This window comes from Streptomyces sp. NPDC003697 (assembly GCF_053587115.1).
Genome location: NZ_JBSFNN010000008.1, coordinates 1 through 53,622 on the forward strand (window position 1 = coordinate 1; position 53,622 = coordinate 53,622).

Annotated in this window: 57 protein-coding genes, 1 tRNA gene and 1 pseudogene; 36 read left to right on the forward strand and 23 right to left on the reverse strand. The window is 72.0% G+C overall.

What is annotated here, in order from left to right:
* Both ACWDNY_RS05030 and ACWDNY_RS05035 read left to right on the forward strand, forming a co-directional pair.
* The coding region (locus tag ACWDNY_RS05030; RefSeq protein ID WP_451644314.1) for an RDD family protein at positions 1-1,154 on the forward strand (1,154 nt) is incomplete at its 5' end.
* Between the two features lie 309 nt (positions 1,155-1,463).
* Positions 1,464-2,360 (forward strand): RDD family protein, encoded by an 897-nt coding sequence (locus ACWDNY_RS05035; protein WP_451644315.1) that lies wholly within the window; start codon positions 1,464-1,466, stop codon positions 2,358-2,360.
* Positions 2,361-2,389: 29 nt separating this feature from the next.
* Here the strand turns inward: ACWDNY_RS05035 and ACWDNY_RS05040 are convergent, their stop codons facing one another.
* Entirely contained in the window at positions 2,390-2,671 is a 282-nt protein-coding gene (locus ACWDNY_RS05040) for a hypothetical protein (protein ID WP_451644316.1), read from the reverse strand.
* 434 nt (positions 2,672-3,105) lie between these two features.
* Here ACWDNY_RS05040 and ACWDNY_RS05045 point away from each other — a divergent pair, with 434 nt between their 5' ends.
* Both ACWDNY_RS05045 and ACWDNY_RS05050 read left to right on the forward strand, forming a co-directional pair.
* On the forward strand, positions 3,106-5,445 hold the full coding sequence (locus ACWDNY_RS05045; protein ID WP_451644317.1) for an immune inhibitor A domain-containing protein: 2,340 nt from the start codon (positions 3,106-3,108) through the stop codon (positions 5,443-5,445).
* Between the two features lie 121 nt (positions 5,446-5,566).
* Complete coding sequence (locus tag ACWDNY_RS05050; protein ID WP_451644318.1) at positions 5,567-5,959, forward strand: hypothetical protein; 393 nt, start codon at positions 5,567-5,569, stop codon at positions 5,957-5,959.
* A gap of 104 nt (positions 5,960-6,063) precedes the next feature.
* On the opposite strand, the gene ACWDNY_RS05055 is transcribed toward ACWDNY_RS05050, so the two are convergent.
* Both ACWDNY_RS05055 and ACWDNY_RS05060 read right to left on the reverse strand, forming a co-directional pair.
* On the reverse strand, positions 6,064-6,651 hold the full coding sequence (locus ACWDNY_RS05055) for a nicotinamidase (RefSeq protein ID WP_451644319.1): 588 nt from the start codon (positions 6,649-6,651) through the stop codon (positions 6,064-6,066).
* 109 nt (positions 6,652-6,760) lie between these two features.
* A complete protein-coding gene (locus tag ACWDNY_RS05060) occupies positions 6,761-8,107 on the reverse strand; it encodes a nicotinate phosphoribosyltransferase (RefSeq protein ID WP_451644320.1) in 1,347 nt (448 codons plus the stop codon).
* A gap of 154 nt (positions 8,108-8,261) precedes the next feature.
* Here ACWDNY_RS05060 and clpS point away from each other — a divergent pair, with 154 nt between their 5' ends.
* The 8 genes from clpS to ACWDNY_RS05100 all read left to right on the forward strand — a co-directional run bounded on the left by clpS (position 8,262) and on the right by ACWDNY_RS05100 (position 13,859).
* Positions 8,262-8,570 (forward strand): ATP-dependent Clp protease adapter ClpS, encoded by a 309-nt coding sequence (clpS, locus tag ACWDNY_RS05065; protein ID WP_361498818.1) that lies wholly within the window; start codon positions 8,262-8,264, stop codon positions 8,568-8,570.
* A gap of 32 nt (positions 8,571-8,602) precedes the next feature.
* The gene (locus ACWDNY_RS05070) at positions 8,603-9,214 is read left to right on the forward strand and encodes a DUF2017 domain-containing protein (RefSeq protein WP_451644321.1); all 612 of its coding nucleotides are present in this window, start codon (positions 8,603-8,605) and stop codon (positions 9,212-9,214) included.
* Between the two features lie 349 nt (positions 9,215-9,563).
* On the forward strand, positions 9,564-11,024 hold the full coding sequence (locus ACWDNY_RS05075; RefSeq protein ID WP_451644322.1) for an amino acid permease: 1,461 nt from the start codon (positions 9,564-9,566) through the stop codon (positions 11,022-11,024).
* A 134-nt stretch (positions 11,025-11,158) separates the two neighbouring features.
* A complete protein-coding gene (locus ACWDNY_RS05080) occupies positions 11,159-11,581 on the forward strand; it encodes a Mov34/MPN/PAD-1 family protein (protein ID WP_451644323.1) in 423 nt (140 codons plus the stop codon).
* A gap of 79 nt (positions 11,582-11,660) precedes the next feature.
* Entirely contained in the window at positions 11,661-11,756 is a 96-nt protein-coding gene (locus tag ACWDNY_RS05085; RefSeq protein ID WP_361498810.1) for a putative leader peptide, read from the forward strand.
* Between the two features lie 116 nt (positions 11,757-11,872).
* The gene (locus ACWDNY_RS05090) at positions 11,873-12,151 is read left to right on the forward strand and encodes a MoaD/ThiS family protein (protein ID WP_451644324.1); all 279 of its coding nucleotides are present in this window, start codon (positions 11,873-11,875) and stop codon (positions 12,149-12,151) included.
* Positions 12,152-12,156: 5 nt separating this feature from the next.
* On the forward strand, positions 12,157-13,107 hold the full coding sequence (locus ACWDNY_RS05095) for a PLP-dependent cysteine synthase family protein (RefSeq protein WP_451644325.1): 951 nt from the start codon (positions 12,157-12,159) through the stop codon (positions 13,105-13,107).
* 188 nt (positions 13,108-13,295) lie between these two features.
* Positions 13,296-13,859: a hypothetical protein gene (locus tag ACWDNY_RS05100; protein WP_451644326.1), complete on the forward strand. Its 564-nt coding sequence runs from the start codon at positions 13,296-13,298 to the stop codon at positions 13,857-13,859.
* A 104-nt stretch (positions 13,860-13,963) separates the two neighbouring features.
* Here the strand turns inward: ACWDNY_RS05100 and ACWDNY_RS05105 are convergent, their stop codons facing one another.
* A complete protein-coding gene (locus ACWDNY_RS05105) occupies positions 13,964-14,434 on the reverse strand; it encodes a type II toxin-antitoxin system PemK/MazF family toxin (protein ID WP_451644327.1) in 471 nt (156 codons plus the stop codon).
* Positions 14,435-14,661: 227 nt separating this feature from the next.
* Between ACWDNY_RS05105 and ACWDNY_RS05110 the strand changes: the two genes are divergently transcribed.
* A complete protein-coding gene (locus ACWDNY_RS05110; protein ID WP_451644328.1) occupies positions 14,662-15,414 on the forward strand; it encodes an MBL fold metallo-hydrolase in 753 nt (250 codons plus the stop codon).
* Positions 15,415-15,584: 170 nt separating this feature from the next.
* Here the strand turns inward: ACWDNY_RS05110 and ACWDNY_RS05115 are convergent, their stop codons facing one another.
* Positions 15,585-16,850, reverse strand: coding sequence for a PTS transporter subunit EIIC (locus ACWDNY_RS05115; RefSeq protein ID WP_451644329.1), 1,266 nt, complete (start codon positions 16,848-16,850; stop codon positions 15,585-15,587).
* A 649-nt stretch (positions 16,851-17,499) separates the two neighbouring features.
* Here ACWDNY_RS05115 and ACWDNY_RS05120 point away from each other — a divergent pair.
* The 4 genes from ACWDNY_RS05120 to rdgB all read left to right on the forward strand — a co-directional run bounded on the left by ACWDNY_RS05120 (position 17,500) and on the right by rdgB (position 19,940).
* Complete coding sequence (locus ACWDNY_RS05120) at positions 17,500-17,733, forward strand: glucose PTS transporter subunit EIIB (RefSeq protein WP_086572736.1); 234 nt, start codon at positions 17,500-17,502, stop codon at positions 17,731-17,733.
* Positions 17,734-17,903: 170 nt separating this feature from the next.
* Positions 17,904-18,641 (forward strand): ribonuclease PH, encoded by a 738-nt coding sequence (gene rph / locus ACWDNY_RS05125; protein ID WP_451644330.1) that lies wholly within the window; start codon positions 17,904-17,906, stop codon positions 18,639-18,641.
* Between the two features lie 149 nt (positions 18,642-18,790).
* Entirely contained in the window at positions 18,791-19,195 is a 405-nt protein-coding gene (locus ACWDNY_RS05130) for a hypothetical protein (protein WP_451644331.1), read from the forward strand.
* A gap of 142 nt (positions 19,196-19,337) precedes the next feature.
* Positions 19,338-19,940, forward strand: coding sequence for an RdgB/HAM1 family non-canonical purine NTP pyrophosphatase (gene rdgB / locus ACWDNY_RS05135; RefSeq protein WP_451644332.1), 603 nt, complete (start codon positions 19,338-19,340; stop codon positions 19,938-19,940).
* 48 nt (positions 19,941-19,988) lie between these two features.
* Here the strand turns inward: rdgB and ACWDNY_RS05140 are convergent.
* From ACWDNY_RS05140 to bcp, 4 genes are all read right to left on the reverse strand, one after another.
* Positions 19,989-20,072 (reverse strand) — tRNA-Leu (locus ACWDNY_RS05140).
* A complete protein-coding gene (locus tag ACWDNY_RS05145) occupies positions 20,072-20,746 on the reverse strand; it encodes an HNH endonuclease signature motif containing protein (protein ID WP_451644333.1) in 675 nt (224 codons plus the stop codon). Before ACWDNY_RS05145 ends, ACWDNY_RS05140 begins: the two co-directional genes overlap by 1 nt.
* Positions 20,743-21,402: an HNH endonuclease signature motif containing protein gene (locus ACWDNY_RS05150; RefSeq protein WP_451644417.1), complete on the reverse strand. Its 660-nt coding sequence runs from the start codon at positions 21,400-21,402 to the stop codon at positions 20,743-20,745. Before ACWDNY_RS05150 ends, ACWDNY_RS05145 begins: the two co-directional genes overlap by 4 nt.
* Before the next feature lie 157 nt (positions 21,403-21,559).
* Positions 21,560-22,027: a thioredoxin-dependent thiol peroxidase gene (gene bcp / locus ACWDNY_RS05155; protein WP_451644334.1), complete on the reverse strand. Its 468-nt coding sequence runs from the start codon at positions 22,025-22,027 to the stop codon at positions 21,560-21,562.
* 132 nt (positions 22,028-22,159) lie between these two features.
* Between bcp and ACWDNY_RS05160 the strand changes: the two genes are divergently transcribed.
* Both ACWDNY_RS05160 and ACWDNY_RS05165 read left to right on the forward strand, forming a co-directional pair.
* Positions 22,160-22,489 (forward strand): DUF3618 domain-containing protein, encoded by a 330-nt coding sequence (locus ACWDNY_RS05160; RefSeq protein WP_451644335.1) that lies wholly within the window; start codon positions 22,160-22,162, stop codon positions 22,487-22,489.
* A 76-nt stretch (positions 22,490-22,565) separates the two neighbouring features.
* Entirely contained in the window at positions 22,566-22,922 is a 357-nt protein-coding gene (locus tag ACWDNY_RS05165; protein ID WP_451644336.1) for a GroES family chaperonin, read from the forward strand.
* A gap of 131 nt (positions 22,923-23,053) precedes the next feature.
* Here ACWDNY_RS05165 and ACWDNY_RS05170 read toward each other — a convergent pair whose 3' ends face one another.
* Positions 23,054-25,456 carry a transglycosylase domain-containing protein gene (locus ACWDNY_RS05170; RefSeq protein WP_451644337.1) on the reverse strand — a complete coding sequence of 801 codons (2,403 nt, stop codon included), beginning with the start codon at positions 25,454-25,456 and terminating at the stop codon, positions 23,054-23,056.
* A gap of 212 nt (positions 25,457-25,668) precedes the next feature.
* Between ACWDNY_RS05170 and ACWDNY_RS05175 the strand changes: the two genes are divergently transcribed.
* The 4 genes from ACWDNY_RS05175 (at position 25,669) to ACWDNY_RS05190 (ending at position 29,560) form a co-directional block, all read left to right on the forward strand.
* Entirely contained in the window at positions 25,669-26,469 is an 801-nt protein-coding gene (locus ACWDNY_RS05175) for an ABC transporter permease (RefSeq protein ID WP_451644338.1), read from the forward strand.
* A gap of 133 nt (positions 26,470-26,602) precedes the next feature.
* Complete coding sequence (locus tag ACWDNY_RS05180) at positions 26,603-27,394, forward strand: ABC transporter permease (protein WP_451644418.1); 792 nt, start codon at positions 26,603-26,605, stop codon at positions 27,392-27,394.
* A gap of 62 nt (positions 27,395-27,456) precedes the next feature.
* A complete protein-coding gene (locus tag ACWDNY_RS05185; protein WP_451644339.1) occupies positions 27,457-28,563 on the forward strand; it encodes an ABC transporter ATP-binding protein in 1,107 nt (368 codons plus the stop codon).
* 223 nt (positions 28,564-28,786) lie between these two features.
* A complete protein-coding gene (locus ACWDNY_RS05190) occupies positions 28,787-29,560 on the forward strand; it encodes a DUF1707 SHOCT-like domain-containing protein (RefSeq protein ID WP_451644340.1) in 774 nt (257 codons plus the stop codon).
* Positions 29,561-29,732: 172 nt separating this feature from the next.
* On the opposite strand, the gene bla is transcribed toward ACWDNY_RS05190, so the two are convergent.
* Both bla and ACWDNY_RS05200 read right to left on the reverse strand, forming a co-directional pair.
* Positions 29,733-30,722: a class A beta-lactamase gene (gene bla / locus ACWDNY_RS05195; protein WP_451644341.1), complete on the reverse strand. Its 990-nt coding sequence runs from the start codon at positions 30,720-30,722 to the stop codon at positions 29,733-29,735.
* 102 nt (positions 30,723-30,824) lie between these two features.
* Entirely contained in the window at positions 30,825-32,156 is a 1,332-nt protein-coding gene (locus ACWDNY_RS05200) for an SGNH/GDSL hydrolase family protein (protein WP_451644342.1), read from the reverse strand.
* 187 nt (positions 32,157-32,343) lie between these two features.
* Here ACWDNY_RS05200 and ACWDNY_RS05205 point away from each other — a divergent pair, with 187 nt between their 5' ends.
* Both ACWDNY_RS05205 and ACWDNY_RS05210 read left to right on the forward strand, forming a co-directional pair.
* The gene (locus ACWDNY_RS05205; RefSeq protein ID WP_451644419.1) at positions 32,344-33,996 is read left to right on the forward strand and encodes a DUF445 family protein; all 1,653 of its coding nucleotides are present in this window, start codon (positions 32,344-32,346) and stop codon (positions 33,994-33,996) included.
* Between the two features lie 123 nt (positions 33,997-34,119).
* Positions 34,120-35,616: an MFS transporter gene (locus tag ACWDNY_RS05210; RefSeq protein ID WP_451644343.1), complete on the forward strand. Its 1,497-nt coding sequence runs from the start codon at positions 34,120-34,122 to the stop codon at positions 35,614-35,616.
* Positions 35,617-36,014: 398 nt separating this feature from the next.
* Here the strand turns inward: ACWDNY_RS05210 and ACWDNY_RS05215 are convergent, their stop codons facing one another.
* Complete coding sequence (locus ACWDNY_RS05215; protein WP_451644344.1) at positions 36,015-36,317, reverse strand: hypothetical protein; 303 nt, start codon at positions 36,315-36,317, stop codon at positions 36,015-36,017.
* A gap of 240 nt (positions 36,318-36,557) precedes the next feature.
* On the opposite strand from ACWDNY_RS05215, the gene ACWDNY_RS05220 reads away from it, so the two are divergent.
* The 3 genes from ACWDNY_RS05220 (at position 36,558) to ACWDNY_RS05230 (ending at position 38,609) form a co-directional block, all read left to right on the forward strand.
* Positions 36,558-37,031: a carboxymuconolactone decarboxylase family protein gene (locus ACWDNY_RS05220; protein ID WP_451644345.1), complete on the forward strand. Its 474-nt coding sequence runs from the start codon at positions 36,558-36,560 to the stop codon at positions 37,029-37,031.
* 237 nt (positions 37,032-37,268) lie between these two features.
* Positions 37,269-37,688 carry an Hsp20/alpha crystallin family protein gene (locus ACWDNY_RS05225; protein ID WP_451644346.1) on the forward strand — a complete coding sequence of 140 codons (420 nt, stop codon included), beginning with the start codon at positions 37,269-37,271 and terminating at the stop codon, positions 37,686-37,688.
* A gap of 480 nt (positions 37,689-38,168) precedes the next feature.
* Positions 38,169-38,609 carry a DUF2267 domain-containing protein gene (locus tag ACWDNY_RS05230; RefSeq protein WP_451644420.1) on the forward strand — a complete coding sequence of 147 codons (441 nt, stop codon included), beginning with the start codon at positions 38,169-38,171 and terminating at the stop codon, positions 38,607-38,609.
* Positions 38,610-38,820: 211 nt separating this feature from the next.
* On the opposite strand, the pseudogene ACWDNY_RS05235 reads toward ACWDNY_RS05230, so the two are convergent.
* Together ACWDNY_RS05235 and ACWDNY_RS05240 are read right to left on the reverse strand one after the other, a co-directional pair.
* A pseudogene (locus ACWDNY_RS05235) lies at positions 38,821-38,994 on the reverse strand (IS5/IS1182 family transposase); the annotation flags it as partial.
* Between the two features lie 29 nt (positions 38,995-39,023).
* Entirely contained in the window at positions 39,024-39,512 is a 489-nt protein-coding gene (locus tag ACWDNY_RS05240; RefSeq protein ID WP_451644347.1) for a hypothetical protein, read from the reverse strand.
* Between the two features lie 233 nt (positions 39,513-39,745).
* Between ACWDNY_RS05240 and ACWDNY_RS05245 the strand changes: the two genes are divergently transcribed.
* Complete coding sequence (locus tag ACWDNY_RS05245; protein ID WP_451644348.1) at positions 39,746-40,552, forward strand: DUF6551 family protein; 807 nt, start codon at positions 39,746-39,748, stop codon at positions 40,550-40,552.
* Positions 40,553-40,640: 88 nt separating this feature from the next.
* Here the strand turns inward: ACWDNY_RS05245 and ACWDNY_RS05250 are convergent, their stop codons facing one another.
* Positions 40,641-40,838, reverse strand: a complete 198-nt coding sequence (locus ACWDNY_RS05250; RefSeq protein WP_451644349.1) for a DUF397 domain-containing protein — start codon at positions 40,836-40,838, stop codon at positions 40,641-40,643.
* Positions 40,838-41,683 carry a helix-turn-helix domain-containing protein gene (locus tag ACWDNY_RS05255; RefSeq protein WP_451644350.1) on the reverse strand — a complete coding sequence of 282 codons (846 nt, stop codon included), beginning with the start codon at positions 41,681-41,683 and terminating at the stop codon, positions 40,838-40,840. Before ACWDNY_RS05255 ends, ACWDNY_RS05250 begins: the two co-directional genes overlap by 1 nt.
* Before the next feature lie 248 nt (positions 41,684-41,931).
* Here ACWDNY_RS05255 and ACWDNY_RS05260 point away from each other — a divergent pair, with 248 nt between their 5' ends.
* Positions 41,932-42,549: an ATP-binding protein gene (locus ACWDNY_RS05260; RefSeq protein ID WP_451644351.1), complete on the forward strand. Its 618-nt coding sequence runs from the start codon at positions 41,932-41,934 to the stop codon at positions 42,547-42,549.
* A 103-nt stretch (positions 42,550-42,652) separates the two neighbouring features.
* On the opposite strand, the gene ACWDNY_RS05265 is transcribed toward ACWDNY_RS05260, so the two are convergent.
* Entirely contained in the window at positions 42,653-42,892 is a 240-nt protein-coding gene (locus ACWDNY_RS05265) for a hypothetical protein (protein WP_451644352.1), read from the reverse strand.
* 214 nt (positions 42,893-43,106) lie between these two features.
* Positions 43,107-44,120 carry an SEC-C metal-binding domain-containing protein gene (locus ACWDNY_RS05270; RefSeq protein WP_451644353.1) on the reverse strand — a complete coding sequence of 338 codons (1,014 nt, stop codon included), beginning with the start codon at positions 44,118-44,120 and terminating at the stop codon, positions 43,107-43,109.
* 219 nt (positions 44,121-44,339) lie between these two features.
* Here ACWDNY_RS05270 and ACWDNY_RS05275 point away from each other — a divergent pair, with 219 nt between their 5' ends.
* From ACWDNY_RS05275 to ACWDNY_RS05285, 3 genes are all read left to right on the forward strand, one after another.
* Positions 44,340-44,651, forward strand: a complete 312-nt coding sequence (locus ACWDNY_RS05275; protein ID WP_451644354.1) for a DUF6412 domain-containing protein — start codon at positions 44,340-44,342, stop codon at positions 44,649-44,651.
* Positions 44,652-44,753: 102 nt separating this feature from the next.
* Entirely contained in the window at positions 44,754-45,467 is a 714-nt protein-coding gene (locus tag ACWDNY_RS05280; protein ID WP_451644355.1) for a YidC/Oxa1 family membrane protein insertase, read from the forward strand.
* Positions 45,468-45,615: 148 nt separating this feature from the next.
* On the forward strand, positions 45,616-46,473 hold the full coding sequence (locus ACWDNY_RS05285) for a fumarylacetoacetate hydrolase family protein (protein WP_451644356.1): 858 nt from the start codon (positions 45,616-45,618) through the stop codon (positions 46,471-46,473).
* A gap of 95 nt (positions 46,474-46,568) precedes the next feature.
* On the opposite strand, the gene ACWDNY_RS05290 is transcribed toward ACWDNY_RS05285, so the two are convergent.
* The 4 genes from ACWDNY_RS05290 to ACWDNY_RS05305 all read right to left on the reverse strand — a co-directional run bounded on the left by ACWDNY_RS05290 (position 46,569) and on the right by ACWDNY_RS05305 (position 49,822).
* Entirely contained in the window at positions 46,569-46,874 is a 306-nt protein-coding gene (locus ACWDNY_RS05290; protein WP_451644357.1) for a putative quinol monooxygenase, read from the reverse strand.
* A 362-nt stretch (positions 46,875-47,236) separates the two neighbouring features.
* Positions 47,237-48,124: an LLM class F420-dependent oxidoreductase gene (locus ACWDNY_RS05295; RefSeq protein WP_451644358.1), complete on the reverse strand. Its 888-nt coding sequence runs from the start codon at positions 48,122-48,124 to the stop codon at positions 47,237-47,239.
* Positions 48,125-48,260: 136 nt separating this feature from the next.
* The gene (locus tag ACWDNY_RS05300) at positions 48,261-48,752 is read right to left on the reverse strand and encodes a heme-degrading domain-containing protein (RefSeq protein WP_451644359.1); all 492 of its coding nucleotides are present in this window, start codon (positions 48,750-48,752) and stop codon (positions 48,261-48,263) included.
* Positions 48,749-49,822 carry a Gfo/Idh/MocA family protein gene (locus ACWDNY_RS05305; RefSeq protein ID WP_451644360.1) on the reverse strand — a complete coding sequence of 358 codons (1,074 nt, stop codon included), beginning with the start codon at positions 49,820-49,822 and terminating at the stop codon, positions 48,749-48,751. Before ACWDNY_RS05305 ends, ACWDNY_RS05300 begins: the two co-directional genes overlap by 4 nt.
* A 155-nt stretch (positions 49,823-49,977) precedes the next feature.
* Between ACWDNY_RS05305 and ACWDNY_RS05310 the strand changes: the two genes are divergently transcribed.
* The 3 genes from ACWDNY_RS05310 to ACWDNY_RS05320 all read left to right on the forward strand — a co-directional run bounded on the left by ACWDNY_RS05310 (position 49,978) and on the right by ACWDNY_RS05320 (position 53,560).
* Positions 49,978-51,363 carry an ROK family transcriptional regulator gene (locus ACWDNY_RS05310; protein WP_451644421.1) on the forward strand — a complete coding sequence of 462 codons (1,386 nt, stop codon included), beginning with the start codon at positions 49,978-49,980 and terminating at the stop codon, positions 51,361-51,363.
* Positions 51,364-51,494: 131 nt separating this feature from the next.
* The gene (locus tag ACWDNY_RS05315; RefSeq protein ID WP_451644361.1) at positions 51,495-52,616 is read left to right on the forward strand and encodes a hypothetical protein; all 1,122 of its coding nucleotides are present in this window, start codon (positions 51,495-51,497) and stop codon (positions 52,614-52,616) included.
* Positions 52,617-52,780: 164 nt separating this feature from the next.
* Complete coding sequence (locus ACWDNY_RS05320) at positions 52,781-53,560, forward strand: HAD-IIA family hydrolase (protein WP_451644362.1); 780 nt, start codon at positions 52,781-52,783, stop codon at positions 53,558-53,560.
* The last annotated feature ends 62 nt before the right edge of the window (positions 53,561-53,622 follow it).

Here is a 53,622-nt window from a genome sequence, read left to right on the forward strand (position 1 = left end):
CTCAGCGGCCAGGACAGCCCAGCCACGCTGGTCCTCGACGAGTTCGACCTCGTGACCACCCCGGAGATCGCCGAACAGCTGGAGTTCGGCCCGGCCCGGCGGCGGCATTCGGTGCGGCCGGTGCGGCGGGGGCCGGTGGGGCGGGGGCCGGTGCGGGCCGGCAGGGCGGCGGTCACGGGCTCCGGCCCCGAGCCGACGCCGCGGCCCAGGGCCCCGGGCCGGTCGGGCCCCCTCCGGCGGCCGGGTTCGGCGGGCCGGGCAGCGGGACGCCTTTCGCGGCGCCGGGGCAGGGCGGGCAGGCCGCCGCCGGCGGCCCCGGTCCCGCCGCACCGGCCGCGTCCGCCGGTGCGGGCGGCCCCGGCTTCGCCGCCGGGAAGGCGGCCGCCGCGCGGGCGGCGGCGCAGGCGCAGGCCCGGACAGGCGCCGCCGCCTCACCCTCCGTGCCGTCGGAGCCCGCCCCGTCCTCGGTGCCGCACCAGGCCGCCGCGGCGCCGGTCACCTCCGGCGCTTCCGCCGTCGCGCCGACGCCCATGACCGCCGGCCCCGGTGGGGGACAGTCGTCGTGGGCCCAGCAGGTGCACCGGCTCGCGGGATCGGCCGACGACCAGCCCGTGGTGCCGTGGAAGCCGCCCGTCGAGGACTTCTTCCAGGCGGCGGCGCGCCGTCAGGCCGAGGCCCGGCCCGCCGGTCTCGGCAGGCGGCTGGCGGCCCGGCTGGTGGACACCGTCGTCCTCGCGGCCGTCACCGCCGTGGCCGGCGTACCCCTGGGCGCGAAGGCGGTCGACCACGTCGAGGAGAAGATCGACGCGGCCAGGCTCTCCGGCCGTACGGTCACGGTCTGGCTGCTGGACGGCACGACGGCGACGTACCTCGGCATCGTCCTCGCCGTGCTGCTGCTGTTCGGTGTCGTCTACGAGGTGCTGCCCACCGCCCGGTGGGGCCGCACCCTGGGCAAGAAGCTGTGCGGTCTCCAGGTACGGGACATCGAGGCCAACGAGCCCCCGTCGTTCGGCACGGCCCTGCGCCGCTGGCTCGTCTACAGCGTGCCCGCACTGCTGGGCATCGGCGCCGTGGGCGTGGTGTGGTGCCTGTTCGACCGGCCGTGGCACCAGTGCTGGCACGACAAGGCGGCCCACACCTTCGTGGCCGGCTGACGCCCCGTCCGGCCGCGCCGCACGGGCCCCGCACGGCGTCTCGGGCCTTTCCGCGGGCGTCTGGCGCGGCGCCCGTCCCGGCGTTCCCGCGACGCCGCCCGGGACGTCGTGCGACGACCGCACCAGCGGGGCCGGTGCGGTCCGCGGCGTGCTGCGGCCACGGCGGCCCCTCCTCCCTCCGGCACGGGGACCCGCGCGCTGCGCCCGTACGGCCGCGCTGCCCCCTTACGGCGTAGACAGGCCTCGCCCGCTACTCCCTACGGCCGTGCGCCGGATGCGAAGGCGCGGGGTTCGCGGTCGACTCGGGCCATGAGCACCGAACCGCCCCCCGGCTCCGGACAGCAGCCACCGCCCCCCGGCGAGAACCCCCGGGGCGGCGGCCCGTACGGCGACGGGCCTCGCGGCGGCGGCTCCCGGGGCGGGGACCGGCGGAACGGCAGTCCGTACGGCGACGGCCCTCACGGCGGCTTTTGGGGCGGGGATCAGCGAAACGGGAGTCCGTACGGCGACCGGCCCCCGGCCGGTACCCCGTACGGCGACCGGCCTCCCGGCGAAGAGCCCCGGGGCGGCAGCCCGTACGGCGACCGGCCTCCCGGTGAGAACCCCCAGGGCGGCAGCCCGTACGGCGACCGGCCTCCCGGCGGCGGCAGCCCCTACGGCGGTGCCCCGCAAGGCGGCGAGGGCCCCCACAGCCCCTACGGCGGCGGCCCGCAGGGCCCGTACGGCGGCGGCGAGTACCCGTCCGACCCGCTCGCCGGCATGCCCCCGCTCGCCGATCCCGGCCGGCGCACGCTCGCCCGGATCATCGACCTGATCCTCGTCGGCGTCGTCGTCTGGCTGATCACCTGGGGCCTGCGGGTGAACGAGTACATGGTGAACACCGAGCGCATCGAGATCGGCAGGTCGTTCACCCAGTCAGTGATCGCCGCCGTGCTCTACGTCGCCTACGACACCTACCTGACCTCCCGATCGGGGCAGACGCTCGGCAAGAGGTGGCTGGGCATGCGGGTGGCCAACCTCGACAACGGCGCCACCCCGTCCGTGCAGACCTCGCTGGTGCGCGCGCTGGTGCTCTGGCTGCCCTTCTGGTTCTGCTGCGCCTGCGTCTGGCTGGCGGTCTCGGGGGGCTGGAGCTACTTCGACCGCCCCTACCGGCAGGGCCTGCACGACAAGGCGGCCAAGACGGTGGTCGTGAGCGTCCGCTGACGGGGCGTCGCACCGGCGGCGGACGAACGTCAGGAGGCCGTCGTCCCCCGTGCCGCCTCGGCGCCGGCGGAGACGCGCTCGCGCCGCTCGGGTACCCGCTGCCGCGGCGCGAAGGCCGCCTCGGGCGCCGAGGGGCGTGTCCCGGGCACCGCCACCGTCAGGGCGACGAGCAGTCCCAGAGCGAGCGCCGCGACGGCGATGACGGCGATCCACAGGCCCGAACTCGTCTGTGACAGCAGCAGCATGGCGAGCGTGGAGAAGAGCACGGTGCAGCAACCGTAGGCGAGCTGTGCGGCAGTCGGACGAGGCATGGCAATCGTGTCCTCGGCAGGATCGGGGGTGAGACGGGGTGCCGGCCTGGCTTTCCGCCGACTTCCTGACGTTCCGCCATTCGACTCTAACCGCCTCCATGCCCGAGGGGAGCGGCCGGTAAGCGTGACCTAACCCACGGTACCGATGCATGGGGGGCGCACGGAGTCATATCGTCCACGAAGTGGACGCGCTCGCGCGCCGTCGGCCGCTGTCCCGGCCGTCCGCAAAGCGGACGCCGCCTCCGCATAGTGCACTTGACCTGTCCAAGTCAAGGTCTGTCTTTTCTCTTGAACCTGCAGTCAAATGTGGTCACTTGACTACACGCGTTGATTGCGCGCGGACTTCCGCATGCCCGCATGCCCCTATCCCGCATGCCCGTATGCCCAGAGACCCCCTTCCGCGCGCCCTGGGACGCGTCAGGGGAGGACAGCACGTGACCAGCAAACCCTGGACGTTCAGAACGGCGGCGATCGGTGTCGCGCTCGCGGCGGCCACCGCCTCGTTCTCGACGTTCGCCGTGGCGGAGGCCGCGACGACGGACACCTCCGCCTCCGTCGACCGGCACGACCCGCAGCCGGTGAAGATGGCGGAGCACGACCTCGACGGCCCGCTGAGCAAGACTCAGGAAGCCCAGCGCCAGGAGGCGCTGAACCAGGTCATCGCCGGCAAGGCGCAGGTGAAGGACCGCAACGGTTCGAAGGTCGTCCAGCTGACGGGCGACGACAAGTACGTCGAGCTGGGCCGGCAGAAGACCGACAAGATCTTCACCATCCTGGTCGAGTTCGGCGACCAGGTCGACCCCAAGTACGGCGGCACCGCCGGCCCGCTGCACAACCAGATAGCCGCGCCCGACCGCACGTCGGACAACAGCACGGCGTGGCAGCAGGACTACGACCGGAAGCACTTCGAGAACATGTACTTCGGCACCGGCGACGGTGTCGAGTCCATGAAGAAGTACTACGAGAAGCAGTCCTCGGGCCGCTACTCGGTCGACGGCGAGGTCTCCGACTGGGTCAAGGTGCCCTACAACGAGGCCCGTTACGGCTCGAACTACTGCGGTGACACCACCTGCTCCAGCGTGTGGAACGTCGTCAGCGACGGCGTCACCGCCTGGGTGGCCCAGCAGGAGGCGGCCGGCAAGTCCGACGCCGACATCAAGGCGGACCTGGCCAACTACGACCAGTGGGACCGCTACGACTACGACGGCGACGGCAACTTCAACGAGCCCGACGGCTACATCGACCACTTCCAGATCGTGCACGCCGGTGAGGACGAGTCCGCCGGCGGCGGCGTCCAGGGCGAGGACGCGATCTGGGCGCACCGCTGGTACGCCTTCGGCACCGACGCCGGCGCCACCGGCCCCGAGAACAACAAGCTCGGCGGCACGCAGATCGGCAAGACCGGCATCTGGGTCGGCGACTACACCATCCAGCCGGAGAACGGCGGACTCGGCGTCTTCGCCCACGAGTACGGCCACGACCTCGGCCTGCCCGACGAGTACGACACCGCCGGCGGCGAGAACTCCACCGGCTTCTGGACGCTCATGTCCTCCGGTTCCTGGCTCGGCCGCGGCGAGGACGCCATCGGCGACCTGCCGGGCGACATGAACTCCTGGGACAAGCTCCAGCTCGGCTGGCTGAACTACGACACCGCCAAGGCCGGTGTGAAGTCGTGGCACAAGCTGGGCGTCGCCGAGTACAACACCCAGCACCGCCAGGCGCTGATCGTCTCCCTGCCGGACAAGGCGGTCACCACCGAGGTGGTCACCCCGGCCGAGGGCTCGACCCAGTGGTGGAGCGGCAGCGGTGACGACCTCAAGAACACCCTGACCCGTTCCGTCGACCTCACCGGCAAGTCGTCGGCCGCCCTCACCCTGGACGGCTGGTACGACATCGAGGCCAACTACGACTACCTCTACACCGAGGTGTCGACCGACGGCGGCGCCAACTGGACCGCCCTGGACGGCACGGTGGACGGCCAGGCCATCCCGCGCGACGGCAGCGACAAGCCGGCCCTGACCGGCACGGTCGACGGCTACACGAAGCTGTCGTACCCGCTCGACGCCTACGCGGGCAAGAAGATCCAGCTCCGCTTCCGCTACCAGACCGACGGCGGCGTGGCGCAGAAGGGCTTCGCGGCCGACGAGATCAAGGTGACCGCCGACGGCGCCCCCCTGTTCTCCGACAACGCCGAGACCGCGGACGCGGCCTGGACGGCGAACGGCTTCTCCCGCATCGGCGCGTCCTTCACCAAGGACTACAAGCAGTACTACCTCGCCGAGAACCGCCAGTACGTCTCGTACGACACGACCCTGAAGACGGGCCCGTACAACTTCGGCTTCGCCAGCCGTCCGGACTGGGTGGAGCACTACCCGTACCAGAACGGCCTGCTGATCTGGAAGTGGGACACCTCCCAGCTGGACAACAACACCAGCGCCCACCCGGGCACCGGTCTGATCCTGCCGGTCGACTCGCACCCGGTGGCGTTGCGGTGGACCGACGGCACCCTGATGCGCAACCGCGTCCAGGCGTACGACTCGCCCTTCAGCCTGTACGGCACGGACGGCATCACGCTGCACAGGGCGGACGTCGCCAAGGAGATCAAGGCGTCGAGGGGTGTGTCCGTCTTCAACGACCGGACCCACACCTACTACGACCCGTCGAACCCGGCCGGTGGTGTCGAGGTCACTGACACCAACACCAAGATTTCGATCACCAAGGAGGCCAGGGACGGCTCCACGATCGAGCTCGTGGTGGACCGCGCGGCTAAGTAGTCGGTAAAAGCGCAGGTAGAACACGTTTCGGCGGCGACCCCTTGGCGGGTTGCCGCCGATCGTGTTTAGGTGCGTCCTATGGCTCGCTTATTGACACCGACCGGAACGGGGATGTGACTGCATGACCGCAGGAGGTTTCTGCAAGCTGCCGAACGGCACCGTGGTGGTGGCGCTGAACCTGCCCAGCCCCGCCGCCGGCGGCCCGCCCGGCAGCGACCCCGCCGGGGGAGTCCGCGTACTGGTCCACGCCCGCAACCGCGCCCGTGCGCTGACGCGCCTGCGCAACCTGGGTCTGCGGGCCGTCTACCTGCGCGGCAACGCGGCCCCGCCGACGCCGGACGAGGTCACCGCGGTCCTGCACCACCCGGACGGCCTGATATGGCGCACGGCCCCCGGCGGCGCTGTCGGGCAGGCCGCCGGCCGGACGGAGCTGTGGCGTTCCGTCCGGTCCCTGCCGGGGCGCCCCACGGCCCCCGCTCAGCCCCGGCGCCCACCGGTCGCCGACCGGGGCTGACGGCCCGCCCCCGGCGCGGAGAGGGGGGACCCACCCTCGCCGCCCGGCGCAGAGGGCAGGGGACGTACGGCCCGCGCCCGGCGCGGGGGCCCAGGGCGGCAGTCCTAGGCGACGACCGGCTTGCCCGTGAGTTCGACGCCCGCCCGGCGCATCTCCTCCAGGGCCCGGTCCGTGGTCTCCTCGGCCACCCCGGCGGTCAGGTCCAGCAGGACCCTGGTGCGGAAGCCCTCGTTCACGGCGTCCAGGGCCGTGGCCCGCACGCAGTGGTCCGTGGCGATGCCCACCACGTCGACCTCGTCGATCTCCCGGGCCCTGAGCCAGTCGGCCAGCGACAGCCCGTTCTCGTCGGCGCCCTCGAAGCCGCTGTAGGCCGCCGCGTAGGCGCCCTTGTCGAAGACGGCGTCGATCGCGCCCGAGGCGACGGTGGGGGCGAAGTTCGGGTGGAAGCCCACGCCCTCCGTGCCGGCGACGCAGTGCGCGGGCCAGGAGCGGACGTAGTCGGGGTTGTCGGCGAAGTGACCGCCGGGCGCTATGTGGTGGTCGCGGGTCGCCACCACGTGGCGGTACCCGGCCGGTGCCTGGCCGATCAGCTCGGTGATGGCGGCGGCGACGTCGGCACCCCCGGCCACCGCGAGGCTGCCTCCCTCGCAGAAGTCGTTCTGCACGTCTACGACGATCAGGGCGCGGCGCATGGTCGGTGTCCTTCGACGGTCGGGTCGGTGGGAGGAGGGGTGCGGGGCCCGGCGGCACCGGGGCCCGCACGCAAGGGGTCGGGGACTGCTGCGGGAGTGCGCACCCGCTTTAGCTACCCGAGCCCGTCTGCACGTACTCCGTCGGAATGACGGGCTCCCCTCGCGAGAGCTGCGTCGCCGACAGCGGCAGCCCGGCGCGGGCGGCCGCGTGCCGGTCGCGGGCGACGTCCAGGGGCTCACGGCCCACGACCTCGCCGCCCTCGACCAGCTGGACCAGTAGCTGCCGGTCGGCGAGGTCGGCGGGCACCGGGCCGGTGCCGACGACCTCGGCCTCGGCGATTCCGTGCCCGTCCAGCCGCCGTGCGGCCCACTTGCGCCCGCCGACGGACGTCTTGCCGCCGGTGGACTTCTTCGCCACCGGCACCAGCGGAGCCGCCGGGTCGGCGCTCTCGGCGCGGGCGACCAGCTTGTAGACCATGGACGCCGTGGGGTGGCCGGAGCCGGTGACCAGCTGCGTGCCGACGCCGTAGGCGTCCACGGGCGCCGCCGCCAGGGAGGCGATGGCGTACTCGTCGAGGTCCGAGGTGACGACGATCTTGGTGTCGTGGGCGCCCAGCTCGTCCAGCTGCTGCCGGACGCGGTGGGCGACCAGCAGCAGGTCGCCGGAGTCGATACGCACGGCGCCCAGCTCCGGCCCGGCGACCTCGACGGCGGTCCGGACGGCCTCGGCGACGTCGTAGGTGTCCACCAGCAGGGTGGTGTCCCGGCCGAGGGAGTCCACCTGGGCCCGGAAGGCGTCCCGCTCGCTGTCGTGCAGCAGGGTGAAGGCGTGGGCGGAGGTGCCGACGGTGGGGATGTTGTAGCGGAAGCCGGCCGCCAGGTCCGAGGTGGTCGCGAACCCGCCGACGTAGGCGGCCCGGGCGGCGGCGACGGCGGCCAGCTCGTGGGTGCGCCGGGCACCCATCTCGATCAGCGGCCGGTCACCGGCGGCGGACGCCATGCGGGAGGCGGCGGCCGCGATCGCCGAGTCGTGGTTCAGGATCGACAGGATCACCGTCTCCAGCAGCACGGACTCGCCGAAGGTGCCCTCCACCCGCATGATCGGTGAGCCGGGGAAGTACACCTCGCCCTCCGGGTAGCCCCAGATGTCGCCGCTGAACCGGTAGCCGGCGAGCCACTCCAGGGTCGCCTCGTCGACGACGGCGCGCTCGCGCAGGAAGGACAGGACGCCCGCGTCGAAGCGGAAGTTCTCCACCGCGTCCAGGACGCGGCCGGTGCCCGCCACGACGCCGTAGCGCCGCCCGTCGGGCAGGCGTCGGGTGAAGACCTCGAAGACGCTCCGCCGCCCGGCGGTGCCGGCCTTCAGGGCGGCCTGCAGCATCGTCAGCTCGTACTGGTCCGTGAAGAGCGCCGTCGAGGGGACGTCCACCGGCAGCCCAAGGTCCGCTGTGTTCATGGTGGGGGATCGTACTCCGATTTCGTCAGACTGACGATTTCCGGGGTCCATTATGGGGATCACCTCCGCAGCCGCCCGGCCGGGCGGGCACGAACGGCGGATCGCCGCGGGGCCCGTTTGTGCTCCTACCCCCCGGCGGTGGCAGCATGGGCGTGTGACCTCACCCGCTCCCGCAGAGATCGAACGCCCCGAGTCGGCGGAGGAAACGTTCGCCGTCCCCGAGCCCGACGTCCCCTGGGTCACGATCGTCCACAACGACCCGGTCAACCTCATGAGCTACGTGACGTACGTCTTCCAGACGTACTTCGGCTACTCCAAGGACAAGGCCACCAAGCTCATGCTCGACGTCCACCACAAGGGCCGGGCGGTCGTCTCCAGCGGCAGCCGCGAGGAGATGGAGCGCGACGTGCAGGCCATGCACGGCTACGGTCTGTGGGCCACCCTCCAGCAGGACCGGAAATAGCCGCCAGGACCGGAAGCAGCGAACCGACCCCCATGCCAGGACACTTCGAACCGCTCCCCGGCGGCGGCGCGGCCGTCGCGCTCGACGACGTCGAGATCTCCATCATCAGGTCGCTGGCCGTGCAGCTCCTGGAGCTGATCGGCCCCGGCCCCGCCGACGACGCGTCCGCCGACCCGCTCGCCGGACTGTTCGCCGACGGCCCGAGCGAGCCGCCCTCCGACCCCGTGCTCAGGCGGCTGTTCCCGGACGCCTACGGCGACCCGGAGGAAGCCCCCACCTCCCCGGGGGAGGCCGAGGAGCAGCGCGCGCACTCCGCCGAGTTCCGCCGCTACACCGAGAACGACCTGCGTGCCGGCAAGCGCGACAACGCCCTCGCGGTGATCCGCTCGCTGGACGAGCTGGCCTCCGGCTCCGCCGGCGAGGGCGGGGCGGTGCTGCGCCTGTCGGCGCAGGAGTCCAGGCGGTGGCTCGGCGCCCTGAACGACCTGCGCCTGGCCATCGGCTCCCGCCTGGAGATCTCCGACGAGGACGACACCGACGACCTCTTCCGCCTCCCGGACGAGGACCCGCGCAAGCCGATGGTGATGGCCTACCTGTGGCTCGGCGGCCTCCAGGAAACCCTCGTCACCACCCTTATGCCCTGATCCGCCCGGGCTTGACCGGTGCGGTGTTCGCTCAACGGACGCTCAAATCCGGATAACGATCCCGTCACCGCCCCCGCCCGATATCGCCGACCGGTGTGCGCTTTGTCTGCTTCTCCTTGTGCGATGCGCCACAGCGCGCTCCGGTGATCAGTCCCGGGGGCGTGGTACATCTTCACGACCGCCCGGCGGACACCACCCATGTCCCGCCGGGTGCGCCACCGAGCCGGTAACCGCCGGCCAGGCACGAGCGGCCCCGGTAAGCCGCTCAGCTCCAGGTATCCGGGGGGATCGCAACCCGATCCGCGGCCGACCAGCGGCCCGGGTCGGCATGGAGAAAGGCGCACCACACATGACCTCATCGCAGGTCGGGAAGAGCTACGACGAGCACGACCGCAATGACGTCGTGAGCGGCGACGCTCCCGAAGAGGGTTACGAGCGAGGACTCGGCAGCCGCCAGGTCCAGATGATCGCCATCGGCGGCGCCATCGGCGTCGGCCTCTTCCTGGGCGCCGGGGCGAACATCGCCAAGGCCGGCCCCAGTCTCATCCTCATGTACGCCCTCGCCGGCGTCATCATCTTCTTCATCATGCGGGCGCTCGGCGAGCTCCTGCTCTACCGCCCGGTCTCGGGCTCCTTCGCCGAGTACTCCCGCGAGTTCCTCGGCCCGTTCTTCGGCTACTTCACCGGCTGGACGTACTGGCTGATGTGGGTGGTGACCGGCATGGCCGAACTGACGGCCGCCGCCATCTACGTCCACTACTGGTTCCCGTCCATCCCGCAGTGGGTGACGGCGCTGGTCTTCCTCGTCGTGCTGTTCGTGGCCAACCTGATCTCGGTGAAGCTCTTCGGCGAGATCGAGTTCTGGTTCTCCATGGTCAAGGTCACCGCGCTCATCGGCATGATCGTCATCGGCCTGGGCGTGCTCACCTTCGGTTTCAGCGCCGCCGGCGACACCGCGGCCGTCTCCAACCTGTGGGCCTTCGACGGCTTCTTCCCCAAGGGCATCGGCTCGTCCCTGATGACCCTGCAGGGCGTCATGTTCGCCTACCTCGCCGTCGAGCTGGTCGGCGTCACCGCCGGCGAGTCCGAGAACCCGGAGAAGACCCTCCCCAAGGCGATCAACACCCTGCCCTGGCGCATCGCCCTGTTCTACGTCGGTGCCCTCACCGTCATCCTGTGCGTGGTCAAGTGGACCGAGTTCGCGGAGGGCGTCAGCCCCTTCGTGAAGGCGTTCGCGGTCATCGGCATCCCGGCCGGCGCCGGCATCGTCAACTTCGTCGTGCTCACCGCCGCCCTGTCGTCGTGCAACTCCGGCATGTACTCCACCGGCCGCATGCTGCGCACCCTCGCCGACAACGGCGAGGCCCCGCGGGTCTTCAGCAAGCTGTCCGCCTCCAAGACCCCGGCGCTCGGCATCACCGTCTCCGTCGCCTTCATGTGCATCGGCGTGGTCCTGAACTACGTCGTCCCCGAGAAGGCCTTCGGCTACGTCACCTCCGTCGCCACCGCCGCCGGCATCTGGACCTGGCTGATGATCCTGGTCAGCCACGTCCTCTACCGCCGCGCCGTCGACGCGGGCCGGCTGCGCGCCTCCTCCTTCCCCGCGCCGGGCGGCGCGGTGTGCAGCTGGATCGCCATCGTCTTCCTGCTCTTCGTCACCGGCCTGATCGCCTACGACGCCGACTCCCGGGTGTGCCTGTACGTGATGGCCGTGTGGGCGATCGCCCTGGCCATCGGCTGGTGGGTCCTCAAGGCCCGCAACCCGCAGGTCACCTCCCGCCGCGAGCCGGAGCTGGAGAACGTGGGCTGACCCGCTCCGCCCGGACGTCCGGCCCCCGGGACCGCTCGCGGGAACCCCGCGGCCGCCGCTCAGGACGTCCGCCATGCGGGCCGCTCCGTACCACCCTTCGGTACGGGGCGGCCCGCCTGCTTATCCTGAGCCTCATGCTGACCATCACCCAGGCCCTGCACGACCAGATCGTCGCCCACGCCCGCCAGGACCACCCCGACGAGGCCTGCGGCGTCGTCGCCGGACCGGCGGGCTCCGGCCGGCCCGAGCGGTTCATCCCCATGCTGAACGCCGCCCGGTCGCCCACCTTCTACGAGTTCGACTCCCAGGACCTGCTCAAGCTGTACCGCGAGATGGACGACCGCGACGAGGAACCCGTCGTGATCTACCACTCCCACACCGCGACCGAGGCCTACCCCTCCCGCACCGACGTCTCCTACGCCAACGAGCCCGGCGCGCACTACGTCCTGGTCTCCACCGCCGACACCGACGGCGCCGGCGACTTCCAGTTCCGCTCCTTCCGGATCGTCGAGGGCGAGATCACCGAGGAGGACGTCAAGGTCGTCGACACCTACTGATCCCACCCCTCGGTCGGCGAACGTCCGCACTGTGGTACCGCACTCCGGACGGGGCGCCGGGAATCGATACGATGAGCCCATGGTTATGGACGACGTGAGCGAGAAGACGCCGGGCGCCCTGCTCGTGGCGCGGCTGCACGTCGACCTGTGCCGGCTCGACAGCGCCATCTGTTGACGCAGCACACCGCCGCCGTACGGCCGTGAGCCCACGGCCCCCGCCCCGCGTGACCGAACGCTCCGTGCCGCCGCGCGCCCACCGAACCGACCTCCATTCGACAGGAGTCCGAAGCCATGGCCATCGAGGTCCGCATCCCGACCATCCTCCGCCAGTACACCGACGGGCAGAAGGCCGTGGAGGGCAACGGAGACACCCTCGCCGACCTCTTCGCCGACCTCGAGACCCGGCACACGGGCATCCAGGCCCGCATCGTCGACGGCGGCCAGCTGCGCCGCTTCGTCAACGTCTACCTCAACGACGAGGACGTCCGCTTCCTCGACGGCATCAGCACCAAGCTCGCCGACGGCGACAACGTGACGATCCTGCCGGCCGTGGCCGGCGGTATGGCCTGATCCGCATGCGTTACGACTCCCCGCTCGCCGCGGTCGGCAACACCCCGCTGGTGCGCCTGCCGCGGCTGTCGCCGTCCGAGGACGTCCGCATCTGGGCCAAGCTGGAGGACCGCAACCCGACCGGATCCGTCAAGGACCGCCCCGCACTGCACATGGTCGAGCAGGCGGAGAAGGACGGCCGCCTCACCCCGGGCTGCACCATCCTCGAGCCGACCTCCGGCAACACCGGCATCTCCCTGGCCATGGCGGCCAGGCTCAAGGGCTACCGCATGGTCTGCGTGATGCCCGAGAACACCTCCCAGGAACGCCGGGACCTGCTGCGCATGTGGGGCGCCGAGATCATCTCCTCGCCCGCGGCCGGCGGCTCCAACACCGCCGTGCGCGTCGCCAAGGAGAAGGCCGCCGAGCACCCCGACTGGGTGATGCTGTACCAGTACGGCAACCCCGACAACGCCGGAGCCCACTACGCCACCACCGGCCCGGAGATCCTCGCAGACCTCCCGTCGGTCACCCACTTCGTCGCCGGCCTCGGCACCACCGGCACCCTCATGGGCGTCGGCCGCTACCTGCGCGAGCACAAGCCGGACGTGAAGATCGTCGCCGCCGAGCCGCGCTACGACGACCTCGTCTACGGCCTGCGCAACCTCGACGAGGGCTTCGTCCCCGAGCTGTACGACGCCTCCGTGCTCACCACCCGCTTCTCCGTCGGCTCGGCCGACGCGGTCACCCGCACCCGCGAGCTGCTGCAGCAGGAGGGCATCTTCGCGGGCGTGTCCACCGGCGCGGCCCTGCACGCCGCGATCGGTGTCGGCCGGAAGGCCCTGAAGGCGGGCGAGAGCGCCGACATCGTGTTCGTCGTCGCCGACGGCGGCTGGAAGTACCTCTCCACCGGCGTCTACACCGCGGCCACCACCGAGGAGGCCATCGAGACGCTGCACGGCCAGCTCTGGGCGTAGGCCCCAGCGTCTCGGGCCGACACACCGATCGCCCCGCACGGGCGGCACGAGCCCGGCCGGCTCCGCGAAGGACCCGGCCGGGCTCCGCCGTTCGCGCGTCCGGCGAGCCCGGTGGACCGGAAGACGTCACATAGGGCACCGGGGAAACGGGCACCCGCAACCGCACAGGCAGAAAGGCGGCCGCCCCCATGCGCCGGACGACGACCTTCCACCGGACCACCGCCACCGCGGCGGCGGTGGCCGCGCTGCTGCTCACGGCCTGCGGCACCGAGGGCGGCGGCCCCGCCGACGGCACGTCGTCCCCCACGGCGGCACACCCGGCCTCCGGCCCGTCCTCCCGGCCCGCCCCGCCGTCCACCTCCACGTCCGCGACCGGCACGGGCCGGCCCTCCGCCTCCCCGTCCGCCGGCACACCGTCCTCCCCGGCAGCCTGCGCGGAGCGCGTCGAACTCACCGCCGCCGACTCCGGCCGCACCCTCTGCCTGACCCCCGGCGGACAGCTCCGCCTCACCCTCGACGGCACCAGGGACCGCCCGTGGACCCCGGTCAGGGCCACCGGCGACGACGTCCTCAGAGCCGCCAACGCCGGCATCGTCGTCCTGCCCGGCGACGCCGTCGCCGCCTTCGACGCCGTCACGCCCGGAACCGCCCGGCTCGCCTCCTCCCGGCCCCCGTGCGGCACCGCGGCGGACGGGACCGCCTGCGAGGGCCCACGGCAGTGGACCGTCACGGTGGAGGTGAGAAGTCCGTGAAGGCCCGCCGTCACCCGGCGCCACCGACGGCGGCCCGGCCCGGGCGTACGGTCGTGGCGTCCCGGCGGGGGCCGGCGGCGGCCGGCGGCCCTACGGCGGTCGCCTCACCCGGCCAGGTAGCGCACCTGGTCCCACAGCACGGGGTCCACCACCCCCACCCGGTGCCGGAAGTCCCACACCGGCACCTCCCGCACCTGGTCGGTCTCCAGGAAACTGGTGCGGCCCTGCGCGTCCCCCACCGATCCCGGCGGCAGCGGAATCACACCCGCACGCTCGCCGCGGTCCCTGCTGGTGATCCGGGCCACCCGCGCCCGCTTGCCGTGCACGGACAGCACCAGGCAGGGCCGGTCCTTCGCCACCGCACTGGTGCCCTCGCGCCCCTCGGCGTTCGGCACGTGCGCCCACCAGATCTCCGCGGGCCGCGGCCGCGCGGCACCGCCCCGGCCCGCCGTCCGCCCCGGCGCGCGGGACCGGCGCCGGCCGGACCGCTGCCCCCGTCCCCACCCGTCGACGAGCGTCGCGACGAGCGCGAGCAGCACCACCGCCGCGAGCGCCAGCCACCAGGACGTGTCCATACGGACGACGTTACCGGCGCGCGATCCGCGCCGCGCGCCCTCTGGAAAACCCCACGCGCCCCAGAGTCAGCCGATCCGGTGACACCACAGGTGAGTTCGCCCACAACAGCCCCTGGTGGAGGACCGACCCGTCCTTTTGCGCCTTACGCTCGACGGACCGCACGACCCCTGTCACCCCTTACTGATGTCCTCACCGATGTCTTCCCGCCAGCGGAGGTTTCTGCTTCATGAAGCTCACCGTCGTCGGCTGCTCGGGGTCGTTCCCGTCCACGGAATCGGCCTGTTCGAGCTACCTCGTCGAGGCCGACGGCTTCCGGCTGCTTCTCGACATGGGCAACGGCGCCCTGGGCGAGCTGCAGCGCCACTGCGGTCTCTACGACCTCGACGCGATCTTCCTCAGCCACCTGCACGTCGACCACTGCATCGACATGTGCTCCTACTTCGTCGCGCGCTACTACCGCTACGACGGCGGCCGCTGCGGCCCCCTGCCCGTCCACGCCCCCGAGGGCGCCGAGCACCGGCTCACCACCGCCTACGCCGACACCCCCACCGCCTCGTCCATGAGCGAGGTTTTCGACTTCCACACGGTCAAGCCGGGCACCTTCGACATCGGCCCCTTCACCGTGCACACCGAGCGGGTGGCCCACCCCGTCGAGGCGTACGGCATCCGCCTCGAACACGGCGGGAGGACGCTGACGTACTCCGGCGACACGGGCGTCAGCCAGGCGCTGGAGGAACTCGCCCGCGACGCCGACCTGTTCCTGTGCGAGGCTGCCTTCACGTACGGCAAGGAGTCCATCCCGGACCTGCACCTCAACGGCCGCGAGGCCGGCGAGACGGCCGCCCGGGCCCACGTCCGCCGCCTGGTCCTCACCCACATCCCCCCGTGGACGGACCCGCAGATCAACCTGGCTGACGCCCGCGCGGTCTACGACGGGCCGGTCGAGCTGGCGGTGGCGGGGGTGTCGTACGACGTCTGAGCCCGTGCCGAGCGCCTGCGGTCCCCGCGGCTCGTCGACGTGCCGGGGCGGAGCCGGCCCCGGCGGCCTCGGCGGAAGGCGCGCTCGCCCGGAGACCTGAAAAGGCGCGCTCCCCGGTCCGCTTCGGGCCGGGGAGCGCGCCTTTCGCCGCAGGTGCCCGGGGGGACGTCCTACTTGGCCTCGGCCTTCTGTATCTCCGCGAGTTCCTCGTCGGACTCACGACCCGGAGTGGGCAGGTTGAACCTGACGATGGCGAAGCGGAACACCGCGTAGTAGAGCGCCGCGAAGCACAGGCCCACCAGCACCAGCCCCCACGGGTTGCTCGCGATGCCCAGGTTCAGCGCGAAGTCGATCGCGCCCGCCGAGAAGCCGAAACCGTCCTTCATGCCCAGCGCCCAGGTCAGCGCCATCGAGACGCCGGTGAGCACGGCGTGGATGGCGTAGAGGATCGGCGCGATGAACATGAACGTGAACTCGATCGGCTCGGTCACGCCGGTCACGAACGACGTCAGCGCCAGCGAGAACATCATGCCGCCGACGACCTTGCGGCGCTCGGGGCGCGCACAGTGCACGATCGCCAGGCAGGCGGCCGGCAGCGCGAACATCATGATCGGGAAGAAGCCCGTCATGAACTGGCCCGCCGTCGGGTCGCCGGCCAGGAAGCGCTGGATGTCGCCGCTCTTGCCGTGGTAGTCGCCGGCCTGGAACCAGGGGAAGGAGTTCAGCAGGTGGTGCATGCCGATCGGGATCAGCGCGCGGTTGGCGACACCGAAGACGCCGGCGCCGACGGCCCCGGAACCCACCAGCCACTCACCGAAGTTGTGCAGACCCGTGCCCAGCACCGGCCAGATGTAGCCGAAGACGATGCCGATGACCAGGCCCGCGAAGGCCGACAGGATCGGGACCAGCCGGCGGCCGCCGAAGAAGCCCGCCCAGTCCGGCAGTTTGGTGCGGTGGAAGCGCTGGTAGAGCAGGGCCACCACAAGGCCCATCACCACGCCGCCGAGGACCTTCGCGTCCACCGGGGCGTTCGCCATGACGATCTTGCCGTCGACGACGTGCGCCTCCTTCGGCAGGTTCTTGTCGGTGAACGTCGCCAGCACGTTCTTGAAGACGAGGTAGCCCACGACGGCCGCGAGCGCCGTGGAGCCGTCGGACTTCTTGGCGAAGCCGATCGCGATGCCCACGGCGAACAGCAGCGCCATGTTGTCGAGGATCGCGTTGCCGCCGGCCGACATGAAGCCCGCGATTTTCGTCAGGAACGTAGGGAAGGAGGGCCGTCCCAGCATGTCTTCGTGGCCGAGACGCACCAGAAGGGCGGCGGCGGGCAGGACCGCCACCGGCAGCATGAGGCTGCGGCCGATGCGCTGCAGCACAGCCATCGGGCCGGCGCCCTTCTTCTTCTCGGCCGCGGGAGCGGCGCTGGCCGTGGTCACAACTTCCTCCAGTGGGCAGGGCGCCGCCCGGTACAGGGGGAGGGACGGCGGCGTCTCTGGTCTACACCACCCAGTGGTGTAGACCTGTTGTAGCACGATGGAGGCGGCCCGAGGAACCCACGATTCCTGCTACCCGAGGACTACGCGGCGTGCCCGCCGAGCCTCCGACGGGAGCGCCTCCCGGCCCGGTCCGTCCGCCGCGCGGAAGTCCGCCCGGCCCCTGCCCGCCACCCTCGCGGGAGTCCGCCGGGCCCCGCACCGCGCGCACCCGAGGAGCCGCCGCGTACCCGGCCCGCGCGCACCCGAGGAGCCGCCGCGTACCCGGCCCGCGCGCACCAGCGGAGCCGCCGCGGAACAAGCCTGCCCGCCGGCCGCCTCCCCACGGTACGTCGCACCTTCCTCCTTCCGGCTCGCCTGACCCGCCCGGCCGCCCGGCCGCCCGGCCGCCCGGCTCCCCTGGCGGCCTGCCCGGCCCGCACCACCGGCCCTTGACCGCGTGTGTCCCCCGTCCGCAAGCTGGTGTAGACCAGTCGGCGGACGGTTCCGCTGCCGTGACCGCCGCCCACCGGTACCCACGGCACAACCGCTCGCGAAGATCGGCCAATTGTGGGTTACTGCGACAAAGCGGTTCGGATCAGGGAGAAGGAACATGGCCAGCAAGGCTGAGAAGATCGTTGCCGGGCTCGGCGGCATCGACAACATCGACGAGATCGAAGGCTGCATCACCCGCCTGCGCACCGAGGTCAACGACCCCTCGCTGGTCGACGAAGCCGCCCTCAAGGCCGCCGGCGCCCACGGCGTCGTCACCATGGGCACCGCCATCCAGGTCGTCATCGGCACCGACGCCGACCCCATCGCGGCCGAGATCGAGGACATGATGTGACACCGGCCCGCCCGGCCCCCCCGGGGCCCCTCCCACCACGCGCCACGGGAGGGGCCCCGCCCCATGACCTCCCCCCTCCGTCCCCCGCCGCCCCGGCCCCCGCCCCGGCGCAGCCCGCGGCACCGCCGCCCGGGACTTCGACCCCATCACGGGGCACTAGGCTCGACGCCATGTCTCGAATCGACGGCCGCACCCCCGAACAACTCCGCCCGGTCACCATCGAACGCGGCTGGAGCAAGCACGCCGAGGGCTCCGTCCTCGTCTCCTTCGGCGACACCAGGGTCCTCTGCACCGCCTCCGTCACCGAAGGCGTCCCGCGCTGGCGCAAGGGCAGCGGCGAAGGCTGGGTCACCGCCGAATACGCCATGCTGCCCCGCTCCACCAACACCCGCGGCGACCGCGAATCCGTCAAGGGCAGGATCGGCGGCCGCACCCACGAGATCTCCCGCCTCATCGGCCGCTCCCTGCGCTCCGTCATCGACTACAAGGCCCTCGGCGAGAACACCGTCGTCCTCGACTGCGACGTCCTCCAGGCCGACGGCGGCACCCGCACCGCCGCCATCACCGGCGCCTACGTCGCCCTCGCCGACGCCATCGCCTGGGCCCAGGCCAAGAAGATCGTCCGCCCCGGCCGCCAGCCCCTCACCGGCACCGTCTCCGCAGTCTCCGTCGGCATCGTCGGCGGCATCCCCCTCCTCGACCTCTGCTACGAGGAAGACGTCCGCGCCGACACCGACATGAACGTCGTCTGCACCGGCGACGGCCGCTTCGTCGAGGTCCAGGGCACCGCCGAGGCCGAACCCTTCGCCCGCGACGAACTCAACAGCCTCCTCGACCTCGCCACGGCCGGTTGCGCCGACCTCACCGCCGTCCAGCGCACGGCACTCCAGACGCCCCTCGCCAAGTAAAGGGCAGCCCAAGCCGCCGCGGCCGCCGCGGGCAACCCACCCACCCCGGACCGCGTCCCTACCGGTACGGGCGTACGGCACACCGCCGTACGCCCGGCCGACGACGGGAGGCGCCCACCAGGCGCCCGCAACGGGGAGGGACCCACGCCATGGCCGCCAGCCGACGCCGACGCCCCGGCCGCACCACCACTGCCATCACCGCCGCGGCCGCCGCCGTGCTCACCCTGGCCCTCACCGGCTGCGGCGCCGTGGACAAGGCACTCGACTGCGTCCAGACCGCCGACTCCATCGCCGACAGCGTCACCGACCTCCAGCAGGCCGTCGAGAACGCGGCCGGCGACCCCGCCCGCACCGAGCAATCCCTCGACGCCATCGAGCGGAACCTGAGGAAGATCGGCGACAGAACCGACGACGCCGACGTCGACAAGGCCGTCGACGACCTCGGCGCGGCCGTCGGCGACGTCCGCACCGCCGTCGGGAACGGCGACCGGACCCCCGACATCAGCCCCGTCACCGACGCGGCCGGCGAACTCACCAAGGTCTGCACTCCGTAACCCCCGCCGGAGCCGAGAGCGCGCACGGGACCGGCTCGGGTCGACGGTGCCGTGGACCGACGGCACAGGCGGACCCGGCGGACCCGGCGGTCCGACGGGACCGGCACGAACCCACGCCGGCCCGGCCGGGATACTGGACGGCATGACCCGCCTCATCCTCGCCACCCGCAACAACGGAAAGATCGCCGAACTGAGGGCCATCCTCGCCGACGCAGGCCTCACCCACGAGCTCATCGGCGCCGACGCCTACCCCCACATCCCCGACGTCAGGGAAACCGGCGTCACCTTCGCCGAGAACGCCCTCCTCAAGGCCCACGCCCTCGCCCAGGCCACCGGCATCCCCGCCGTCGCCGACGACTCCGGCCTCTGCGTCGACGTCCTCGGCGGCGCACCCGGCATCTTCTCCGCCCGCTGGGCAGGCCGGCACGGCGACGACAAGGCCAACCTCGACCTGCTCCTCGCCCAGCTCTCCGACATCTCCGAGGAACACCGCGCCGCCCACTTCGCCTGCGCGGCCGCCCTGGCCCTCCCCGACGGCACGGAACGGGTGGTCGAGGGCCACCTGACCGGCACCCTGCGCCACACCCCGGCGGGCACCAACGGCTTCGGCTACGACCCGATCCTCCAGCCCGACGGCGAGACGCGCACCTGCGCCGAACTGACCCCCGAGGAGAAGAACGCGATCAGCCACCGCGGCAAGGCGTTCCGCGCACTGGTACCGGCGGTGCGGGAGCTGCTGGGCTGAGCAGCAGAAACGGCCTGCGTCTCGCTTTCGATTCGCAGGCCGTTCGCGTGCGGCGGAAGGGATTCGAACCCTCAAGCCCGGTCAAGGGCCACAGAACCTAAATCTGCTGCGTCGCCGTTGCGCCACCGCCGCTAGCCGCCAGTCATAGTACCGGGAGTCGCCCGCCGTCGGCCCCCTCCTCTGCACCACGTGCTGGTGATCGCATGGCAGTTGGGACACAGCAGCCGCAGGTTCTCCCGCCGGTTGTCGCTCCAGTCCCCGTTGATGTGGTCGATCTCCAGCGTCATGGGCCTGCCCAACCACTCAGGGTCGGTCCCGCACCGCGCGCACCGCTCGGGAACGCCGACCGCGCGGAGCGCCCGGCGAAGGCGCCTGGTGTTCGTGCGGTGTCCGGCCTCGTGCCGTACCAGGACGTCCTCCGGCCGCGAGGCGGTGGGCGAGGGTCTTCCCCGTCGGTGGGCATGCCCCAGGAAGTGCGCGGTCGAAAGCTGGTCGTCGGCGATCCACCGCTGTAGTCGCGCTCGCTGGGCACCATGGCTTCCGAGTTCAAGTCGGCGCAGGACTTCGGACAGGGAGATCGACTGGGCTACCGCCGACCGCAGTTCGTCGCGTGACGGCCGGGACTGCCGGCCGCAGGGGCGGAAGTGGGAGATGTCGATGCCGAAGTGCGCGAAGCGCCTCGTCAGATAGGTGCGGAGGTATCCATACCGACGGGCTCCGAAGAAGGCGATCACCTCGTCGAGGTCGGTACAGCAAGAGGCCGCCTCATTTAGTTGTTGCCGCGTGTAGCGCGTGCCGTCGCTCATGCGGCGGAGCTTTTTCCGCGCCTCTTGCCACGACCGCGGTAAGTGTCCGTCGCCGAGTGACAGTTCGGGCAGAGCAGACGCAGGTTCCCGATCCGGTTGTTCCGCCAGTTGCCGTCGATGTGATCGACCTCCAGCGGGAGCGGGGATCCCAGCCAGGTCCCGTCGGCACCGCAGAGGGCGCATTGCTCCCGCACGCCCGACTCGGTCAACGCCCTCCTGAGTCGGCTGTTCGGAATGCGCAGGGCGTGCGCCGACGTCTCCTCGACCAGAAGGTCCGCGGCTGTCCGGCGAGGACGGTCGCGTCTCGTGCGCTCCGTCCGGACCCCCGGTGTGAAGTGCGACGTGTCGATGCCGCAGGCCCTGATGCGCCGCGAGATGTGGGTGTGATGTCCGCCGACGACGTCGAGGCCGAGCCGCCGCAGCACCTCGTTGACACTGCTCGACGCCGCCACCACTGGTTCCAGGACCTCCCGCGTCCACTTCACTTCCCGCTCGAAGTGCGAGACGTCCACGCCCAGTTTTCGCATCCGCGCCGCCACATAGCGCCGGGTCGGGCTCTTCGGGTCCACCCCCAGCCTCTCCAGCGCCTGCGACAGCGTCCGTGCGCCCCGGGCCGCCTCCTCCAGTCGTTCCCGGGTGTACGCGCTCGCCCCCATGGCACCCCCTCCGTGCTCGGCCATGCGTTCGTTCTCTCGTACGGACCAACGAACCGGTGGTCGGATCGTCACGCACGGAATGCGAACGCGAGCGCGGCCCGCACCGGGGACTCCGGTGCGGGCCGCGCGGGGCTGTGGGCGCTGCGGGGCCGGGCGGTCAGATGCCCAGGTCCTTGATGATCTTGGCGACGTGGCCCGTGGCCTTGACGTTGTACAGGGCCCGCTCGACCTTGCCGTCCGCATCGACGACCACCGTGGAGCGGATGACGCCGACGACCGTCTTGCCGTACAGCTTCTTCTCGCCAAAGGCGCCGTAGGCCTCGAGGACCCGCTTGTCAGGGTCGGCGAGGAGCGTGACCTCCAGGGACTCCTTGTCGCGGAACTTCGCCAGCTTCTCCGGCTTGTCGGGGGAGATGCCGATCACGTCGTAGCCGGCGCCGGCCAGCACCTCGAGGTTGTCGGTGAAGTCGCAGGCCTGCTTGGTGCAGCCGGGCGTCAGGGCCGCCGGGTAGAAGTAGACGATGACCTTGCGGCCCTTGTGATCGGCCAGCGACACCTCGTTGCCGTCGGCGTCGGGCAGGGTGAAGGCCGGGGCCGTGTCCCCGGGCTGGAGTCGCTCGGTCATCGGGGTGGTCTCCTCGTGCGTCAGGTCATTACCGTGCCGGTCCGAGGGTAACCGGGGGTGCCGACAGTGCGGTCGGAGGCAGAGCTGACAGACTGTGCCGAACAGGCATCAGTGGACATCGGAGGCGGTACGGTGGCGGACACGGCGGACTCCAGGACCCCGGCGCAGATCGAGGCGGACATCAAGCGCCGCCGTGAGGTGCTGGCCGAGACGCTCGACGAGATCGGGGCGCGGGTACACCCGAAGACGATCGTCGGGGATGCGAAGGCCAAGGTCGTCTCCCATGTCGACCACACGGTCGGCCGTGCGTACGTGCAGGTCAACCGGACCGTGAGTGAGGTGCGCGCGCAGTTCGTGGACGAGGACGGCGCACCGCGGCTGGAGCGGCTCGTGCCGGTCGCGCTGGTCGCCGTGGGGCTGGTGGGGCTGCTGGCGCTGGGCGTGCGGCGGCGCCGGGGCTGAGCGTGGGGGACCCGCCCGCGTGCGCGGGGGCGACCCACCTGCGTGCGCGGGGGCTGAGGGCAGGTAGGTTCGAGGCGTGAGCGCCAAGAGAAACGAGCACAGCACCCATCACGACAAGCTGCCCATCCGGATGCTGCACGACCGTGTTCTGGTCCGGCAGGAGACCGGTGAGGGCGAGCGGCGTTCGGGCGGCGGCATCCTGATCCCCGCCACGGCGGCGGTGGGACGCCGGCTGGCCTGGGCCGCGGTGGTCGCGGTGGGTCAGAACGTACGGACCGTGGAGCCGGGCGACCGGGTGCTGTTCGACCCGGAGGACCGGGCCGAGGTGGAGGTGCGGGGCATCCCGTACGTGCTGATGCGTGAGCGGGACCTGCACGCCGTGGCCGCGGACCGGTTCGAGGGGTCGGAGGACTCCACCGGGCTGTATCTGTAGAGGCTCCGGCGTCCGGTCCGTCCGATGCGGGCGCCCGTGCGGCCGTCGTGCCCGTCCGCCGGGTCCCGGACCCGGTGGCCGTGCGGAAAGGGGCTGGTGACCCTGTGGTCACCAGCCCCTTTCCGCTGTTCTCACCGCGGGCGGTGGGGGAAGGTGTCCCGTCCGTTGCCGGTGGTCGCCGCGCCGCCGTCGCCGGTGGTGTTGCCGGCGGGCTCGCCGGTCGTGCCTCCCGTGGTGTCGCCGCCGGGGCCGGAGGTGGTGTCTCCGCCGGCGGTGGGGGTGCCACCCGTCGTGCCGCCGGTGGCGGTGCCGGGGGTGCCGCCGGTGGCGTCGCCGGTCGTGCCGCCGATGGGGTCTCCCGTGGTCCCGCCGGTCTGGCCGTCGATGCCGCCGGTCTGCCCCTGGTCCTGGCCACCGGTGTCCGGGCCGCCGGTGGCACCGCCGTCGCCCTGGCCGCCGGGGCCGGGGGGCTGGGAGGCGGAGTCGCCGGGCGGCGGCTGGATCACGTCGGCGCCGCGCTGGAGGCGCAGGTCGAAGTCGTGGACCGGGGTGTTCTTGAGGGCGTTGCGCGTGAACTGGGCCCAGATCTCCGCGGGCGCTCCGCCGCCGTTGATGCGGGGCAGGCCCGTCGCGCCGTAGAGCGACTTGTGGGCGGCGGTGACGGGATCCTGGCCCATGACGGAGACGACGGCGGCGAGATCGGGCGTGTAGCCGGCGAACCAGGCCGCGGTGTCCTCCTCGGCGGTTCCGGTCTTGCCGGCGGCGGGGCGGCCGGCGCCCTGGGCGGCGGTGGCGGTGCCGTTCTGGACGACGCTGCGCAGGACGGCGGTGGTGGTGTCGGCGGCCTCGCGGCTGACGGCCCGGGCGGTGGTCCCCTCGGGCAGGGCGATCGTGTCGGAGTGGTCCTTTGTGATCTTCTCGACCAGCGTGTAGGGGGCGCGCCTGCCGTGGTTGGCGAGGGTCGCGTAGGCCTGGGCCATGTCGAGGACGCTGGCGGTGGCCGGGCCGAGGGCGATGGACGGGGAGGGGGTCAGGTCGGGGGTGCCGGCGGGGATGCCGAGGCTGACGGCGGTCTGCTGGACCTTGTCGGAGCCGACGTCGACGGCCATCTGCGCGTACACGGAGTTGACGGACTTGTCGGTGGCCTCGCGGACGGTGATGTTGCCGTAGGAGGCCTTGTCCTCGTTCTCGGGGGCGTAGCGGCCGCCGTCCCAGCCCTGGACGGGGCGCGCGTTGGTGCCGTCGTAGTAGGTGTTGGGGGTGATGGGGCGGCCGTCCTGGGTGGTGGAGCTGTGTTCGACGGCGGCGGTGAACACGAACGGCTTGAACGTCGAGCCGACCTGGAAGTCCCGGCGGGTGGCGTTGTTCGTGTACTGCTTGACGTAGTCGACGCCGCCGTACAGGGCGAGGACCTTGCCGGTCCGGGGGTCGACGGCGGCGCCGCCGGCGCGGACGTAGGTGTCGACCTTGCGGCCGTCCTTGTCCAGCCTGGACATCAGCTTGTCGTTCACGGCGTCGACGAGGGCGGTCTGCTTCTTCTTCTGCAGGGTGGTGGTGATGCGGTAGCCGCCCGCGTCCAGCGCCTGGTCGTCGAGAATCCCGTTCTTGGCCAGGTAGTCCTTGATCGCTTTGACCAGGTAGCCGCGCTGGCCGGACAAGCCGATGGAGACGGTGGCGTCCTTCGGCGCGGGGAAGGTCATGCCGGCCCGCTCCGACTGGTCGAGCCAGCCCTTCTGGACCATGCCGTCGAGGACGTAGTTCCAGCGGGCCACCGCGGCGGACTTGTTCTCCGGGTGGGCGACGACGTCGTACTCGCTGGGCGCGTTGACGAGGGAGGCGAGGTAGGCGGCGCGGGCGGGGTCGAGGTCCCTGGCCTTGACGCCGTAGTAGGCCTGGGCGGCGGCCTGGATGCCGTAGGCGTTGCGGCCGAAGTAGCTGGTGTTGAGGTAGCCGGAGAGGATCTGGTCCTTCGACTGGCTGCGGTCCAGCTTGATCGCGATGAAGAACTCCTTCACCTTGCGGGTGACGGTCTGCTCCTGGCCCAGGTAGTAGTTCTTCACGTACTGCTGGGTGATGGTGGAGCCGGACTGCTTGCCCTTGCCGGTGGCGGTGTTCCAGCCGGCGCGCAGCATCGCCTTGGGGTCGATGGCGGACTCGGTGTAGAAGTCGCGGTCCTCGGCGGCGAGGACGGCGTGCTGGGCGTCCTTGGAGATCTGCGAGAGGTCGACGTTCTCCCGGTTGATCTCGCCGTCGCGGGCGATCTCGGAGCCGTCGGCATAGAGGTAGACGTTGCTCTGCTTGATGGCGAGGGCGTTGGCGGACGGGATCTCGACCAGGGAGTAGCCGAGGAAGAACGCTCCGATGACCAGCAGGACGACGGTGAGGACGGAGCCGAGCACCGTGCGCCAGGTGGGGATGACGCGGCGCAGGCCGGTGCGGCGCGGCCGCCCGGCCGTGGTGCCTTCCGCCTCGGGCCCCGCCGGTGGCTCTTCGGGCGTCCCGCCCTGGTTCGGCTGCTGCGGCTCGTCGCTCATGTCGTGCACGGACTCCTGTGTTTCGCGTCGTACGTCGCCGTACGCCTCGTGCGCCTGGAGCGCCTTGTGCGCCCCATGATGAAGACTCTCGTACCCCGCGTTCCGTTCCCCGCCGCAAGCGAGTGTCCGGGCCGGAAATCCCGGTGGCACGCCGCGCCGTCCGCGCACTAGGCTCCTGCGCTTCGGTGTCGTCTTCCGGGAGGACGGTCGATGTGGGCGCTGTGCGGTTGTACGCGGCCGTTGCGGCGGGGGGATTCAGACGGTACGCGACGTATCGGGCCGCGACGGCGGCCGGGGTGTTCACGAACACCGTCTTCGGGCTGATCCTCGTCTACACGTATCTGGCGTTGTGGGACGTGCGGCCGCACCTCGGCGGGTACGGCCGGGCGGAGGCCGTGACGTTCGTGTGGCTGGGGCAGGCGTTGCTGTCGACGCTCGCGATCGGGGGCAGCGGCGTCGAGAGCGAACTCATGGAACGCATTCGCACGGGTGACGTCGCGATCGACCTGTACCGGCCGGCCGATCTTCAGGCGTGGTGGCTGGCGGCCGATCTGGGCCGGGCGGTGTTCCAGTTGCTGGGGCGCGGAGTGGTCCCGTTCGCCTTCGGGGCGCTGGTGTTCCCGGTGGCGCTGCCGACGGACGTGCTGACGTGGGCGGCGTTCCTGGTGGCGGTGGTGCTGGGGATGCTGGTGAGTTTCGCGCTGCGGTTCCTGGTGGCGCTGAGCGCGTTCTGGCTGCTGGACGGGCAGGGCGTGACGCAGATGGCCTGGCTGGCGGGGACCTTCTGTTCGGGGATGCTGCTGCCGCTGAACGTCTTCCCGGGCGCGCTGGGTGAGGTCGTGCGGGTGCTGCCGTGGTCGTCGCTGCTGCAGGTGCCCGCCGACGTGCTGCTGGGGCATGCCGATCCGGTGGGCTGCTACGTCTTCCAGGGGACGTGGGCGGTGGTGTTGCTGGCGGCGGGACGGCTGGTGCAGTCGGTGGCGGCGCGGCGGGTGGTGGTGCAGGGTGGCTGAGATCGCGGGGCCGGGGACGGGACCGGGGCCGGGCGGCCGGTTCGTGGGCCGGGCCGGGGGGTCCGGGCGGGGCGGCGGCGGACCGGCGGCCGGGCCCGCGGAGCCCGGGTGGGGTGCCCGGACGGCGGCCGGGCTGCGGGTGTACGGCCTGATCGCCGGGATGTGGATCCGGTCGACGATGGCGTACCGGGCGTCGTTCGCGCTGACGACGGTCGGCAACTTCGCGGCGACCGCGCTCGACTTCGTGGCGATCCTGCTGATGTTCTCCCGCGTGGACGCGCTCGGCGGGTACACGCTGGCGGAGGTGGCGTTCCTGTACGGGCTGTCCAATGCGTCGTTCGGGCTGGCGGATCTGGCGATCGGCTCGATGGACCGGCTGGGGCGGCGGGTGCGCGACGGCACGCTCGACACGCTGCTGGTGCGGCCGGCGCCGGTGCTGGCGCAGGTCGCGGCGGACCGTTTCGCGCCGCGCCGGCTGGGCCGGGTCACGCAGGGCGCGCTGGTGCTGGGCTACGCGGTGTCCGTGCTGGACGTGCACTGGACGCCGGTGAAGGTGCTGTTGATGCCGGTGCTGCTGCTGAGCGGCTGCGGGATCTTCTGCGCGGTGTTCGTGGCGGGCGCGGCGTTCCAGTTCGTCGCGCAGGACGCCTCCGAGGTGCAGAACGCGTTCACCTACGGCGGGACGACGATGCTGCAGTATCCGCCGACGGTGTTCGGCAAGGAGATGGTGCGCGGGGTGACCTTCGTGCTGCCGCTGGCGTTCGTCAACTGGGTGCCGGCGGCGTACGTGCTGGGGCGGCCGTATCCGCTGGGCCTGCCGGCGTGGGCGGCGTTCGCGCCGCCGCTGGTGGCGGTGGTCTGCTGCGCGCTGGCGGGGCTGGCCTGGCGGGCGGGGCTGCGGTCGTACCGCAGCACGGGGAGCTAGGGGGCCGGGACGACAGGGGGGACGCGCGGGGTGTGACGGGCGGAGTGGGAGACAGGGACGGCATGAACGGCGTGAACGGCGGCGACGGCGTGGGCGATGTGGGCGGCACCGGAGGTGTGAACGGCGTCAGCGGTTCGGGTGGCATCGGCGGTGTGGACGGTCACTTCATCGAACTGGACCGGGTCGAGAAGGTCTTCGACGTGCGCAGGCGGACCGGGTTCCTCAGGAGCGAACGGCGGCAGGTGCGGGCCGTCGACGGGATCTCCTTCACCGTCGCGCGCGGTGAGATGGTCGGCTACATCGGCCCCAACGGCGCGGGCAAGTCGACGACGGTGAAGATGCTGACCGGCATCCTCACCCCGAGCGGCGGACGGCTGCGGGTGGCGGGCATCGACCCGTCCCGTCAGCGGACGCGGCTGGCGCAGCGCATCGGGGTGGTGTTCGGTCAGCGCACCACGCTGTGGTGGGACCTGCCGCTGATCGACTCCTACCGGCTGACGCACCGCATGTACCGCATCCCGGACGGCCGTTACCGCGAGAACCTCGACCGCTGCGTCGAACTCCTCGAACTGGGCTCTCTGCTGGACGTGCCGGTGCGGCAGCTTTCGCTGGGGCAGCGCATGCGCGGCGACATCGCGGCGGCCCTGCTGCACGACCCCGAGGTGCTCTACCTCGACGAGCCGACCATCGGCCTCGACATAGTCTCCAAGGCCAGGGTCCGGGATTTCCTGCGGGACCTGAACTCCGAACGCGGCACGACGGTGCTGCTCACCACGCACGACCTGCAGGACATCGAGCAGTTGTGCTCACGGGTGATGGTCATCGACCACGGCCGCCTGATGTACGACGGTCCGCTGGCCGGGCTGCACGACGCGGGGGAGAGCGAGCGGACGCTCGTGGTGGACCTGGAGCGCGAGGTGCCGCCGATCGAGGTGCCGCCCGCGCGTGTCGTGCGGGTGGAGGGGCCGCGGCAGTGGCTGGCCTTCCCGGCGGCGCAGTCGGCCGCCCCGCTGGTGGCGCGGATCGCCGCGCAGTACCCGCTGGTGGACCTGTCGGTGCGGGAGCCGGACATCGAGGCGGTGATCGCGAAGATGCTGCACTCGCCCGGACGGACTGGTGACGGTCCGGCGGAGGAGGCGCAGCGGGTTGTCTCCCGGGGCCCGTCGTGAGCGGCCCGCCGGCACGGGCATACCGTCATCGGCGTGCTGTCGCGGGCCCGCTGTCGCCGGCGTGCTGTCGCGGCCCGCTGTCACGCGCACGGGACTGTCCTCGCCCGAACGGCGGCGCCGGGGCGTCCGGTGCGTGGTCCGGCGGACGGGTGGTCAAGTCCTGGCCGCTTCACCGGGCTTCAGGGGGGTGCCCGGTCGGCGTGGATTTCGTAGGCTGCTGCGCATGACCGACGATGCGCCCCAGCTGCGCGCCTCAGACGCCGATCGTGACCGGGTCGCCGACATCCTCAGGGACGCCCTGGCGGAGGGGCGGCTGGACATGGCGGAGTTCGAGGTACGGCTGGAGGTGGCGTACCGGGCCCGGACGTACGGGGAGCTCACGCCGCTCACCGTGGACCTGCCGGCCTCCGGTGCGGCCGTCCCGGTGGTGTCGCTGCGCAAGGATCCCGCCGAGGGCGGGACGTGGGCGGACCGGATCGTCGGCGGTGGCGGATCGTCGGCGTGGGCGGTCGCCGTCATGTCCGGGTTCCAGCGCAAGGGGCGCTGGACGGTGCCGAAGCTGTTCCGCTCGTTCGCGTTCTGGGGCGGCGGCGAGATCGACCTGCGCGAGGCGTACTTCGCGGACCGCGAGGTGGAGATCAACTGCGTGGCGATCATGGGCGGGGTGCAGGTGATCGTGCCGCCGGGGGTGGAGGTCGTCGTGCGCGGCGTCGGCGTCATGGGCGGCTTCGACCACCGCGAGGAGGGCGTCCCCGGGGATCCGGGCGCGCCCCGTGTGATCGTGACGGGGTTCGCCTTCTGGGGCGGCGTGGGCGTCGAGCGCAAGCTCACGAAGGCGGAACGGCTGCGGCAGCGGGAGGAGCGGGCCCGGCTGAAGGAGGATCGGCGCCGGGAGAAGCTGGAACGCCGCTCGGAACGGCACCAGCTGCACGCCGCACGCCGCGAGGAGCGGTGGGAGGACCGGGACCGACGCCGGCACGGGAACGGGCCGGTGTAGCGGGAACCCTCGGACGCCGCCCGGTCCCGTTCGGGCACCGGTGCGGGCGCCGCCCGCTTTCGGCCGGCTACCTGCGTGGCGCCGCTCCCGGCGGGCACCCGCCCCCTCTTGGCACCTGCGCGGCGCCCGGTCCGGGCCGGGCGCCGGCGCGGGCGTCCGCTGCCCCGCGGTGTCAGGTGAGCGCCGACGCCACCAGCGCGGCCGCGTCGGCCACCAGGGCGTTGTGCGCCGGCCCCTCGGGGGAGTACCGGGTCGAGAGCACCGACAGCACCAGCGGCGGCCGCTTCGGCGGCCAGACGACGCCCACGTCGTTGGCGACGCCGTACTCCTGCCCGCCGCCGGTCTTGTCCGCCAGGATCCAGCCGGCGGGCAGGCCGGCACGGAACCGTTCGGTGTTGGTGGTGTTCGCCACCAGCCAGCCGGTCAGCCGCTCGCGGTCGGCGGGCGCGAGCACGCGACCGAGGACGAGACGTCCGAGCGTCCTGCCGATGGCGGCCGGAGTGGTGGTGTCGGTGACCCGCCAGGGCTCGGCCGAGTTCAGCTCCGGCTCCCAGCGGTCGAGCCGGGTCGTCGTGTCCCCGATCGACCGGCAGAAACGGGTGATCGCCGTCGGGCCGCCCAGCCGGCTCAGCAGAAGGTTCGCCGCGGCGTTGTCGCTCTCCCCGACGGCGGCGGCGCACAACTGGGCGCCGGTCATGCCGTGGGCGAGGTTCTCCGCCCGGCCGGTGACGGGGGCGTACCCCGACTTCCGGACCAGCGCCTCGGAGTAGCGGACGCGCCCGGCGAGGAACTCGCCGTGACGGTCCAGGTCCCGCAGGACCGCCGCGGCGGCGACGGCCTTGAACACCGAGCAGATCGGGAACCGCTCGCCGGCGCGGTACGACACGGTCGCCCCGGTCGCCGTGTCGTGGGCGAACACCCCGAGCCGCGCCGAGTGCTCCCTCTCCAGGTCCCGCAGCCGCCCGTGGAGGTGCCCGCCGGACGCGGCGGCACGTGCGCTGCCGGGTGCGGACACCACGGTGGCGAGGGCGGCGGCGCCGCCGAGCGCCAGGACGGTCCGCCGGGTGGGAACAGCCTCACCGATCTGCACGCTCGTCCTCTTTTCCTCGTCGCCTCGTCGCTTCTCGCCGCGTCGCGTCGCGTCGTATTCCGTCGTCACCATGTCTGCCGGGGGAGCCGGCCGCGGGCGCCGACACAGGACCGGTCCACGGGATGGGCCGAACGGCGGGCAGCCGCCGCGGGAGGGCCGGTGTTCCCGCGGCGGTCACAGCCGCGCCTGCCCCGCACCCTCGAGGTCGGCCAGGTCGAACGTCATCGCCATCCGGCGGTAGCCCAGGTCGCTCGGGTGCAGGTGGTCGCCGCTGTCGTAGTCCGCCCGCAGCCGGCGCGGGGCGTAGGGGTCCCGCAGCGCCTTGTCGAAGTCGACGACCGCGTCGAAGACGCCGCCGGCCCTGATCCGTGCGTTCACCTGCTGCCGTACGGACTCCCGGGCATCGGTCCAGCCCCGGTGCCCCTGGAACGGCATGAGCGTCGCACCGACGACCCTCAGTCCGCGCCCGTGCGCCTGCCGCACCAGCGTGCGCAGTCCCCCGGTGATCTCCTCGGGGTCGGCGAGGCGCGGATTGCGCAGGATGTCGTTGACTCCGAGGTCGACGACGACGACCTTGACGCTGGTCCGCTCCAGCACGTCGCGCCGGAAGCGGCTCAGCCCGCTCGCGTTGTCGGCGGGACGGCCGGGGCCGCTCGCCACCACCTGGTTGCCGCTGATGCCCTCGTTGACGACGCTGTAGCGGGGCACGTCCGCGCCGGCGGCCACGGCGGCCCGCAGCCGCTTCGACAGGACGTCCGTCCAGCGGCGGTTGGTGCCTGCCGTGGAGGTGATGCCGTCGGTGATCGAGTCGCCGAGGACGACGACGGTGCCGTCCGCGGCGTCGCTGAGCACGTCCAGCGCGGTCACGTACCGCCAGACCTCGGTCCGGCCGGTGTACGGGGCCCCCGTCACGCTCTCGGCCGCGTCGCCGTCGGCGACGTAGGAGACCTGGCGTGCGTGGCGGTGATAGGTGACCGGCCCGGACGGGGTGGGGGAGTGGAGGGTGACCAGCACGTCGGCGCCCTGCGGTACGACGACCGGGACCGCGTCGCTCATCACCTGCTCGCCGGCCGGGATGACGACGGCGGGGAGGCCGGCGAAGGTGAGCCGCACCATCGTCCCCGGGGCGGCGGCAGCGCTGCCGTGGCCGGCGGCGACCGCGATCGACGCGTGCGTGACGGTCAGCGGCGACCGGCCGTAGAGATTGGACAGCGTGACGCGGGCACTCGTACCGCCGACGCTCGCGTGCACCACGTTGCGCACCGAGCGGCCCGCCAGACCGGCGGCCCCGGTGCCGGGCTCGGCTCCCGAGGGGGCGGCGGCCCAGGCGCCGACCCAGGTGCCGGCGGAGGCGGGGGCGGCGGAGTTGTACGGCGCGCGGCCGGCGGGGAAGGGGCCGGCCGGACTGCCCTCACCGGAGGCGACCGAGACGTACAGGACGGTGGAAAGGACCACGATCAGTGCGCCGATCGCGGTCAGCAGGGCATAACCATGACGTTTGGTCATGCGGATGTCGTTCTCCTAGACGAAGGGAGCCCTGGGCTCCGATCCGGTGAGCTCACGCTGCGGGCATGGCTCGGGAGGGCGTGTCAGGACCGGGCCCGGCGCCCCCGGGGAAGTAGACGCCGGGAACCCTCGTCCCGTTCCGGGAGTCGGTCAGGAGGGGACAATTGTGTGCGGGATCACCGAACGGGTGGAGCGGATGGATCGGACAACACCGGAAGCGAAGAACGACCCGGCGGCGGGCGGGAAGGGCCCGCAGGACGTAGGGCACGGGGACACCGCGAGCGCCGGTGCCACCGCGGGGCCGGACGCCGCGGCGGGATCCGGTGCGGCCACGGACTCAGGTGGTCCGGCGGGATCCGGTGCGCGGACGGGCTCGGCCGGTTCGGCGGGCTCCGGCGGGTCCGCGCCCTCGGCGGGGCCCGCGCGCGCCGACGGTTCCGGGTCCGCGGCGGGCCCCGGATCCTCGGCGGGCCCGGAGTCCCCGGCACGGCCCGCCGAAGGCGCAGCCGCCGGCGTCCCGGCTCGTCGGCCCGCGGCCGCCGGTGCCCGCCCGCCGGCCGGCGGCTCCCAGCGGGCGATGACCGTGTTCAGTCCCGCCGACGAGGAGCGGCGCCGCGGTGTGCGCCGCATGAAGCTGACCGCGACCGGGATGCTGCTGTTCGTGGCCGTCGTCTACGCCCTCGCCAAGTGGGGGCAGAACCAGGGCGCCGGCGCCTGGGCGGGCTACGTCGCCGCGGGCGCCGAGGCGGGCATGGTCGGCGCGCTCGCCGACTGGTTCGCGGTCACCGCCCTCTTCCGCCACCCCCTCGGTCTGCCCATCCCGCACACCGCGATCATCCCCACCAAGAAGGACCAGCTCGGTGTCTCCCTGGGCGAGTTCGTCGGCGAGAACTTCCTCTCCGAGGACGTCGTACGGCAGCGGCTGCGCGCCGTCGGCATCGCCAGCCGCCTCGGCGCCTGGCTCGCCCAACCCGAGCACGCCGACCGGGTGACGGCGGAACTGGCCACGGCCCTGCGCGGCGCCCTGACGGTCCTGCGGGACTCCGACGTCCAGGCCGTCGTCGGTGAGGCGATCACCCGGCGGGCGAACGCCAAGGAGATCGGGCCCGGCCTCGGCAAGATGCTGGAGCAGATCGTCGCCGACGGCGGGCACCGGCGGGCCGTCGACCTGGTCGTCTCCCGGGCGCACGACTGGCTGGTGTGGCACGGCGACTCCGTCATGGACGCCGTGCAGGGCGGCGCGCCCGGCTGGACGCCGAGGTTCGTCGACAGGAAGGTCGGCGAGCGGGTCTACAAGGAGCTGCTGCGCTTCGTCACCGAGATGCGGGACATGCCCTCCCACCCGGCGCGCGGCGCCCTCGACCGGTTCCTCACCGACTTCGGCTCCGACCTGCAGTCCGACACCGAGACCCGCACGCGGGTGGAGCGCCTCAAGGACGAGGTGCTCGGCCGCGGCGAGGTGCAGGACCTGATCGCGTCCGCCTGGGGCGCCGTACGGTCGATGATCGTCTCCGCGGCGGAGGACGAGCGCAGCGAGCTGCGGCTGCGCGTGCGGGCCTCCCTGCTGTCGCTGGGCTCCCGGATGGCCGTCGACGCCAAGGCCCAGGGCAAGGTCGACGGCTGGGTCGAGGGCGCGGCGGTGTACGTCGTGACGACGTACCGCAAGGAGATCACCTCCCTGATCACCGACACGGTGGCGGGCTGGGACGCCGAGCACACCACGCGCAAGATCGAGGCGCACATCGGCCGCGACCTGCAGTTCATCCGCATCAACGGCACGGTCGTGGGCTCCCTGGCGGGTCTGCTGATCTACACGGTGTCGCGGGCCCTCGGCGCGTAGGCCCCGCGCCCGGGGTCCGCGCACGGGGTCCGCGGGCCGCCCCGGCCGGGTCGGCCGGGTCGGCAGGGCGTGAGGGGCGCGGGTAGCGGGCACCCGATGAGCGTTCTGCTGAGGAGGGAGCCCATGACCACCGCACAGGCCGAGGCCGGCCGCACCGTGACCACGAACATCCCCGCCAGACTCGACCGACTGCCCTGGGCGCGCTGGCACTGGACGATCGTCATCGGTCTCGGCACCGTGTGGATCCTCGACGGCCTCGAAGTCACGGTCGTCGGCAACATCGCCAGCCGCCTGTCGGAGTCCGGCAGTGGTCTGCCGATCACCTCCAGCCAGGTCACCGGCCTCGCGGCCGCGCTGTACGTGGCCGGAGCCTGCGTCGGCGCCCTGTTCTGGGGCCGGATGACCGACCGCTTCGGCCGCAAGAAGCTGTTCATGATCACCCTGGCCGTGTACCTCGCGGCCACCGCCCTGACCGCGGTCTCCTTCGACGCCTGGTGGTTCTTCCTCTTCCGCTTCCTCACCGGCTTCGGCATCGGTGGCGAGTACGCGGCCATCAACTCCGCGATCGACGAGCTCATCCCGGCGAACTACCGCGGGCGCGTCGACCTGATCATCAACGGCAGTTTCTGGGTGGGCGCGGTCTTCGGATCCCTGCTGTCCATCCTCGCCCTCAACACCGACCTGCTGGCCGCGAACGTGGGCTGGCGGCTGACCTTCGCGCTGGGTGCCGTCCTCGCCCTGGTCATCCTGCTCGTGCGGCGCCATGTCCCGGAGAGCCCGCGCTGGCTGCTGATCCACGGCAGGGAGAAGGAGGCCGAGGAGGTGGTGTCCGCCATCGAGCGGGAGGTCGAGAGCGAGCGGGGCGAGCCGCTGCCCCCGCCGCACGGCGAGCTCACCATCCACCAGCGCAAGACCGTCGGCTTCCTGGAGATCGCCCGCACGGTGTTCTCCGACTACCGCAAGCGGGCCGTCCTCGGCTTCTCCCTCTTCGTCGGCCAGGCTTTCCTCTACAACGCGATCACCTTCGGCTTCGGCGCGATCCTGACGAAGTTCTACGACATCCCCGCCGACCACACCGGCTACTACTTCGCCGTCATCGCGGTCGGCAACTTCGTGGGCCCGCTGCTGCTCGGCAAGCTGTTCGACACGGTCGGCCGCCGGGTGATGATCTCCTCCACGTACCTGCTGTCCGGCCTGCTGCTGTTCGGCACCGCCTGGCTGTTCGACCGGGGTTCGCTGAGCGCCGGGACGCTGACCGCGTGCTGGTGCGCGGTGCTGTTCTTCGCCTCGGCCGGCGCCTCCAGCGCCTATCTGACGGTCTCCGAGATCTTCCCGATGGAGACGCGGGCGATGTCCATCGCCTTCTTCTACGCCCTCGGCACCGCGGCCGGCGGTATCAGCGGCCCGCTGCTGTTCGCCGACCTCACGGGCACCGGCAAGGTCGGCGACACGGTCCTCGCCTTCCAGATCGGCGCGGGGCTGATGTGCGCGGCCGGCCTGGTCGCGGCGGCCCTCGCGGTGCGGGCGGAGCGACGCTCGCTGGAGGACATCGCCAGGCCGCTGACGGCGGCACCGACGCAGGTCGCCACCGCGCAGGGCGGCGGCACGGGGGTGGCGTAGCCCGGGAACGGGCGGGCGTGGGCACGTATGACGGGCGCGTAGACGCTCGGAGTGGGGCCGACCGGGTCGGCCCCACTTTCGTGACCGGAGCGGGAGCGGTGGCTGTCTGCGGCGGCCGCGCGCCCGGTGGGGGTGCCGCCGTTGGCGTACGTCCGTTGGGGGCGTCGCTTTCGACCGTGCTCGGCGCGGCCCGGGAGCTGGACCACGCCGCGGTGGTCAGCGCCGCCGGTCAGTCCCCCCGGTCAACCCGCGGTCTGTCCCGCTCAGCTCCCGGCCGGGCTCGCTCAGCCCCCGGCTGGCGCCGCCGGTCAGCTCCCGGCCGGCCCCGCTCAGCCCCGGTCAGTCCAGCCGGTCAGCGCCGCTCAGTCCGGCCGGTCGGCGCCGGTCAGTCCGGCCGGTCAGCGCCGCCGGTCGGAGACGGCCCAGGAGGCCAGGGCGACGGCGCCCGCCACGCCGAGGACGGACGGCCAGGCGCCGACCTTCTTGGCCAGCGGGTGCGACCCGGCGAAGGCGGCGACGTAGGCGGCCGTGAGCGCGCCCGCCGCCTTGCCGCCCGCCCGCTGCCGCCACTGCTGCGCGGCGGCGGCCCCGGCGACGGCCAGCACGGCCCCGCCCAGCTGCCTCTTCTTGGTCCAACGGGCGACCCCGTACCCGCCGACGAGCCCGCTCGCGGCGACCACAGCCGCAGGAACCCTGGCCATCACTGCCTCCCACACGTCCATACGTCAGAACAAACCGAGGCTAACCCGCCTCCCTCGCCCGCCGGGCGACCGCCGCTCCCGCGCACCGGACGGCCACCCGGCCGCCCCACCGGATGAGACGCAGCTCACAGCCATGGCCCCCGCCGGTGTGTCACACCACGCGCCCCCGCTCCGTCGTACTCGTGCAACCGCGAGAACAGACCTGCCCGAGTCGCAGCAGAGAGCATCAAGGAGACCGCGATGGAAGCCCGCCTCAACCTCTTCGAGAACGCCGTCCTGGCCAGGACGATCCGCCACATCAACGCCGCCGGCAAGGTCCTGTCGGAGTCGGCGCTTCCGGCGGCGACGCAGGAACTGGTGAAGATCCGCGCCAGCCAGATCAACGGCTGCGGCTTCTGCACCGACATGCACACCAAGGAGGCGGCACACGCCGGCGAGTCGGCCCAGCGTCTCCACCTGGTCGCGGTCTGGCGGGAGGCGAAGGTCTTCACCGAGGCCGAGCGCGCCGCCCTGGAGCTGGCCGAACAGGGCACCCGCATCGCCGACGCCGCCGGCGGAGTCACCGACGAGGCCTGGGAGAACGCCGCCAAGTACTACGACGAGGACCAGCTGGGCGCCCTGGTCGGCCTGATCGCCCTCATCAACGCCTACAACCGCGCGAACGTCATCGTCCGGCAGCCGGCGGGCGACTACGAGCCGGGCATGTTCGGCTGACGCCACCCGGCCCCAGTGGCACAACCTGCCGCGGCCCCGCCCCCGGCGAGCGACGGGGGGCGGGGCCGTCGCGTCACCACGACCGCGGCCGTCCCGCCCTCCCGGGCACCGCATCCACGACGTTGACCACCACGAACGCGCAAACCTGAGCCGGAGCTTGTCAAGTTTCATCCGCCGGGCTATATAAGAAGACGTAGGGCATCGCACAGCACCATCTGGCGAAAGGAGTGACCTGTGATGCTCATGCGTTCCGACCCGTTCCGTGAACTCGACCGCCTCACGCAGCAGGTATTCGGCGGGGCTCGCCCGGGGACTATGGGCATGGACGCCTACCGCGCCGGTGACGACTTCATCGTCCACTTCGACCTGCCGGGCGTGGACCCCGAGACCATCGACCTCGACGTCGAACGGAACGTCCTGAACGTCCGTGCCGAGCGCAAGTCCCCCGCCCCCGAGGGCGCGGAACTGCTCGTCGCCGAACGCCCCACGGGCACGTTCACCCGTCAGCTCTTCCTCGGCGACACCCTCGACACCGAGCGCATCGACGCCTCCTACGAGGCCGGCGTCCTCACGCTGCGTATCCCGGTGGCCGAGCAGGCCAAGCCGCGCAAGATCCAGATCTCCGGCGGCAGCGAACGCAAGCAGATCAGCGGCTGAGCCGATCCCCGGGCCGGCGGAGACGCCACCGCGGCCCCCGACCGCGACCGTCGACCGCAGCCGCCGGCCGTCGCGTCGGCCGCCGAATCGGCTGAGCGGCGGGGCTGCGTGCGGGCCGCGGCGGCCGCCGGCGTGGCGGCCGCCGGTCCCGCGGCCTCGGACGGTGGACGGCTGCGCAGCCGAGGCCGCCCGGCCCATCACGTCCCAGGAGAAGCGTCCCGCGAGTCCGCGCCCCACTCGCGGGACGCCGTCACCCATGCCCGCCCCTTGTCCCCGGCGGGCGGACCCGGAGGAGGACCCCGCACGATGAGCGCGACGACGGTGCCGAGTGTGACGCTGCCCCGAGTGACGGTGCCCGGCACGCCGAGGACGCCGAGTACCGGCGCGACTGCCACGGCCGTCACCGGCGAGAGCGTGAGCACGAGCGGACGGACGCCGAGTGGACGGACGCTGACGAACGTGCTGACGAGCCCGCTGCCCCTGCCCCGGTCCCGGCGCTCCGACGACCGGCACGACACGGACGCGGACCAGTGGAGGGAACTGACCGAGGCGGTGCGGGACGCCGGTCAGTACCCGACGAGGGCGGAGGCCGAACGCGTCACCCGTATCGTCCTGTCGGCCCTCGGCGGTCACGTGATCGGTGACGAGCGGGCCGAACTGGCCCGGGCCCTCCCCCAGGAGGCGGCCCGGGTGGTCGCCGCGCAGATCCCCGCGACCCGCCCCCTGACGGCGGCCGAGTTCGTCGACTCGGTCGCGGCCCGCATCGAGGGAGCCACCCCGGCGACGGCCCGCTGGGACGTCAGCTCGGTCCTCAGCGTCCTGGCCGACCTGGTCGACGACGACCTCCTGACCCGCATCCTCAACCACCTGCCCCCGGGCTACGCCCTCCTGTTCGGCCGGGCACACCTGAGCCCGCGGTGACCCGCGCCCCCGTCGGCTGACGGACGGGCGCCACCACAGCGCCCGGTGGCGCCCGAAACGGGGCTGTCGCAGCTCCTGACGTCGTCGACAGCACCTCCTCGACGTACGCCCGGTAAGGGGCGACGACTGTTCTCGCTGGCGGGTTCCGTGTCTGAGACGAGCCCGGTCGTACGCGCTGACCTCCTCCCCGTCCTTCCCCGGCCGTCCGGGCCGCCGACAGCAGCAGCACGCGGTCCTCCAGCGGCAGGCTCCAGGGCCGACCTTGGCGCACTGGATCCACGCCGTCTCGTCGGAGCGCGGTGATCAGCTTGCGGAAGCTACGCGGGCTCAGTCCGCTGAACGGGGTTATCCAAGACGGCTCCGACGCCGTGATCACACCAGCCACGCCAAGATCGTTCCATCCGCCGCACCATCTCACTGAGGTGTCGCGGAACCACCGGCCGTCCGTCGATGGCCAGGCCACATGTCGTCATACGCCGCGTCGAAGAACTGCGCCTGCGGCGCGCGCAGCGCGGAGCCGTCGGATATTCCGCTCTTGGCTGCCTCCGCGAGGCGGGCCGCATAACGATAGGCAGCACCTCGCAGGAACTCGCTTCTGGCTGCCAAGTCGATCTCCGCTTGCGCCAGCCACAGATCATCGACGAGCTGATCGAGCTCGGCATCGGCCGTGGTGCCTTCACTGCCCGAGCGTGCGAGCGCCGCCTTCTCCGCCTTCGACGCAAGACTCAGGAACATCAGGACCGCGTGCTTGAGCTCCGCCCGGTGCGCGGCCGACTCCTGTACTTCGAGCTGTCGAGTGCTTGCTCGTGACACGAGGTACTGGCCAAACAGTGATCCGCCCGCGCCGAGCGCAACGCCTGCCAGCGACAACAGCGCCGGCCCCAAGGTTCCCCAAGATCCCATAACTTGAGTCTCTCAGCCCCACGTTGGTCGCTGTGTGAGGAGCTCAGCCACCCTCGGACCGCTCCTGCCACCGTGATTGCGGGACAACTCTTGGACCCGCTTGCACACGCCAGGCTCCGAGGATGAAAAACGCGATGTTTCAGGCGTGATCAAATGATTTACTGACGTGTTGACGCCCATCCCCCAATCCGGCCTTGCCCGACATCCCTTGACGTGGCGTCAGGAGGTTCGTCATGCCCAAGTACACCTACGACCTGCCGAAGCACGACGTTGATCACGGCGTGGAGGTGAAGATCGCTGATCTCCTCATCGACCCGCAGGCCCAGCGCACGCTGAACGAGCGTCGTGCCCAGTTGATCGCGAACAGCCTCGTCCGTGAGGCGATCGGAACCATCATCGTCTCCGAGCGTGAGGATGGCTCGCGCTACATCGTCGATGGCCAGCACCGGAAGCGCGCCTGCGAGCTGGCAGGGTTGGAGACTATTCGGGCGGACATCCACTACGGCCTTACGCAGGAACAGGAGGCGATTCTCTTCCTGATCAAGAACCGCGAGTCTCACAAGCCGCGTCCGATCGACGAGTACCACGTTGGTCTCACCGGAGGTGTGCCTCTGTTTGTCGATACGGACCGTGTTTTGAGGGCTCACAGACTCGGCCTTGGCTCTTCCTCGACGAACAGCGTGGGCGCCGTGTCGGGCGTTTTGCAGATCACGGACCGATACGGGGCGGAAGTGCTTGACCGTACCCTCACCATCGCGGAAGAAGCTTGGGGTCGCTCCGCCGAGACTTGGGACGGCATGCTCCTGGGTGGCATCGGAATGTTCATCGGTCGCCATGGTGAACTAGTCAATGACGCCGAACTTGCGAAGAGGATTGAGCGCACTGCCACGGCGGCGAAGTGGCGTTCTCAGGTTTTGAGTGCAGCGTCCAACGGTGGCTTCAACAACAGCGGAACCGGGTCTCGGATTAGCGTTTGTTACCGACTTGTCCTGGATGCATGGAATAAGGGGCGTCGACCGGCCAACCGAATCGAAGGATAGGTCGTCAGCGCGAAGGTCCAGGACTTCGACCCTGGCTACTCCGAGGGGGTCTGGCGTGTCGCAGACCCCCTCGTGCATCGCGTGGAGGCTAGCTGAGCGCATCGCGTCTCAAGGCTTGTATGAAGTCGTGCCAGGTACCAGCCTGAACATGGACCACTGCATCTTTCGATAGCTTTGAGTCCCGTATCAGCGTGTTGTCGTCGACGTATGCGCACTCCACACACTCCGTGCCGCTGCCGCCGCTGTAAGACGACTTGAACCAGTCAAGCTCTGACAGTGTAGTCATCAAGACTCCCTGCTGACTTTGTCGATGTACGCAGTGGATGACTCGAGGTCGAGTGCTTGTGCGCTGAGGTACTGGAACGCCAACCTATAACGCTCAAGCTCCTGCGGCTTCTCCATGAAGAGTCCGCCGCCGAGGAGGTCCACGTACACCACATCGAGTTCGGGAGTCTGCCCGCGTAGGACAGCGAAGCTGCCGACAGCCGCCGCGTGCGCGCCACGTGCGAACGGCAGCACCTGGACTGTGATGTGTGGGCGCTGAGACACGTTGAGCAGGTGCTCCAGTTGTTCTCGCATCACTTCTCGGCCACCCACTCGCCGACGAAGCGCCGCCTCATCGATCACGCACCAAATGTGCGGTGGATCCTCACGATCCAGCAACTCCTGGCGCTTCATGCGGATATCAACCATGTGCTGTACCTCGCGCTCTTCGCACTGCACCTCCGACGCCCGATGTACGGCCTCGGCGTACGCGCGCGTCTGAAGCAAGCCAGGTACATACATGCAGGCGTAGTGGTCCTCGCGAGTGACCTCGTCCTCAAGGGTGAGCATGAGGTTCATCGATTCGGGGATGGGATCGGCGAGGGATCGCCACCACCCCTGGATCTTGGCGCCCTTGGCCAACTCGACCAGCGCGAGGCGTTCCTCTTCCGTGGCTCCGTACTCACGACATAGAGCGTCAACGGCCGGCCACTTGACCGCGCCCTCCTTCGTCTCGTAGCGGCTGAGGGTTGCCTTTGAGATGCCGACCCGAGTCCCTGCCTCCTCCAAGGTGAGCCCCTTTGACTCGCGGAGTCGGCGCAGGTCGGAGCCCAATTGGCGCCTACGGGTGGTGGGTCCAACTGGCATGCGTACACCCCTTCTTGTGGATAGGGCAGATCGTGGTCGTCCGGCGGCGAGAACGGCAAGGTGCCGTGCGCCGGGGGCGCGCGTTGGGGAGCGTGCTTCTACGGCTGGGATGTGAGAGTTCCATTTTGAGAGTTCCACTGCAACTGTGAGTTCTTGTGAGATCACTGAAAGCGCAAGACGGCATGAGTGACTGGAGCCAGTGGGTGGACGAGGGCGTGGAGGACTGCCGTAGCTGTACGCCAAGGAGGGTGTGGGAGCTGCCGTTCCTGGCGGATGCCACGGAAGTCGCCGGACTGCGCCGTATGTTGCGGCTCCGCCTGGAGCTTTGGGGCTTGCTGGACCTCAGTGAGGTCGTTGAGCTGTGCGCCAGCGAACTCGTGACCAACGTGATCACCCACGTGGGACCGGGGACTCCGACCATGCTCGCCCTCGCGCAGCGCGGCGCCCGTGTGCGTATCGAAGTGCAGGATCCGGATCCTCGCACGGTCCCGGTTCTGGCCCATGCGGATTCGGAGGCCGAATCGGGCCGGGGCATGGCGCTCATCGACGCTTTGACCGACCGGTGGGGTATCGACCTCACAGCCCAGCGCAAAGTGACCTGGTGCGAGTTCTACACGGCCCTCGGCCCTGCCCATGGGTACGCCTTAGGTCCCCGTGTGACCCGAGCTGCGGACGTACTGGGGCTGTATGGCAGTGCGGTGAAGGCGTCACATGGCATGGACCTGGGGCGCCTCGGAACGACGGTCGCGGAGGAGACCGCGATTGATGTGATCACGGATCTCCTCCACTGGCTTCACGCACATGGTCGTGACCCGGAGGAGGTATTGGATCGGGCCCAAACTCACTTCGAAGCCGAAAGTCGCTGATGTGAAGCATGGCTCGGCGCGTTTCAGCCCGCCGCGGTCGCGGACTAGGGCCGCTGCGGTGGACCGGCGGCTCGCAGCTCAGGCGCGATGCGGCGTCCGGCGGTCAGCGAACGATGTCAGGAAACGACTCGGCGATGATCCTGAGCAGCTCGCGGGCGCCATCAGCGTCGAGCTGGATGCTTTGGCTGATCTTGTCGGGAATCTGGCGGTCGGTCGATCCGTAAGTGTCTAGCTGGAGGATGCGACGACCACCCGACGTGAAGGATCGGTAACCGCATATGACGGGACCGTGGACCCTTTGCGTGTCAGAGGAGGTCGTCTGAAACTCTTTGATCAAAGCCATGCGCACACTCTGCCAGGCTTGCGGGAAGGCCATGCCCAGAGACGGCGGAAAAGATCCCAACCCTTCGCCAGTTGAGTGGAGCAGATGGGGCTACTGGGCATGGTCGTACGACCGCTGCCGAGTATGAGCGAGCAGGGTCCCTCTGGCTCGCGGGGCGCGGTAGCCAGGCAGCTGGAAGCGGGTTCTCTCGTGGCCTTCGTCTGTCAAGCCCCAGTCATGAGGCCCCGTGGCACTCCCCGTAGACCCGCCCCGACCCGCACCAGCAGGCGGCCCCCCGCTCCGGTGGCCAGGCGATTGCCCGGCCGCGGGCCGCCAGGATCGTCGCGTACTGGGGGAGGAGGGTGGTGTCGGTGGGGGAGGCCAGCTCCGAGGCGGCGAAGGCCTCGTAGGAGGGGACCGTGCCCGTGACGACGCCCAGGTTCGCGGTGCCGGAGGCGGACAGCTCGCGCAACGACGTCTCTATCGTCGCCAGGTGCTCCTCGTGGGAGGGGTACTCGGCGGCGAGGGCCGGGTAGGCGGCGACGAGCTCCGCCAGTTCGTCCGCCGGCCAGTGCAGCATGGCCACGGGGAACGGGCGGGACAGGGCCTCCCGGTAGGCGCCCAGTTCGGCGCGCAGGCGGGTGATCTCCGCCTCCAGCTCCGCCGGGTTCTCCGAGCCGAGGGACCACACCCGCTTGGGGTCGTGCAGCTCGTCGAGGGAGACCGGCGACGAGTGCAGGCCGTCGGCCAGGGTGTCCCACTCGTCGTGGGCCACGGCCAGCATGCGCCTGACCCGGTGGCGGCCGAAGAAGAGGGGGTGCAGGGCATGCGGGGGCTCCTCGGTGTCCGTGAGGAGCAGCCGCAGCCCTTCCGTGAACGTGTCCTGCGCCGCCTGCAGCTCGTCGTGCGACTCCAGCGCCTCCGCGACGATCACCCAGGGCGCGGGGTCCCGGGGGCCCGCCGCGCGGACGCCGTCGATGATGGCCCGGGCTTCCGCCTCGTGGTCGTACTCCCAGAGGTTCGACGCCTTCAGGGCGCGGACCAGGTGCGGGTTCTCCAGGCTCTCGGGGGACGACAGCAGACGGTCGTAGAGCGTCGTCGCGGCCGGGCGGTCGCCGGACAGCTCCAGGTGCGCCGCGGCCCGGAGGAGCAGGGCCTCGGCGTCCTCGGGGTACAGACCGGCGGTCCGCTCCAGACGGGCGGCTTCGGTGGTGTGGTCGACGTTCTCGGCGGGAGTGTCGGGGCGCATGGGTGACACCGTACTGCCGACGGCCGACAAAAGAGAGGTATCCGCTGGCCAGGGTGCGGGCGAGGGGCGGGCGCGGGCGTGGGGCCGCACGGTGTGAGCGGGCGCGTGCGAGGTGGGGGGCGATGCGTGTCACAGGCCGTGCAACCGGCGCACCGTCGCCGGCGTCTTGTCCGACGAAGTTCGAGGACGGCGTACGCGTACGGGGAGGGGGATCAGTCCGTGATCGGCAGCTGGGCTGGTCCGCGTTCCGTCGCGACGCTGCTGTTCCTGCTTCTCCAGGTCGCACTGCTCGACACCGGCAGCCTGACCGCGACCGTCGCGCTCGCCGCCACCGCCGCGGCCGGGTCGGCGCTCGCCGTCTGCCTCCTGCTCGCCTCGCGCTGCGCATGCTCCGTGCCGCCCACCCGCGTCCGCACGGCCTTCCGTGACCGCGCCCGCCGTACGGCGTTCCTGCCGCAGCGTGATCCCGACGCCGCCGGCCGACCGCGGCCCCGGGCGCCCGGGCCCGCCCTCCCGGCGACCGTCGCGTAGGGCACCTCACCCGTACCTGTGACCGTGTGGTCCCGCGCGGGTCGTCATGCCGTCGTTCATCCGCACCCCGGCACGACGAGACCCCCGGAGGGCTCACTCACCATGTCCGTCTTCGCCCGTCTGGTCGACCAGCTGGCCGATCTGCTGCACCCCCTCTTCCACGCATCCGCGGCCGCCGCCGCGATCGTCCTGTCCACCGCGTTCGTACGACTCCTCGTACACCCCCTGTCCCGGGCCGCCGCGCGCGGGCAGCGGGCCCGGGCCGCACTCCAGCCCGAGCTGGCCCGGCTGCGGGAGAGGCACCGTAAGGATCCCGAGAAGCTGCGCCAGGCGGTGCTGGAGCTGCACGCGGAGAAGAAGGTGTCGCCACTGTCGGGCTGTCTGCCCAGCCTGCTGCAGCTGCCCGCGTTCTTCCTGCTCTACCACCTGTTCTCCAGCACGGAGATCGGGGGCGACACCAACAGCCTGCTCACGCATCGGCTGTTCGGCGCGCCCCTGGGCGGACGGTGGAGCGACGCCCTGGCGCACGGCGGCCTCCTCGGCGGAGCCGGGCTGGTCTACCTCGGGCTGTTCGCGGTCGTCGCCCTCTTCGCCGTCTTCAACTGCCGTCGCGCGGGGCGCACGCCGGGGAATGCGGGGCCGACGGCCGTGGCCGACGGGGGGCGGACGCCCGGACCGGCCGTGATCGGCAAGGTGCTGCCGTTCATGTCGTTCTTCACGCTCGTCACGGTGGCCGTGGTGCCGCTGGCGGCCGCGCTGTACGTGGTGACCAGTACGGCGTGGAGCACGGTCGAGCGGGCGGCGCTGTATCCGTGAGCCCGGCCCGGGCGCTGGTCCAGCACGTGAACGGTTGTTGCGCGGGGGGCGGTGACCTCGGACGATCGACCAGTCCTGCGACGGCTGCGGACGCCACACCCGTGCGCACCTCGTCGGCCGGGCCGCCGCGATCGAGGGAGATGGTCATATGAAGCTGCTGCGAGTCGGTACGGCGGGCGCGGAGCGGCCCGCGCTGCTGGACGCCGGCGGGACCCTGCGTGATCTGTCGGGCGTGGTCACGGACATCGACGGCGGTCTGCTGGCCGACGAAGCGGCACTGGGCAGGATCCGCGCCGCCGCCGACGCCGGGGAGCTGCCCGCGCTGGACGCGGACGGACTGCGCGTCGGACCGCCGCTGACCGGCATCGGCAAGATCGTGTGCATAGGTCTGAACTACCACGACCACGCCCGCGAGACGGGGGCCGAGCCGCCCACCGAGCCGGTGATCTTCTTCAAGGCGCCGGACACGGTGGTCGGGCCGAACGACACCGTGCTCGTTCCCCGCGGCTCCACCAGGACCGACTGGGAGGTGGAACTGGCGGTCGTCATCGGGCGCACGGCGCGGTACCTGGAGTCCCGGGAGGAGGCGCTCGCGCACGTCGCCGGGTACGCGGTCGCTAACGACGTGTCCGAGCGGGAGTTCCAGATGGAGCGGGGCGGGACCTGGGACAAGGGCAAGAACTGCGAGACGTTCAACCCGCTGGGGCCGTGGCTCGTGACGGCGGACGAGGTCCCCGACCCGCAGGCGCTGCGGCTGCGGCTGTGGGTCAACGGGGAGCTGAAGCAGGACGGGACGACCGCCGAGCAGATCTTCTCCGTGGCGGAGGTCGTCCGGTACGTCAGCCGGTTCATGACCCTGTACCCCGGGGACGTCATCAACACGGGAACGCCGGCGGGGGTGGCGATGGGTCGGCCCGCACCGAAGCCGTATCTGCGGGCGGGGGACGTGGTGGAGCTGGAGATCGGGGGGCTGGGGCGGCAGCGGGTGGAGGTTGCCGACGCGTAGGCGCTCCGCCGGGGGCGGGGATCGCGCTAGGCCGTGCATCGAAAGTGGAACTTCGCGGAATCCGCTGCACCATCCCGACCGGCCGCGTCCGGTCCTCAGGGAAGTTTGTGGGCGAGAACGTCGAGTCGCTCGATGGAAGGCGGCTGGGAGAACAGATCGCCGGCTCGTTCCATCAGGGCCTTGCCCAGCCGGCCGTTGAGGTGGGTCTGACGTGCGGAGTCGGTGGGGAAGGCGTCGAAGATCGCGAAGGCGGTCGCGCTCAGGCGCACGGCGAACCAGGCGACGGTGCCGGGCTCCTCCTGCACGACGTCAAGGCCCTTGCGGAGAAAGTCGGCGACCTCTTCCTCCTTGCCGGGCTTGGCCTCGACGTGCACGTACAGCCCGACCTTGACGTCTGCCATGAGGGGACTCCTTTCGGTGCTCGGCCGCCCGTGAGCGTCCGGGCACTGCCGTGACCGTTTGGCACAGAACGGGCCCATTATGGCTGGACTACTGTGCTTTTGCGTATATTCGCCGCCCGCTGGCACGTCGAATCACCCTCACCGCGCCGAAGCACCCACCGACGCAGGGCGGGGAGAGCGCTCCGATGCCGTGTCTGTTCTGGCAGCACACGCGCCCGCGCCCCTGGCGGGGTGTGTCAGGGGCGCGGGGTTGTGATGCCTCTGGGTTGGATGCGCGGTTCCTCGCGCCCCTGGGCTGGGACGGTCACGCTGGGTGCGGGGGTAGGGCGCAGAAGCGCCTGGGGGGCGGGGGCAGGGTGGGGTCAGGACAGGAGTGAGGCCAGCCTGCGCCATTCCTCCCTGGGGAGGGACTCGCGGTCGGCGCCGGTGACGGCCTGGAGCGCCACGTGGTCGGCGCCCGCCTGGTGGAAGGCGTCGATGCGGTCGCGGATGCGGGTGTCGTCGCCCCAGGCGAACACGGCGTCGATCAGGCGGTCGCTGCCGCCGTCGGCGACGTCGGCCTCCGTGAAGCCGAGGCGCAGGAAGTTGTTGGTGTAGTTCGGCAGCTTCAGGTACGGGGCCAGATAGGCGCGCGCGACCTCGCGGGCGCGGCCCGGTTCGGTCTCCAGGACGACCTTGAATTCCGGTGCCAGGAGCGGTGCCTCACCGAGGATGCTGCGGGCCTTCGCCGTGTGCTCGGCGGTGACCAGGTACGGGATCGCGCCCGCGGCCCGGTCCCGGGAGAGCTCCAGCATCCGGGGACCGAGGGCGGCCAGCAGCCGGCGCCCGGCGGGGACGCCCGCCTGGTCCAGCGCGTCGAGGTAGGCGACCATCGCCGCGTACGGGCGGCGGTACTGCTCCACCAGCGGGCCGTGGCTCACCCCGAGGCCCAGGACGAACCGCCCGGGGTGGGCCGCGTCCAGCTCGGTGAACTCCGCCGCGGTGACGGTGGCCTCCTGCTGCCAGATGCTCTGGATGCTGGTGCCCACGACGAGCCGCCGTGTCGCCTCGATGAGGGGGGCGGCGTTGCGTGCGGTGCTGTTGCCGCCCAGCCACAGGGCGCCGAACCCCAACTCCTCCAACTCGGCCGCGGCCTCGGCGCGTTCGCCGCGCCGGGCCGGGTCCTCCGAACGGAGCTCGACGCTCCAGATGCCGTACCGGCCGACGGTTTCCTTCAGGGGGCCTGACATGGGGCTTGCGGTGTCGCTCATCGCTTCCGATCCCTCCGGGCTGGGTGCTGTGCCGTGATCATCACGCGTGCCGACCCCTCCAACCGGAGGACTGCCCGGGATCACTCCCCGTGTTCCCCCGTCGGGACTACCGGTCCAGGTGTTTCCCCGTCGGGGACTACCGGTCCAGGAACCGCTCCAGGGCCTCCACCACGAGCCGGTGGTCCGCCAGCTGCGGCAGCCCGGACACCGTCACGGCGCCGACGACACCGACGTCCTCGACGTGGATCGGGAACGAGCCGCCGTGGGCCGCGTACACGTCAGGATCGAGGCGCGAGGACTCCTCGAACGTCGTGCCCTTGGCCCGGAAACGCGCTCCGACCAGGTAGGACGCGGAGCCGTAGCGCTCCACCACCCGCCGCTTGCGGGCGATCCAGGCGTCGTTGTCGGGGGTCGAGCCGGGCAGGGCCGCGTGGAAGAGCTGCTGGCCGGCGCGGTGGATGTCGATCGCGACCGGTGCCTGCCGCTCCCGGGCCAGCTCCACCAGCAGCGAACCCAGCGCCCACGCGTCGTCGTGGGTGAACCGGCGGAAGACCAGGCGCCGCTCCTGGGCCTCCAGGTCCGCCACGGTCGGGGTGCTCTCGGGGGTGTTCCCCGCACTGGACGTCACAGCGTCACCGCCACACCGTCGCGGGCCGAGCGGCGGGCCGCCTCCAGCACGTCGAGCGCGGCGGCGGCCTCCAGCGCGGTGACCGGGTTCGGGGCGCCCTCGCGGAGGGCGGCGGCGACGGCCGCGTAGTAGGCCGGGTAGTCGCCGGGCAGGGTCGGCACGGGGCGGCCGCCGCCGGTCAGCGGGGACTCGCCGGCGCCGAGGCGGCCCCACAGGGACTCGGGCTCCGTGCCCCACTCGGACGTGCCGCCGGGCCGTCCGCCGTCGCGAAGCGTGCCCTCCTGGGGGTCGAGGCCGTACTTCACGTACCCGGCCTTCGAGCCCAGCACCCGGAAGCGCGGGCCGAGCTGTGCGGCCGTGGCCGAGACGTACAGGTGCGAGCGGACGCCGTTGGCGTGCGTGAGGGCGATGAACGTGTCGTCGTCGGCCTCGGCGCCCGGGCGGCGGACGTCCACCTCCGCGTACACGGCGGTCGCGGGGCCGAAGAGGACGAGGGCCTGGTCGACGACATGGCTGCCGAGGTCGTAGAGCAGACCTCCGATCTCCGCCGGGTCGCCGGACTCGCGCCAGCCGCCCTTCGGCGTGGGCCGCCAGCGCTCGAACCGTGACTCGAACCGCTGGACTTCGCCCAGTTCACCGTCGTCGAGGAGCCTGCGCAGGGTCAGGAAGTCGTTGTCCCAGCGGCGGTTCTGGAAGACGGACAGCAGCAGCCCGCGCTCCTCGGCGAGGGCCGCGAGGTCGTGTGCCTCGGCGGCCGTGCCCGCGACCGGCTTGTCCACGACCACCGGCAGGCCGGCCTGCAGCGCGGCCGTGGCGAGCGGGACGTGCGTCCTGTTCGGCGAGGCGACGACGACCAGGTCCAGCTCGCCGGCGCGGGCGAACAGTTCGTCGGCGCCGTCGGCGACACGGACGTCCGGGAATTCCTTCCGGGCCTGTGCCTGCCGCTCGGGATTCGAGGTGACGACCGTGTCGAGGACCAGGCCCTCGGTCGCGGCGATCAGCGGGGCGTGGAACACGGAGCCCGCGAGGCCGTAGCCGACGAGGCCCACGTGCAGGGGAGTACCAGTCATGCGACCTACTTTCGCAACGCTGTTGCCAAAGTGCAAGCGGCGGGGACAATGGAGGCGTGAACAGCGCGCGGGACGGCGGAGCCGGAGCAGCAACGGAAGCGGAAGCGGCAACGGGAGCAGGCGGGGCGACGGGGACGGGGGTGGCGGTCGCGGGGATGCGGGGCGCGGCCGGGGGTGCCAACCTGCTGGCCCTGCGCAGCCACAACACCGCCCTCGTGCTCGATCTGCTGCGCACGGCCGGTGCGGCCGGCATCAGCCGGCTGGAGATCGCCGACCGCACCGGGCTCACCCCGCAGGCGGTCAGCAAGATCACCGCCCGGCTGCGCCAGGAGGGGCTCGCGGCGGAGGCGGGGCGCCGGGCGTCCACGGGGGGCAAGCCCCGCACGGTGCTCCGGCTGGTGCCGGATGCCGGGCACGCCGTCGGTGTCCACGTCGACCGTGACGAGCTGCGCGCGGTGCTGGTCGACCTGAACGGCACCGTCGTCGGGGAGCGCCGCCGCCCACTGGACCTCGGAGCGGGCGCCGAGGCCGTCGTGGAGACGGTGGCACGGCAGGCCGAGGCATTGGTGGCGGAGGCGCTGGGTGCGCCGGCCGGGAGCGGGGACGCCCCGGCGCCGGGGCCTCTGGACGCCACCGGGTCGGCACCGGCGCGCAGGGCGGGGGACGGCAACGGATCGGCTGCGGGGGCCGCGGCCCCCGGCGGCAGCCGGCCGGCCGGGATGAGCGGGTCCGGCGGCGCGGACGGGTCGATCTCGGTGGGTGGGTCCGGTGACGGCGGCCGGCCGGTTTCGGCGGGTGGGTCCGGTGACGGCGGCCGGCCGGCTCCGCCGGGCGGGGGTGCGGACGGCAGCCCGGCGACTCCGCTTGCCGCCGTCGGCTCCCTGCTGGGTGTCGGGGTCGCACTGCCCGGCCCCCTCGACCACCGGCGCGGCATCCTGCACCGGGTCACCGGCTTCCCGGAGTGGGACGGCTTCCCGCTGCGGGAGGCGCTGGGACGGCGGCTCGGTGTGCCGGTCGTCGTCGACAAGGACACCAACGCGGCCGCTCTCGGGCTAGCGGTCACGGGCGAGGGCGGCTCCTTCGCCTATCTCCACCTCGGCACGGGCCTCGGCGCCGGCCTGGTGATCGGCGGAAGCGTCCACCGGGGGGCACGGACCGGGGCGGGAGAGTTCGGGCACCAGGTGATCCAGCTGGACGGGCCGCGTTGCACGTGCGGCGACCGCGGCTGCGTGGAGGCGCTGTGCCTGGCGGCCGTGGAGCGCGGAGAGGCCGGCGAGGCGGCCCGCGTACTGGGCGCGGGTGCCGCGAACCTCGCCGGCCTGCTGGACATCGACCGCGTCCTGCTGGGCGGGCGCACGGTCGCCGCCGCGCCGGAGGCGTTCGTCGCGGGGGTCGCCGCGGTGCTGGACGCGCGGGCGCGGCGCGAGGGCGCGCCGGACGGCGCGGTCCCGGTGCGCCTCGCCCCCGGTGGCGGCCGGGGCGTCGCCCAGGGCGCGGCCCAGCTGCTGCTGGCGCCGCTGTTCGGGCGGGGCGACGGGTGACGGGCAGGCCGCCGGCCGGGTGACGGCCGCCGCCGGCGGTTGGGCCGGTCGGGCGGAACCGTACCGCCGTTCGGGGCTGTCTCGCGGAGTGGCGCCGTGACGGCCCGCGCCGGCGGGAAGGTCACAAGGACATGCGACTGTGCACCTCCCTGTCCCTCTGCCTGGCCGCAGCCGCCGCCGTCATACCCACCGCGGGGCCGGCCCGGGCCGCCGCCGGTCCGACCTGTGCCGGCCCGGACGACCGTGACTTCCCGATCGCCACCCGCATCCACGGCGGGCCCGGCGCCCTGACCGCGGGTGGCGGCTTCGGCACCTTCCTGCTGGACCTGAAGAACACCACCCCCCGGATCTGCGCCGCCATCCACCCGGTCGTCGTGGTCGTCGACGCCCAGCACGCCCTGAAGCCCGGCCAGCCGCGCCTGGAGTTCTACGACGGCGGCCGTCCCCACCCCGTCCGCTTCCAGGCCACCGACCAGCAGGAGCTCGTCGGGCCCTTCGACGCCGGCCTGCCGGGCTTCACGGTCGGACCCGGCAAGACCGTCACCGTGAAGGTGCGGCTCGCGATCACGTCGGACGCCGTCCCGAACGACGTCACCGTCAAGGCGGCCGTCGTCCAGCGCCACGATGACGACGGGGACTGGGTCGGGCAGTCCAACGACTACCGCTTCCGCATCGAGCCCGGTACCGCCGTCGAGCCGCCCCCGGACCACAACGCGCTGCCGGTCCGGCCACCCCGCCCGCTTCCCAGTCCGACCCCGCAGCGGAGCGCGGGCCCCGGCCGGAGTGCCGCGCCCGACCGCAGTGCCGCTCCTGGGCTGAGCGCTGCCCCCGACCGCAGTGCCGCCCCCGCTCGGAGTCCCGCCCCCGACGGCAGCGCCACCTCCGGCCGCAGCGCCGCCCCGGAGCGGACTGACGCGCCGGTCCGCAGTGCCACCCCTCGACCCAGCCCCGGCGCCGGTAGGAGCGCCGGCCCCGACCGGAGCGCCAGCGCCGGTAGGAGCGCCGGCCCCGACCGGAGCGCCACCCCCGGCCGGAGCGCCGGTCCGGACACCCCCCCGTCCCGGTCCTCCGCGCCCGCCGTGCCGCCGACCCCCGCAGCGTCCACCGCTCCCACCGCACCGGGGGGCGGGCTCTCCTTCGCCGACGAACTCGCCCGCACCGGCCTCGGCACCCCGCTCGGTGTGCTGACGGCGACCGCTCTCCTGCTCGCCGCGGGCGGCGCCGTGGTCATCGCCCGGCGGAGGCGCCGCTGAGGTGCGGAGGGTGTCGGGCCGCGGGGCGGGACGACCGGCGGCCCGCGGCCGTACCGTGTGATCGACGGGGTACGGGACAACCAGTCCTGATTACGCTGGGGCCGTTGGTACGAGGTCGTTCCGGCGCCCCGCTCAAGACCGAACCCACGCCAGGAGTCCCGCACATGGCAGACCGCAAGCCCATCGAGTCGTGGCTGACCGACATGGACGGTGTCCTGATCCACGAGGGTGTCCCGATCCCAGGCTCCGACGCCTTCCTCAAGAAGCTGCGCGAGTCCGGCAGGCCGTTCCTGGTGCTCACCAACAACTCCATCTACACCGCGCGCGACCTGCACGCCCGGCTGCGCCGCATGGGCCTGGAGGTGCCGGTGGAGAACATCTGGACGTCGGCGCTGGCCACGGCCAAGTTCCTCGACGACCAGCGGCCCGGCGGGACCGCGTACGTCATCGGCGAGGCCGGACTGACGACGGCGCTGCACGACGTCGGCTACATCCTGACCGACCACGAACCCGACTTCGTGATCCTCGGCGAGACCCGGACGTACTCCTTCGAGGCGATGACGAAGGCCGTGCGCCTGATCAACGACGGGGCCCGGTTCATCGCCACCAACCCGGACAACGTGGGCCCGTCCGCCGAGGGCGCGCTGCCCGCCACCGGCTCGGTCGCGGCGCTGATCACCGCGGCGACCGGCAAGAAGCCGTACTTCGTCGGCAAGCCGAACCCGCTGATGATGCGGGCCGGGCTGAACGCGCTCGGCGCCCACTCGGAGACCTCGGCGATGATCGGCGACCGGATGGACACCGATGTGCTCGCCGGCCTGGAGGCCGGGATGCGGACCTTCCTGGTGCTCAGCGGCGTCACGCGGACCGAGGAGGTCGACCGCTACCCCTACCGGCCCTCCCACGTGGTCGACTCGATCGCCGACCTGGTCGAACGGGTCTGACGGGGCCGGCTGGTCCGGCGCGACCGAGTCGTACCCGAACGGAGCGGCACCGTCCCGCAGCG

Bases quoted from the DNA above. Each gene is read 5' to 3' on its own strand.
- ACWDNY_RS05035 (WP_451644315.1), top strand. From the start codon at position 1,464: ATGAGCACCGAACCGCCCCCCGGCTCCGGACAGCAGCCACCGCCCCCC.
- ACWDNY_RS05040 (WP_451644316.1), bottom strand. From the start codon at position 2,671: ATGCCTCGTCCGACTGCCGCACAGCTCGCCTACGGTTGCTGCACCGTG.
- ACWDNY_RS05050 (WP_451644318.1), top strand. From the start codon at position 5,567: ATGACCGCAGGAGGTTTCTGCAAGCTGCCGAACGGCACCGTGGTGGTG.
- ACWDNY_RS05055 (WP_451644319.1), bottom strand. From the start codon at position 6,651: ATGCGCCGCGCCCTGATCGTCGTAGACGTGCAGAACGACTTCTGCGAG.
- ACWDNY_RS05060 (WP_451644320.1), bottom strand. From the start codon at position 8,107: ATGAACACAGCGGACCTTGGGCTGCCGGTGGACGTCCCCTCGACGGCG.
- ACWDNY_RS05070 (WP_451644321.1), top strand. From the start codon at position 8,603: ATGCCAGGACACTTCGAACCGCTCCCCGGCGGCGGCGCGGCCGTCGCG.
- ACWDNY_RS05075 (WP_451644322.1), top strand. From the start codon at position 9,564: ATGACCTCATCGCAGGTCGGGAAGAGCTACGACGAGCACGACCGCAAT.
- ACWDNY_RS05080 (WP_451644323.1), top strand. From the start codon at position 11,159: ATGCTGACCATCACCCAGGCCCTGCACGACCAGATCGTCGCCCACGCC.
- ACWDNY_RS05085 (WP_361498810.1), top strand. From the start codon at position 11,661: ATGGTTATGGACGACGTGAGCGAGAAGACGCCGGGCGCCCTGCTCGTG.
- ACWDNY_RS05090 (WP_451644324.1), top strand. From the start codon at position 11,873: ATGGCCATCGAGGTCCGCATCCCGACCATCCTCCGCCAGTACACCGAC.
- ACWDNY_RS05095 (WP_451644325.1), top strand. From the start codon at position 12,157: ATGCGTTACGACTCCCCGCTCGCCGCGGTCGGCAACACCCCGCTGGTG.
- ACWDNY_RS05100 (WP_451644326.1), top strand. From the start codon at position 13,296: ATGCGCCGGACGACGACCTTCCACCGGACCACCGCCACCGCGGCGGCG.
- ACWDNY_RS05105 (WP_451644327.1), bottom strand. From the start codon at position 14,434: ATGGACACGTCCTGGTGGCTGGCGCTCGCGGCGGTGGTGCTGCTCGCG.
- ACWDNY_RS05110 (WP_451644328.1), top strand. From the start codon at position 14,662: ATGAAGCTCACCGTCGTCGGCTGCTCGGGGTCGTTCCCGTCCACGGAA.
- ACWDNY_RS05120 (WP_086572736.1), top strand. From the start codon at position 17,500: ATGGCCAGCAAGGCTGAGAAGATCGTTGCCGGGCTCGGCGGCATCGAC.
- rph (WP_451644330.1), top strand. From the start codon at position 17,904: ATGTCTCGAATCGACGGCCGCACCCCCGAACAACTCCGCCCGGTCACC.
- ACWDNY_RS05130 (WP_451644331.1), top strand. From the start codon at position 18,791: ATGGCCGCCAGCCGACGCCGACGCCCCGGCCGCACCACCACTGCCATC.
- rdgB (WP_451644332.1), top strand. From the start codon at position 19,338: ATGACCCGCCTCATCCTCGCCACCCGCAACAACGGAAAGATCGCCGAA.
- ACWDNY_RS05145 (WP_451644333.1), bottom strand. From the start codon at position 20,746: ATGAGCGACGGCACGCGCTACACGCGGCAACAACTAAATGAGGCGGCC.
- ACWDNY_RS05150 (WP_451644417.1), bottom strand. From the start codon at position 21,402: ATGGGGGCGAGCGCGTACACCCGGGAACGACTGGAGGAGGCGGCCCGG.
- bcp (WP_451644334.1), bottom strand. From the start codon at position 22,027: ATGACCGAGCGACTCCAGCCCGGGGACACGGCCCCGGCCTTCACCCTG.
- ACWDNY_RS05170 (WP_451644337.1), bottom strand. From the start codon at position 25,456: ATGAGCGACGAGCCGCAGCAGCCGAACCAGGGCGGGACGCCCGAAGAG.
- ACWDNY_RS05185 (WP_451644339.1), top strand. From the start codon at position 27,457: ATGAACGGCGTGAACGGCGGCGACGGCGTGGGCGATGTGGGCGGCACC.
- ACWDNY_RS05190 (WP_451644340.1), top strand. From the start codon at position 28,787: ATGACCGACGATGCGCCCCAGCTGCGCGCCTCAGACGCCGATCGTGAC.
- bla (WP_451644341.1), bottom strand. From the start codon at position 30,722: ATGGTGACGACGGAATACGACGCGACGCGACGCGGCGAGAAGCGACGA.
- ACWDNY_RS05200 (WP_451644342.1), bottom strand. From the start codon at position 32,156: ATGACCAAACGTCATGGTTATGCCCTGCTGACCGCGATCGGCGCACTG.
- ACWDNY_RS05210 (WP_451644343.1), top strand. From the start codon at position 34,120: ATGACCACCGCACAGGCCGAGGCCGGCCGCACCGTGACCACGAACATC.
- ACWDNY_RS05215 (WP_451644344.1), bottom strand. From the start codon at position 36,317: ATGGCCAGGGTTCCTGCGGCTGTGGTCGCCGCGAGCGGGCTCGTCGGC.
- ACWDNY_RS05220 (WP_451644345.1), top strand. From the start codon at position 36,558: ATGGAAGCCCGCCTCAACCTCTTCGAGAACGCCGTCCTGGCCAGGACG.
- ACWDNY_RS05225 (WP_451644346.1), top strand. From the start codon at position 37,269: ATGCTCATGCGTTCCGACCCGTTCCGTGAACTCGACCGCCTCACGCAG.
- ACWDNY_RS05240 (WP_451644347.1), bottom strand. From the start codon at position 39,512: ATGGGATCTTGGGGAACCTTGGGGCCGGCGCTGTTGTCGCTGGCAGGC.
- ACWDNY_RS05245 (WP_451644348.1), top strand. From the start codon at position 39,746: ATGCCCAAGTACACCTACGACCTGCCGAAGCACGACGTTGATCACGGC.
- ACWDNY_RS05250 (WP_451644349.1), bottom strand. From the start codon at position 40,838: ATGACTACACTGTCAGAGCTTGACTGGTTCAAGTCGTCTTACAGCGGC.
- ACWDNY_RS05255 (WP_451644350.1), bottom strand. From the start codon at position 41,683: ATGCCAGTTGGACCCACCACCCGTAGGCGCCAATTGGGCTCCGACCTG.
- ACWDNY_RS05265 (WP_451644352.1), bottom strand. From the start codon at position 42,892: ATGGCTTTGATCAAAGAGTTTCAGACGACCTCCTCTGACACGCAAAGG.
- ACWDNY_RS05270 (WP_451644353.1), bottom strand. From the start codon at position 44,120: ATGCGCCCCGACACTCCCGCCGAGAACGTCGACCACACCACCGAAGCC.
- ACWDNY_RS05280 (WP_451644355.1), top strand. From the start codon at position 44,754: ATGTCCGTCTTCGCCCGTCTGGTCGACCAGCTGGCCGATCTGCTGCAC.
- ACWDNY_RS05285 (WP_451644356.1), top strand. From the start codon at position 45,616: ATGAAGCTGCTGCGAGTCGGTACGGCGGGCGCGGAGCGGCCCGCGCTG.
- ACWDNY_RS05290 (WP_451644357.1), bottom strand. From the start codon at position 46,874: ATGGCAGACGTCAAGGTCGGGCTGTACGTGCACGTCGAGGCCAAGCCC.
- ACWDNY_RS05295 (WP_451644358.1), bottom strand. From the start codon at position 48,124: ATGAGCGACACCGCAAGCCCCATGTCAGGCCCCCTGAAGGAAACCGTC.
- ACWDNY_RS05305 (WP_451644360.1), bottom strand. From the start codon at position 49,822: ATGACTGGTACTCCCCTGCACGTGGGCCTCGTCGGCTACGGCCTCGCG.
- ACWDNY_RS05310 (WP_451644421.1), top strand. From the start codon at position 49,978: ATGCGGGGCGCGGCCGGGGGTGCCAACCTGCTGGCCCTGCGCAGCCAC.
- ACWDNY_RS05315 (WP_451644361.1), top strand. From the start codon at position 51,495: ATGCGACTGTGCACCTCCCTGTCCCTCTGCCTGGCCGCAGCCGCCGCC.
- ACWDNY_RS05320 (WP_451644362.1), top strand. From the start codon at position 52,781: ATGGCAGACCGCAAGCCCATCGAGTCGTGGCTGACCGACATGGACGGT.